Annotated in this window: 43 protein-coding genes and 1 pseudogene (1 of these 44 running past the window's edge); 32 read left to right on the top strand and 12 right to left on the bottom strand. The window is 63.6% G+C overall.

The window, feature by feature from the left end; translation table 11 throughout:
- The 6 genes from AB1I47_RS21355 to flhB all read right to left on the bottom strand — a co-directional run.
- Window positions 1-307 carry the 5' portion of a flagellar protein FlhE gene (locus tag AB1I47_RS21355; RefSeq protein ID WP_354685717.1) on the bottom strand. The gene continues 92 nt to the left of window position 1, outside the view, so 307 of the gene's 399 nt are visible here — the first part of the coding sequence; the start codon lies at window positions 305-307; its stop codon lies beyond the left edge, outside the window.
- Between the two features lie 38 nt (window positions 308-345).
- Window positions 346-1,062: an RNA polymerase sigma factor FliA gene (locus AB1I47_RS21350; protein ID WP_354685716.1), complete on the bottom strand. Its 717-nt coding sequence runs from the start codon at window positions 1,060-1,062 to the stop codon at window positions 346-348.
- Window positions 1,063-1,155: 93 nt separating this feature from the next.
- A complete protein-coding gene (locus AB1I47_RS21345) occupies window positions 1,156-1,950 on the bottom strand; it encodes a MinD/ParA family ATP-binding protein (protein WP_354685719.1) in 795 nt (264 codons plus the stop codon).
- Window positions 1,951-1,961: 11 nt separating this feature from the next.
- Entirely contained in the window at window positions 1,962-4,304 is a 2,343-nt protein-coding gene (gene flhF / locus AB1I47_RS21340) for a flagellar biosynthesis GTPase FlhF (protein WP_354685715.1), read from the bottom strand.
- Window positions 4,305-4,314: 10 nt separating this feature from the next.
- Entirely contained in the window at window positions 4,315-6,396 is a 2,082-nt protein-coding gene (gene flhA, locus AB1I47_RS21335; protein ID WP_354685714.1) for a flagellar biosynthesis protein FlhA, read from the bottom strand.
- Window positions 6,393-7,535 (bottom strand): flagellar biosynthesis protein FlhB, encoded by a 1,143-nt coding sequence (gene flhB, locus AB1I47_RS21330; protein ID WP_354685713.1) that lies wholly within the window; start codon window positions 7,533-7,535, stop codon window positions 6,393-6,395. Before flhB ends, flhA begins: the two co-directional genes overlap by 4 nt.
- An 824-nt stretch (window positions 7,536-8,359) precedes the next feature.
- On the opposite strand from flhB, the gene AB1I47_RS21325 reads away from it, so the two are divergent.
- From AB1I47_RS21325 to AB1I47_RS21290, 8 genes and pseudogenes are all read left to right on the top strand, one after another.
- Entirely contained in the window at window positions 8,360-8,788 is a 429-nt protein-coding gene (locus AB1I47_RS21325; protein WP_354685712.1) for a hypothetical protein, read from the top strand.
- Window positions 8,789-8,829: 41 nt separating this feature from the next.
- Window positions 8,830-9,573: pseudogene (locus AB1I47_RS21320) on the top strand (isocitrate lyase); the annotation flags it as partial.
- 478 nt (window positions 9,574-10,051) lie between these two features.
- Entirely contained in the window at window positions 10,052-10,561 is a 510-nt protein-coding gene (locus tag AB1I47_RS21315; RefSeq protein WP_354685711.1) for a sigma-70 family RNA polymerase sigma factor, read from the top strand.
- A complete protein-coding gene (locus AB1I47_RS21310; RefSeq protein WP_354685710.1) occupies window positions 10,554-11,582 on the top strand; it encodes a FecR domain-containing protein in 1,029 nt (342 codons plus the stop codon). The genes AB1I47_RS21315 and AB1I47_RS21310 overlap by 8 nt, the downstream gene beginning before the upstream one ends.
- Before the next feature lie 113 nt (window positions 11,583-11,695).
- Window positions 11,696-13,906, top strand: a complete 2,211-nt coding sequence (locus AB1I47_RS21305; RefSeq protein ID WP_354685709.1) for a TonB-dependent receptor — start codon at window positions 11,696-11,698, stop codon at window positions 13,904-13,906.
- Window positions 13,907-14,138: 232 nt separating this feature from the next.
- On the top strand, window positions 14,139-16,346 hold the full coding sequence (locus AB1I47_RS21300; protein ID WP_354685708.1) for a TonB-dependent receptor: 2,208 nt from the start codon (window positions 14,139-14,141) through the stop codon (window positions 16,344-16,346).
- Window positions 16,347-16,571: 225 nt separating this feature from the next.
- Window positions 16,572-17,000, top strand: a complete 429-nt coding sequence (locus tag AB1I47_RS21295) for a hypothetical protein (RefSeq protein ID WP_354685707.1) — start codon at window positions 16,572-16,574, stop codon at window positions 16,998-17,000.
- A gap of 196 nt (window positions 17,001-17,196) precedes the next feature.
- Complete coding sequence (locus AB1I47_RS21290; RefSeq protein ID WP_354685706.1) at window positions 17,197-18,243, top strand: hypothetical protein; 1,047 nt, start codon at window positions 17,197-17,199, stop codon at window positions 18,241-18,243.
- A 510-nt stretch (window positions 18,244-18,753) separates the two neighbouring features.
- On the opposite strand, the gene AB1I47_RS21285 is transcribed toward AB1I47_RS21290, so the two are convergent.
- On the bottom strand, window positions 18,754-23,970 hold the full coding sequence (locus AB1I47_RS21285) for a trifunctional serine/threonine-protein kinase/ATP-binding protein/sensor histidine kinase (protein WP_354685705.1): 5,217 nt from the start codon (window positions 23,968-23,970) through the stop codon (window positions 18,754-18,756).
- Window positions 23,971-24,330: 360 nt separating this feature from the next.
- Here AB1I47_RS21285 and AB1I47_RS21280 point away from each other — a divergent pair, with 360 nt between their 5' ends.
- Window positions 24,331-25,419, top strand: coding sequence for a Bug family tripartite tricarboxylate transporter substrate binding protein (locus tag AB1I47_RS21280; protein ID WP_354685704.1), 1,089 nt, complete (start codon window positions 24,331-24,333; stop codon window positions 25,417-25,419).
- 278 nt (window positions 25,420-25,697) lie between these two features.
- Window positions 25,698-26,318: a tyrosine-type recombinase/integrase gene (locus tag AB1I47_RS21275; RefSeq protein WP_354685703.1), complete on the top strand. Its 621-nt coding sequence runs from the start codon at window positions 25,698-25,700 to the stop codon at window positions 26,316-26,318.
- Here the strand turns inward: AB1I47_RS21275 and AB1I47_RS21270 are convergent.
- From AB1I47_RS21270 to AB1I47_RS21255, 4 genes are all read right to left on the bottom strand, one after another.
- The gene (locus tag AB1I47_RS21270; protein WP_354685702.1) at window positions 26,249-27,319 is read right to left on the bottom strand and encodes a hypothetical protein; all 1,071 of its coding nucleotides are present in this window, start codon (window positions 27,317-27,319) and stop codon (window positions 26,249-26,251) included. The genes AB1I47_RS21275 and AB1I47_RS21270 overlap by 70 nt on opposite strands.
- Window positions 27,320-28,684: 1,365 nt before the next feature.
- Complete coding sequence (locus AB1I47_RS21265) at window positions 28,685-29,872, bottom strand: adenylate/guanylate cyclase domain-containing protein (RefSeq protein WP_354685701.1); 1,188 nt, start codon at window positions 29,870-29,872, stop codon at window positions 28,685-28,687.
- Window positions 29,873-29,887: 15 nt separating this feature from the next.
- Window positions 29,888-31,486 (bottom strand): PAS domain-containing hybrid sensor histidine kinase/response regulator, encoded by a 1,599-nt coding sequence (locus tag AB1I47_RS21260; RefSeq protein ID WP_354685700.1) that lies wholly within the window; start codon window positions 31,484-31,486, stop codon window positions 29,888-29,890.
- 63 nt (window positions 31,487-31,549) lie between these two features.
- Window positions 31,550-32,539 (bottom strand): helix-turn-helix domain-containing protein, encoded by a 990-nt coding sequence (locus tag AB1I47_RS21255; RefSeq protein ID WP_354685699.1) that lies wholly within the window; start codon window positions 32,537-32,539, stop codon window positions 31,550-31,552.
- Window positions 32,540-32,754: 215 nt separating this feature from the next.
- Here AB1I47_RS21255 and AB1I47_RS21250 point away from each other — a divergent pair, with 215 nt between their 5' ends.
- The 7 genes from AB1I47_RS21250 to AB1I47_RS21220 all read left to right on the top strand — a co-directional run bounded on the left by AB1I47_RS21250 (window position 32,755) and on the right by AB1I47_RS21220 (window position 40,881).
- Window positions 32,755-33,879, top strand: coding sequence for a saccharopine dehydrogenase family protein (locus AB1I47_RS21250; protein ID WP_354685698.1), 1,125 nt, complete (start codon window positions 32,755-32,757; stop codon window positions 33,877-33,879).
- A 5-nt stretch (window positions 33,880-33,884) separates the two neighbouring features.
- The gene (locus AB1I47_RS21245; RefSeq protein WP_354685718.1) at window positions 33,885-35,099 is read left to right on the top strand and encodes a thiolase family protein; all 1,215 of its coding nucleotides are present in this window, start codon (window positions 33,885-33,887) and stop codon (window positions 35,097-35,099) included.
- Window positions 35,100-35,131: 32 nt separating this feature from the next.
- Window positions 35,132-35,971: an enoyl-CoA hydratase/isomerase family protein gene (locus AB1I47_RS21240; RefSeq protein ID WP_354685697.1), complete on the top strand. Its 840-nt coding sequence runs from the start codon at window positions 35,132-35,134 to the stop codon at window positions 35,969-35,971.
- A 28-nt stretch (window positions 35,972-35,999) separates the two neighbouring features.
- Window positions 36,000-37,289 carry an acyl-CoA dehydrogenase family protein gene (locus AB1I47_RS21235; RefSeq protein ID WP_354685696.1) on the top strand — a complete coding sequence of 430 codons (1,290 nt, stop codon included), beginning with the start codon at window positions 36,000-36,002 and terminating at the stop codon, window positions 37,287-37,289.
- A 13-nt stretch (window positions 37,290-37,302) separates the two neighbouring features.
- The gene (locus AB1I47_RS21230) at window positions 37,303-38,874 is read left to right on the top strand and encodes a class I adenylate-forming enzyme family protein (protein ID WP_354685695.1); all 1,572 of its coding nucleotides are present in this window, start codon (window positions 37,303-37,305) and stop codon (window positions 38,872-38,874) included.
- A gap of 140 nt (window positions 38,875-39,014) precedes the next feature.
- Window positions 39,015-39,899 carry an SDR family NAD(P)-dependent oxidoreductase gene (locus AB1I47_RS21225; protein WP_354685694.1) on the top strand — a complete coding sequence of 295 codons (885 nt, stop codon included), beginning with the start codon at window positions 39,015-39,017 and terminating at the stop codon, window positions 39,897-39,899.
- A gap of 244 nt (window positions 39,900-40,143) precedes the next feature.
- Window positions 40,144-40,881, top strand: a complete 738-nt coding sequence (locus tag AB1I47_RS21220) for an OmpW/AlkL family protein (protein ID WP_354685693.1) — start codon at window positions 40,144-40,146, stop codon at window positions 40,879-40,881.
- Between the two features lie 85 nt (window positions 40,882-40,966).
- Here the strand turns inward: AB1I47_RS21220 and AB1I47_RS21215 are convergent, their stop codons facing one another.
- A complete protein-coding gene (locus AB1I47_RS21215; RefSeq protein WP_354685692.1) occupies window positions 40,967-41,554 on the bottom strand; it encodes a TetR/AcrR family transcriptional regulator in 588 nt (195 codons plus the stop codon).
- A 174-nt stretch (window positions 41,555-41,728) separates the two neighbouring features.
- Between AB1I47_RS21215 and AB1I47_RS21210 the strand changes: the two genes are divergently transcribed.
- From AB1I47_RS21210 to AB1I47_RS21140, 15 genes are all read left to right on the top strand, one after another.
- A complete protein-coding gene (locus AB1I47_RS21210) occupies window positions 41,729-42,550 on the top strand; it encodes an alpha/beta fold hydrolase (RefSeq protein WP_354685691.1) in 822 nt (273 codons plus the stop codon).
- Between the two features lie 4 nt (window positions 42,551-42,554).
- Window positions 42,555-42,851, top strand: coding sequence for a hypothetical protein (locus AB1I47_RS21205; protein WP_354685690.1), 297 nt, complete (start codon window positions 42,555-42,557; stop codon window positions 42,849-42,851).
- A 10-nt stretch (window positions 42,852-42,861) separates the two neighbouring features.
- Window positions 42,862-43,701 carry a DODA-type extradiol aromatic ring-opening family dioxygenase gene (locus AB1I47_RS21200; RefSeq protein ID WP_354685689.1) on the top strand — a complete coding sequence of 280 codons (840 nt, stop codon included), beginning with the start codon at window positions 42,862-42,864 and terminating at the stop codon, window positions 43,699-43,701.
- A gap of 22 nt (window positions 43,702-43,723) precedes the next feature.
- The gene (locus AB1I47_RS21195; protein WP_354685688.1) at window positions 43,724-44,068 is read left to right on the top strand and encodes a non-heme iron oxygenase ferredoxin subunit; all 345 of its coding nucleotides are present in this window, start codon (window positions 43,724-43,726) and stop codon (window positions 44,066-44,068) included.
- A 12-nt stretch (window positions 44,069-44,080) separates the two neighbouring features.
- Window positions 44,081-45,484 carry an aromatic ring-hydroxylating dioxygenase subunit alpha gene (locus AB1I47_RS21190; RefSeq protein WP_354685687.1) on the top strand — a complete coding sequence of 468 codons (1,404 nt, stop codon included), beginning with the start codon at window positions 44,081-44,083 and terminating at the stop codon, window positions 45,482-45,484.
- Complete coding sequence (locus AB1I47_RS21185; protein WP_354685686.1) at window positions 45,481-46,032, top strand: 3-phenylpropionate/cinnamic acid dioxygenase subunit beta; 552 nt, start codon at window positions 45,481-45,483, stop codon at window positions 46,030-46,032. Before AB1I47_RS21190 ends, AB1I47_RS21185 begins: the two co-directional genes overlap by 4 nt.
- A 2-nt stretch (window positions 46,033-46,034) precedes the next feature.
- Entirely contained in the window at window positions 46,035-46,850 is an 816-nt protein-coding gene (gene hcaB, locus AB1I47_RS21180; protein WP_354685685.1) for a 3-(cis-5,6-dihydroxycyclohexa-1,3-dien-1-yl)propanoate dehydrogenase, read from the top strand.
- A gap of 14 nt (window positions 46,851-46,864) precedes the next feature.
- Window positions 46,865-47,881, top strand: coding sequence for an NAD(P)H-dependent flavin oxidoreductase (locus tag AB1I47_RS21175; protein WP_354685684.1), 1,017 nt, complete (start codon window positions 46,865-46,867; stop codon window positions 47,879-47,881).
- Between the two features lie 82 nt (window positions 47,882-47,963).
- Window positions 47,964-48,743 (top strand): 2-keto-4-pentenoate hydratase, encoded by a 780-nt coding sequence (locus tag AB1I47_RS21170; protein ID WP_354685683.1) that lies wholly within the window; start codon window positions 47,964-47,966, stop codon window positions 48,741-48,743.
- 53 nt (window positions 48,744-48,796) lie between these two features.
- The gene (locus AB1I47_RS21165; protein WP_354685682.1) at window positions 48,797-50,776 is read left to right on the top strand and encodes a feruloyl-CoA synthase; all 1,980 of its coding nucleotides are present in this window, start codon (window positions 48,797-48,799) and stop codon (window positions 50,774-50,776) included.
- Between the two features lie 33 nt (window positions 50,777-50,809).
- The gene (locus AB1I47_RS21160) at window positions 50,810-51,760 is read left to right on the top strand and encodes an acetaldehyde dehydrogenase (acetylating) (protein WP_354685681.1); all 951 of its coding nucleotides are present in this window, start codon (window positions 50,810-50,812) and stop codon (window positions 51,758-51,760) included.
- A gap of 21 nt (window positions 51,761-51,781) precedes the next feature.
- Entirely contained in the window at window positions 51,782-52,804 is a 1,023-nt protein-coding gene (dmpG, locus tag AB1I47_RS21155) for a 4-hydroxy-2-oxovalerate aldolase (protein WP_354685680.1), read from the top strand.
- A 4-nt stretch (window positions 52,805-52,808) separates the two neighbouring features.
- Window positions 52,809-53,873, top strand: coding sequence for an FAD-binding oxidoreductase (locus AB1I47_RS21150; protein WP_354685679.1), 1,065 nt, complete (start codon window positions 52,809-52,811; stop codon window positions 53,871-53,873).
- 133 nt (window positions 53,874-54,006) lie between these two features.
- Complete coding sequence (locus tag AB1I47_RS21145; protein ID WP_354685678.1) at window positions 54,007-55,119, top strand: DUF5938 domain-containing protein; 1,113 nt, start codon at window positions 54,007-54,009, stop codon at window positions 55,117-55,119.
- Window positions 55,120-56,144: 1,025 nt separating this feature from the next.
- Entirely contained in the window at window positions 56,145-56,747 is a 603-nt protein-coding gene (locus AB1I47_RS21140) for an amidohydrolase family protein (protein WP_354685677.1), read from the top strand.
- Window positions 56,748-57,671: the final 924 nt, after the last annotated feature.

The raw sequence follows: 57,671 nt of genomic DNA, 5'->3' as shown, positions 1-57,671 counted from the left end.
CCTTGGTCGCATCATCACCGGCAAACGCATCGGTCTTCCCTTCTGCCTGCGGCAACAGCACGCAGCGATGCGCATTGCAAAGGTAAGCCTGCAGTTCGACAGGTGGCGTCCTGGCGAAGCTGTAGCGCCAGCGCACCGAAGTAATCACGCCTTCCGACTGCGGCAGCACCCCGGTGGGCTGGATCGGCGGCGACACTACGCGTTGGCCGCGGCCATGGAGGGCGGGGCCGTGGACGGAGCCGGTCCACGCGTGTCGGGTGCCGCTGTCAAGCGTGGCCCAGGCGCAGACGGACACTGCGGCAAGCATCCAGCAAGCACCGCGCACGGCGCCGGCTAACACTCCCATCACAACAACCCGCGCAACTGGTTCCGCAAGCGCGTGATGGCCTGGCCGCGGATCTGGCACACGCGCGATTCGGTGACCTCGAGCACCGCGCCGATCTCGCGCAGGTTCAGTTCCTGGTCATAGCACAGCGACAGCACCAGCTTCTCGCGCTCGGGCAGGCGGTCGATGGCGCGGATCAGCGCCTGGCGCATGCCGCTTTCCATCAGCACGGTGAGCGGGTTGCCGTCGTCGCTGCCGCCAAGGTGGCGATCGAGGAAATCCTCTTCGCCGGAGCGTTCGAAGTCCTCGTAGTGCAGCAGCTGGCAGCCGTAGACTTCGTTGAGCAGTTGCTGGTATTCGTCCAGCGGCATCTCCATGGCCTCGGCCACTTCGGAGTCGAGCGGCGTGCGGCCGAGCTTCTGCTCCAGCCCGCGCTGCGTGCGTTCGATGCGGCGCGTGAACTGGCGCAGGCTGCGCGACTGCCAGTCGTTGGCGCGCACCTCGTCGAGCATGGCGCCGCGGATGCGCTGGCTGGCGTAGGTCTCGAAGCGCGCGCCATGCGTGTCTTCATAGCGCTTGGCCGCATCGAGCAGGCCGATCATGCCGGCCTGGATCAGGTCGTCGATCTGCACGCTGGCGGGCAGCTTGGCGGCCAGTTGCAGGGCGATGCGCCGCACCAGCTGTGCGTGCGCCTTGACCACATCGGCCTGTTCGAGCTTTCCCTGGATCGTGTACATGGTGCAATTCTCGTGAATGCTGGATTGCTGGACCGGCACGCCTGGCGGCGGCCGGCTGGCTCAGGGTCTGGTTCGGTTCATTGACATGCGGGCTCAGGCCAGCGCGGGCACGGCTGCGGGTGCGCTTGTCTGCGCGCGCATCGGCCAGCCGCCGATGGCGCCGGCGGTGCGGCGCAGTGCGGTGGTGGCCGGCGCTGCCGGAAACGCCTCGACCACGCAGCGGCCCAGTTGCACGCCGCGCGCCACCAGCGGGTCGGATGGCAGCCAACCCGCGCACAAGGCCTCGACGCCGAGGTACTGGCTGGCGGTGCGCGCCAGGTTGCGCATGATTGCCTGCACGGCGGCCTCGCTGGCCGCCATGTTGACGATCAGGTGGAACCGGCGCCAGGCATACAGGTGGTGCAGGCGCTTGATGCACGCGTATGCGGCGGTGATCGACGCCAGCTCCGGACGCATCACGATCAGCACGTTGTGCGCGCCGCCGGCGAAAGGCGACAGCGCCCCATCGGCATCGGCGGCCGCATCGACCAGCACGCTGCGAAAGGCGGCCAGCGCAGACGGGGGCAAGTCCAGTCCGGCCCGCTGCCGGCCCGCCGGCAGCACCGATAACGCGGCGCTGGTGCCCGCGCCCGCGGCCGCTTCCAGCGGCAGGCGCCCTGCCTGCACGTCGGCAAGCGTTCCCGCCGGGGCGGCGCCGGCCAGCCGCGTCGCGCGCGCCGTGGCCGGGTCTTCGTCGAGCAGCAGCACGCGTTCGCCCTGCATCGCCAGCGCATGCGACAGCCCCAGCGCCACGGTGGTGGCACCGGCGCCGCGCTCGCTGCCGACCACGGCGACGCGGCGCGTGGTGCGTGGCGCCAGCATCCGGCGCAGGCTTTCGGCCTGGTCCATGGCGAGTGCGCTCACTGCAGCACCCCCATCGCGTCGGTGTCGGCGTTGATGGTGGCCGCCGGCGTGGCGGCGCCACGGCCCGGGTAGTTCTCCAGCACGTCGAGCAGCGCCAGCATGCGGCCCATGCCTTCGTTGAGCACCGTGCCCGGCACCGGCGTGCCCGCGCGCGCGGTGCGGCCGGCCAGGCGCGCAAGGAAGGCGGGCGCGGTCGCGGTCGGCGCGTGTTCCAGGCGCAGCACCGACAGGCCCAGTTGCAGCGCGGCCAGCGCGGCGCCGGCGGCGTGGCCGGCTTCGGCGTCCTGCGCGAAGTGGTCGGCGGCATGGCGCAGCGTGCGCAGGCGGGCATCGGCGGCATCGGTCCACAGCGACCAGCGTGCCACCTGCGCGGCGTCTTGCGCCAGCGCGGGATCGCACAGCAGGTAGCGCGTATCGAGCAGTTCGCCGGTGGCGCGATCGACCAGGCGCGCCACTACCAGGCACGCATCGATGCCGCCTTCGGGCGCGCCCTTGCCGCGCACCGGGCTTTCCGGCACGCGCACATCGGCGCTAGCCAGCCAGCGCACGGCATCGCGCTCGCGCACGGTGGCTTCGCCGACGGCGTGGAAGGTCAGCGTATCGGCCAGCGCATCGAGCTTCCAGGCGGCACCGGCGCTGATCACGCGCGCGGTCTTGCGCGCGCTGGCGACCCAGCGCTCGCCGGCCTGCTGCCAGCGCGCCAGCGTGGCGGCGGCGGGCACGGCTTCAAGCAGGTTGACGACCTTGCGCGCGGCATTCATCGCGGCGCGCAGGTTGGCGGCTTCGGCATCGGCTTCGCCGAGCGGCTGGCCGGCGCGGGCGGCGGCAGCGACAGTCGCGGCCAGCGGCATGCCGTCGCGATCGGCCAGCCACAGCGTGTGCTGCAGCGGCTGCGGCGCGCGGCGGCCGGGGACATGTACTTGCAGCGTGGTGGCGATGGCCAGCACGTACTGGTCGCTCAGCCGGCTGACGTCGCGGCAGACCGCTTCGCGGACCTGCTGCGCCATCGCGCGCAATGCCGGCGCACCGGCGGCGCGTTGCTGCCACAGCGAGCGCGCCAGGTCGAAGCCCAGTCCGGCGCCGTTCAGTTCAGCCACGCACTGGCCGAGCGCGTCGGCGCTGTCAGTCAGCGAGCGCAGCACGTCATCGGCGCCGCCCCTGGACTGCACCGCATCGTCGGCAGCGGCGGCCTGGCGGCGGCGCGCCGCATCGGCATCGGCAAACACCGAGCCGCGGCGCGGCGTCAGGAAGGCGCGCTCGACCAGCGCGGTGCTGTTGGCGAGCTCCAGGTGCTCGGGCACACGCTGGCCGGTGGAAGCGTAGAACACCGGCAGCCGGTGACGGATCACCACGTCGAGCACCGAACCCAGGTGCGTGGCTTCGTCCAGCTTGCTGATGATGCAGCCATCGATGCCGCCGCTTTCCGGCGCAGCGTCATGGCGGTAGGCGTGCACCACTTCATTGAGCGTATCGCCGTGGCTGGCGCCGTTGAGCAGCAGCACGCGCTGCACCGGCGCCGGCACGCCTGCGAGCATCGCGATCTGCTCGGACAGGCTGCGGTCGCGCTGGCTCATGCCGACGGTGTCGATGATGACCAGGTGCTTGTCCTTCATCGCCGCCAGGGCGAAGCGCAGGTCGGCCGCGTCCTTCACCGCGTGCACCGGCACGCCGAGGATATCGCCGTAGATGCGCAGCTGTTCGTGTGCGCCGATCCGGAAGCTGTCGGTGGTCAGCAGCGCCAGCTTGTCGGCGCCGTGGCGCAGCACGAAGCGCGCGGCCAGCTTGGCGGTGGTGGTGGTCTTGCCGACGCCGGTCGGTCCCACCAGCGCCAGCACGCCGCCCTGCGCAAAGAGGCTGTCTTCATTGCCGAGCACCGGCAGCTTGCTGGCCAGCTCGGCACGGATCCATCCCATCGCCGCGGGGCGGTCGTAGCCCACCGGCAAGCGGGCCAGCAGCGTCCGCGCGAGCTGTCCGGAGAAGCCCGCGCCGACCATCCACTCGAACAGCGACTCGCGCAGCGGATCGCTGGCGGCAACGCCGTGGCCGGCCGCGGCCGCGGCAGGACCGATGCCGGCCAGCTGGCGCTCGAGCATCGCGCGCATCGACTGCAGTTCGCCGCGCAGGTCGCCGATGGCGGCGGGCTCGACCGCGGGCGCGGGCGGCACATAGACCGGCGCCGTGGCGGACACGCTGCCGAGGTCGGTATCGCGCATGGCGACGATCTCGACGCCGCCTTCCACGGTGCGGTTGGACAGCACCACGGCATCCGGGCCCATCGCTTCGCGCACCTGGCGCATGGCTTCACGGCCGTTGGCCGCGACGAATTTGGCTACGCTCATCGATTGTTCCTCAGGCACCGATCATTGCGGTGATGCGGATATTGCGGTTGTCAGGCACTTCGGCATGCGACAACACCCTCAGTTGCGGCATGGTCCGGCGCAGGAAGCGCGCCATCAGCGGACGCAGCTGCGACGGCACCAGCAGCACGGGATCCAGCCCCATCTGCTCCTGGCGCGTGACCGCGCCCTGGGTCTGCTGCAGCAGCGCATCGGCCAGCCCCGGTTCGATGCCGCCGCCATTGGTCAGCGCCTGCGACAGCACGCGCTCGAGCCCCGCATCGAGGCCGATCACCTGCAGGTCGGCGTTGTTGGGGAAGAGCTGCTGCGTGATCGCGCGGCCCAGCGCCACGCGCACCATCGCGGTCAGCTCGTTGGGATCGCTGACCTTGGGCGCGTGCTCGGCCACCACGTCGAGGATGGTGCGCATGTCGCGGATCGGCACGCCTTCGTCCAGCAGGTTCTGCAGGATCTTCTGCAGCGCCGTCAGCGTGATGGTCTTGGGCACCAGGTCTTCGGTCAGCTTGGGCGAATCCTTGGCGATGCGGTCCAGCAGCGCCTGCACTTCCTGGCGGCCCAGCAGCTCGGCCGCATGCATGTGGATCAGGTGGTTCAGGTGCGTGGCCACCACGGTGCTGGCATCCACCACGGTGTAGCCGTACGACTGCGCCTGCTCCTTGATGCCCGCATCGATCCACACCGCCGGCAGGCCGAAGGCCGGGTCGCGCGTGGCCGCGCCCGGCAGCGTGCCGCTGACCTGGCCCGGGTTGATCGCCATCCACTGGCCCGGCATGGCTTCGCCGCGGCCGATCTCCACGCCCTTGAGCGTGATGCGGTAAGCGTTGGGCTTCAGTTCGAGGTTGTCGCGGATATGCACCACCGGCACCAGGAAGCCGATCTCCTGCGCCACCTTCTTGCGGATGCTCTTGATGCGGCCAAGCAGCTCGCCATCCTGCGCGCGGTCGACAAGCGTGATCAGGCGGTAGCCCACCTCCATGCCGAGCGGATCGACCAGCGTGACGTCGTCCCAGCTGGCTTCGGTCGATTCCGGCGCCACCGCCGGCGCGCGTTCCTCGCGTTGCTTGACCTGCTGCTGCGTGGCGGCGCGGCGCGACATATAGCGGCCCATCCACACCAGCACGCCCGCCAGCAGCAGGAAGGCGAAGTGCGGCATGCCCGGGATGATGCCCATCAGGCCGATGATGCCGGCGGTCAGGTACAGCACGCGCGGGTTGGCGAAGAGCTGGCCGGTAAGCTGCTCGCCCACGTCCTGTTCGTTCGACACGCGCGACACGATCACACCGGCCGCGGTGGAGATCACCAGCGCCGGGATCTGCGCCACCAGGCCGTCGCCGATGGTCAGCAGCGTGTAGTTGTGCACGGCGGTGCCGAAGTCCAGGTCGTGCTGCACCATGCCCACCACCATGCCGGCGGCGACGTTGATGAACATGATCAGCAGGCCCGCCACGGCGTCGCCGCGCACGAACTTGCTGGCACCGTCCATGGCGCCGTAGAAGTCGGACTCCTGCGCCACTTCGGCGCGGCGCTTCTTGGCGGCTTCTTCGTTGATCAGGCCGGCGTTCAGGTCGGCATCGATCGACATCTGCTTGCCGGGCATCGAGTCCAGCATGAAGCGCGCGCCGACTTCGGCGATACGGCCCGCGCCCTTGGTGATCACCATGAAGTTGATCACCACCAGGATCGCGAATACCACGATACCGACCGCGAAGTTGCCGCCCACCAGGAAGTGGCCGAACGCTTCCACCACCTTGCCGGCGGCGTCGGGACCGGTATGGCCTTCGAGCAGCACCACGCGCGTGGAAGCCACATTCAGCGACAGCCGCAGCAGCGTGGTGAACAGCAGCACCGCGGGGAAGGCGGCGAAGTCCAGCGGCTTCTGCGTGTACATGCTGACCAGCAGCACCATGATCGCCAGCGCGATATTGAAGGTGAACAGCAGGTCCAGCACGAAGGCCGGCAGCGGCAGGATCATCATCCCAAGGATCATGATGATCAGCAGCGGCCCGGTCATGGCCTTGAGCTGGCCGGCCGAGCGCAGCGCGGGCAGGTTGAACAAGGAGTTCAGAGCGTTCATGCGTGGCTTTCCGGTACGGCGAGTTCATCGGGCACCGGCAGGTCCGCCGGCGCCTGCGGCTGCGGTCCCTGCGTGTAGTGCCAGTGCTTCAGTTGATAGACCCAGGCCAGCACTTCGGCCACGGCGGTATAGAGTCCGGCGGGGATTTCCTGGCCCAGCTCGACATGGCGGTGCAGCGCGCGCGCCAGCGGCGGCGCCGACATCAGCGGCACGCGGTGCTCGGCGGCCAGCGCGCGGATGCGCGCGGCGACCTCGCCGGTGCCCTTGGCCACCACGCGCGGCGCGCTCATGCGCCCTTCCTCGTAGCGCAGCGCCACGGCAAAGTGCGTGGGGTTGGTCACTACCACGTCGGCCTTGGGCACCTCGGTCATCATGCGGCGGCGCGCCATGGCGCGCTGCTGCTGGCGGATGCGGTTCTTGATATGCGGGTCGCCTTCGCTCTCCTTGAATTCCTGCTTGACCTCTTCCTTGGTCATGCGCAGCTTCTTGAAGAACGCCCAGTACTGCCAGGGCACGTCGATGGCGGCCACCACCAGCAGCGACAGCGACACCACCAGGCAGCAGTGCATCACCAGGTCGATCATGTGCAGCAGCGCTTCCTGCACCGGCGCGTTCATCAGCGCGATGGCTTCCGGCAGCCGCTGCCACAGCACCCAGGCGCCGACGCTGCCCACCAGCAGCGACTTGGCCACGGCCTTGAGCAGTTCCACCAGCGAGTGCGCCGAGAACATCCGGCCCAGCCCGGCAATCGGCGACATGCGCGAGAACTGCGGTGCGAACGACTTGGCCGAGAACACCCAGCCGCCCAGCAGCAGCGGCGCGGCCAGCGCGGCCACGCCGAACAGCAGCAGCAGGGGCAGGAAGGCGAGCAGGCTGTCCCACACCATCACGGCGAAGCGCGACAGCATGCGCGAGGTGTCGAACGCGGTGTCGCGCTCGAAGCGCAGCGCGCCCTGCATGACCTGGTTCAGGCTGCCGCCCATATGGCCGCCCAGCGTCCACAGGCCGGTGACGCCGGCAATCAGCATGACGAACGTGGCCAGCTCACGCGAACGCACCACCTGCCCCTCCTCGCGCGCCTTTTCCAGGCGCCGGGGTGAGGCGGGTTCGGTTTTCTCGAGATCGCTTTCTTCGGACATCCACGCTCCGTGCGAAGCGGCAAGCCGCTATTCGTCAGCAGGGATTATCGAAGCGCGGGGGGCTTCCCATTCAGGGGAAAAGGCGGGGGAATTGGGTGTTGTTTGGGAAATGGGGGACCGATGGTGTTAACGGCGGGCGGCCTCGGAGTCTTTAGGGCAAAAGTGACGAAGCCGTCCAGCAGCGGGCACATTGAAGCAGCCTCCGTCCGCTCACCGAACGCGCGTTTCACATTGTGGAATTCATTTCGGTCGGAACGTCTTTGCGCAGAACGAAACCCGGAACCGCGCTGTCAATATGTCTGGGTCGGATATTGGCCGAGTGGATTCGCAAGGGTCAGGCGCCTGCGCCGGATCCCCGATCCGGTAAGCCTCAACGGTAGCACCCCGCCAACAATCACGACTCACAAAAGAAAAACGCCAGCCTTCCGGGTTGGCGTTCTGCTTCAAGGCCCTACCAGAATCAGGACTGATTCATAGTCCCCGCCGCCTTCAGCGCCGCCTCCCCGCTGAAATACTCCTTGTGATCGTCAAGTGAAGGGGGTCGGGCGAGTTCTTCTCTTCAGTTCTCATGAGATCCGAGACTTCTCAAAATCTAAGTCATGAAACAAGTGGCTCGGTGCCGCGTAAAGTGCAGGCGTGCGGGCTTTGTTCCTTCGGGCGACGGCGATGCGCTTTCAGTGGACACTGAATGACCATGGATTGGCGCTGTCCGGTCCCCGTGAGCGCTGCGATACTATGATGCCTTGGCCCCATGAGAAGACCAATGCCGGCTGTCGCCGAACATCTCGGGGGGCCGTTCAACTTGCCGTCAAGGGAGTACGGGCATGGTCGCAATCAAATTCGACGATCTTTCCATGGCTTTCGACTTCGTTAGCTCTGGAGCGCCATTCGAGAACAACGCGTATGTCTCGATCGATACGGGCAAATTCTATTGGACTTCCAATTTCAACGACGTCGTCGAGGAGGAGCTTCCAGACGACCTTGAAACTTCGGACCGCTACCTTGAGATACCACATCAGAACGAGCTCGGCCTGGGAAGAAATTTCGCCCTGGAGTTTATTGAGCAGCAGTTGCCTGAGTGTTACGAACAGGTTGAAGGATTCTTCCGAAGGAAAGGGGCTTACGCTCGTTTCAAGGGTTTGCTTGAGCGCAAAGGCATTCTCGAGTTCTGGTATTCATTTGAAGCCAATGCTGTCGAAAAAGCGCTGAGGCAATGGTGTGCTGAGAATGGTCTGGAGGTTCTGGGGTCGTAGCGCCTGTTGGGCATGGCTTGTTCAGATTTGCGTGGGAAACGAACCTGGGCGACCAATACAATTCGTTCCTGGATTGCGAAGAACTGTCGGCCGACCAGCTGGGCAATGGCGACGTCATCATCAAGCGCGACGGCAAGCTGCTGCGCCCGAAGCGCCTGCCCAGCAACCTGTTCCAGTTCCGCGCCGCCCGCTGCGTGCTGGACAGCGTCACCGCGCTGCAGAACGGCGCCGACCTGCTGTGGATCGAAACCGAAAAGCCGCACATCGCCCAGATCGGCGGCATGGTCAGCGAAATCCGCAAGGTCATCCCGAACGCCAAGCTGGTGTACAACAACAGCCCGTCGTTCAACTGGATCCTGAATTTCCGCCAGCAAGCCTATGACGCGATGAAGGCCGAGGGCAAGGGCGTGTCCGCCTACGACCGCGCCCAGCTGATGAGCATGGAATACGACGACAGCGAACTGGCCAAGCTGGCCGACGAGAAGATCCGCACCTTCCAGGCTGACGCCTCGCGCGAAGCCGGCATCTTCCACCACCTGATCACGCTGCCGACCTACCACACCGCCGCGCTGTCGACTGACAACCTGGCCAAGGAATACTTCGGTGATCAAGGCATGCTGGGTTATGTGGCTGGCGTGCAGCGCAAAGAAATCCGCCAGGGCATCGCTTGTGTCAAGCACCAGAATATGTCCGGGTCGGACATTGGGGATGATCACAAGGAATACTTCAGCGGCGAAGCTGCACTGAAGGCGGCGGGCAAGGACAACACCATGAATCAGTTCTGATTCCTGGAATAGCCAAGCCAGACGTCAACCCGCGCTGGACGGCTCTGCGGATTTGGGCGGTTCAGTAGGCTGGGCCTGAGGGGCTGAGTTCTGTATTGCACAGGACTCAGCCCTTTTTGCTTGATGCGGCGACGCGCTTTTCATTCGTGCGCCTGGCCCCGAATTCCCTCAGGCATAGAGCCCGCTGCCTGTCTCTCACTCGCAACGCTGGCTTTCCCTCTAACTGAGAATGAGTTACATTTATCCCGCCCTTCAACAGCTTATCTCGCGAAGGTGAGCCTGACTTCGCATCCATGCCGACACCGATGTTTTTCATGCCGACCCTGCCTCACGCCCAGGCCGGTAGCCTTCGCGGGCGGCCCGCAGCCGCTCCTTGCTCTGCCAGAGTCGCACGGTATGTGATGCCGGAATCCTACGCACCAAACCTTCAGCCGGGCGTGGCGATGCCCGCGACGGCGCGCTGAGGCGCACGGCTGCCATGGCCGCCGCCGAACCCGTCGTCAGCGCACAGGTTTGCGCGCTCTACCAGGATCACCATGGCTGGCTGCAAGGCTGGCTGCGGCGCAAGCTGGGCAATGCGTGCGATGCGGCCGACCTTGCGCAGGATGTGTTCCTGCGGCTGCTGCACCGCGACCCTGTTCCGATTCGCGAACCCCGCCTCTACCTGGGCCGCATTGCCGACGGGCTGGTCATCGATCATTGGCGCCGGCGCGCCCTGGAGCGCGCCTGGCTGGAAACCCTGGCGCAACTCCCCGAGGCGCACGCACCCTCGCCTGAAAGCCGCCTTGCCTTCCTGCAGACGCTGATCGAGATCGACCGCTTGCTGGATGCGCTCAAGCCCAGGGTGCGCAGCGCATTCCTGTGGGCCCAGCTCGAAGGACTGACCTGCCCGCAAATCGCCGAACGGCTGGGCGTGTCGCTGTCGACCGCCGAACGCTATGTCGGCACGGCGCTGCGGCACTGCTATACCGTGCGCTTCGGTGACTGACGCCGCGGCGCGCGGTGCGCCAGACCCTGCCTCGCCACCGTCGATTCCATCCGATATTGTCGACCAGGCCGTGCAATGGGCGGTGCGGCTCCAGTTCAGCCAGGCTGACGCAGGCGCGCGCGAGCGGTTTGCGCAATGGCTGCGGGCGGATTCGCGCCATGCGCTGGCGTGGCAGCGCATGCAGTCGCTGCGCGACGATTTCGCCAGCGTGCCGCCAAACCTGGCCCTGCCCACGCTGCAAGCCGCGGACGCCCTGCGCAAGAGTGGCGCCGGCGGCCGCCGGAAAGCGCTCAAGACGCTGGCTTTCGGCGGGGTTTCCGTGCTGGCGCTGTCGGCGGCGAGCCAGTTCGCACCCTGGCAGCGCTGGCGCGCCGACGCCAGCACCGGCACCGGCGAGCAACGCACGCTGCGCCTGGAAGACGGCACCACGGTCGTGCTCAATACCGACACCGCGATAGCTACCCGCTTCGATCCCGGCCATCGCGTCGTGGCATTGCGGCGCGGCGAGGTGTTGGTAACCACCGGCCACGACGCCCGCTTTGCCGCGCAGCCGTTCTGGGTGCAGACGCCGTTTGGCTCGCTGCGCGCGCTTGGCACGCGCTTTGTGGTGCGGATCGAAGCGGATCATGCGCGCGTCAGCGTGCAGGAAGGCGCGGTGGAGATGCACCCCGGCGGCGGTGCGGCCCGCGGCATAGCCGAACCGGGCACCACCTGGAAGATGTCGAGCGCGGAAGCTGGACGGTCGGCCGCGCCGCCAATCGCCGCGGACGGGTGGGCGGACGGCGTGATCGCCGGCAATGACATGCGCCTGGCCGATGTGCTGGCGGAACTGGAGCGCTACCGCACCGGCCGCATCGTCTGCGATCCGCGCGTGGGCGACCTGCGCGTATCCGGCGCCTACCGGATTGCCGATACCGATCGCGCGCTGCGCTTCCTGGCCCATTCGCAGCCCATCCGGGTGTCGTATCTCACCCGGTTCTGGGTCATGGTGGGGCCGGCAGAGGGTACTGACCCTGACTGACACCTTGTCGGACACGTGCCAGAAAAGTTTTTCAGAAAAAGTGAGGGGATCCGGATTCTCGTCCGGCTTTACAGGCAGTAACGCAACTCAACTGACTGCCGGAACCGAGAATCATGCCTGCCAACGACCTTCAGCCTTCCCTTCCCGCCCTCAGCCCGATGACGGCTGCCTTGCGATCCGCGTTGTTCTGCCTTGCCGTGGGGGCCACCGGCGCGTCGCCGGCATTGCGGGCGCAAACTGCAACGGCGGAACCGCAGGCTCCCACCGCCGCCACCTTGCCGGCCGTGACTGTGACGGCTGCCGCCGAGCCCTCGGGCGAACTGCCCCGGCCCTATGCCGGCGGCCAGACCGCGCGTGGCGGGCGACTCGGCCTGCTCGGCAACCGTGACGTCATGGACACGCCGTTCGCCACCACCAACTACACCGCCCAGCGCCTCGAAGACCAGCAGGCCGTGACACTGGCCGAGGTACTGGGCAGCGCCCCGTCGACACGCTTCACGGGCCAGATCGGCGGCGTGACGGACTCGTTCATGATCCGCGGCTTCCCGATCAACGAAGGCAACCTGTCAGAAGTGGCGTTCGACGGCGTCTATGGCGTGTCGCCGAACTACCATCTGTTCACCGAGTACATCGAACGCGTGGAGGTCCTCAAGGGCCCGGCGGCCATGCTCTACGGCATGTCGCCGAACAGCGGCGTGGGCGGCGTGGTAAACCTCGTGCCCAAGCGTGCCGGCGCCACGGACCTTACCCGCTTCACGCTGGACTACACCTCGGATGCCCAGGTCGGCGGCGCCGTCGACCTGAGCCGCCGCTTCGGTGAAGGCAAGGAATGGGGCATCCGCTTCAACGGCCTGCACCGCCAGGGACCGACGCCGCTGGATAATCAGAAGTCGCGGGCCGAAGTCGCCGCGCTGTCGCTGGACTACCGCGGCGAGCGCTTGCGCGCCTCGCTCGACCTGATCGAGCAGTACCAATGGACCGATGCGCCCACGCGCCCGTTCCTGGTCGCCAGCGGCGTGCAGGTGCCCGCAGCGCCGGATGGCCGCCGCAACGTGTCGCAGCCCTGGGGCTGGTGGAAGTCGAACGACATCTCCACGCTGCTGCGTGTGGAATATGACGTCGCCGACAACGTGACCGTGTTTGCCGACGCCGGCGGCACCCGTTCCGACGTCGCGCGCCTGTCCGACCAGACCCCAACGATCCTCAATGCGGCCGGCGATACCTCGTCGGCCATGCAGCGCTGGCGCTTCCAGATCAACCGCGCGTCGTTCGATACCGGCGTGCGCGCGAAGTTCGATACGGGCCCGGTGCGTCATGCGCTGGCGCTGCAGGCCAACCTGTACTCGGATCGCATTGCCAATGCCAACGTGTCCGGCACACCGGTCCAATCGAATATCTACGCGCCGGTGGCAAGGCCCGAACAGTCCATCGCCGCGCCCCGGTTCGTGCCGAAGGTGTCGGACTCGACGCTGTCCGGCGTGGCGCTGATCGATACGCTGAGCGCGATGGATGATCGCGTCGCCCTGACGCTGGGCCTGCGCTACCAGAACGTGGAGTCGAACAACTATGTCGCGGCCACCGGCGCGAAGTCGGCCGCTTACGAGGAAAGTGCCGTCACGCCGCTGGCCGGCATCGTGTTCAAGCCGTGGCGCAACGTGTCGTTCTACGCCAACTACGTGGAAGGCCTGAGCAAGGGCGATATCGCGCCGGCCACGGCTTCGAACGCCGGGCAGGTGTTCGCGCCGTACAAGACCAAGCAGCAGGAGGTTGGCGTAAAAGTCGACAGCGGATCGCTGATCGCCACGCTGGCAGCATTCCGCATGACCAAGCCGACCGGCCAGCTCTTCGGCACGGCTTATGCCGTCGACAGCGAGCAGCGCAACCAGGGCCTGGAACTGACGGTGTCGGGCGAAGTGCTCAAGCGCGTGCGCCTGCTGGGCGGCGTAACGCTGCTGGACGCCGAGCTGACCAAGACCAACAGCGCTGCCACGCAGGGCAATCGTCCGGTTGGCGTGCCCAACGTCATGGCCAACCTCGGCGCCGAGTGGGACCTGCCGTGGTTGCAGGGCCTGACGCTGACGGGCGCTGTGAACTACACCGGCAAGGCCTATGTGTACCAGGCCAATACGCAGTCGGTGCCGTCCTGGACCACCTTTGACTTCGGCGCGCGCTATCGCACCAGGGTGGCAGGCAAGGCCACCACCTTCCGCGCCAGCGTGATCAATGCGTTCGACCGCCGCTACTGGTCGGGCGTGGCATCGTTCGGCACGGTATCGCTCGGTGCGCCGCGCACCGTCCTGGCGTCGATGACGGTGGATTTCTGATGCGAGGGCCATGACCGCGAGCTGCCGTGCGACCCTGTTGTCGGTCATCGTCGCGCTGGCGCTCGCGGTGGCGGCGCTGGTGCCCGAGGCTGCGGCCCAGGCGCCGGCAAACGCGTCGGCAAACGCGCCGCCATCCGACAGCCGCGAGTATGCGATCGCCGCGGGCCCGCTGGGTCCTGCGCTGATCCGCTTCGCACAAGTCTCGGGCATCGACCTCGCCTACGACGCCACGATGGTCGGCCGCCTGAACGGCCCGGGATTGCATGGCCGCTTCACCGTTGCGGACGGCCTGCGCGCATTGCTGGCTGGCAGCGGCCTGGAAGCCGTGGCCCTGCCCGACGGCGGGTATCAGGTACGCAGGCGCGAGGGAGTGCTGGCGGGGAAACCCGAGGCGGTGCAGATCCTGCCGACCGTCACCGTGTCCGGCTCCATGCCGGGTGAGCCTCCTGCCCCGGCCCCGGGCGGCCAGCTGGCACGCGGGACGCGCCTGGGGCTACTGGGCAATACCGACCTCATGGACGCGCCACTGAGCACGGTCGGCTACACGGCCCAGGCGATACAGGATCAGCAGGCGCGCACGGTCGGCGACATGATCGACAGCGATGCGTCGGTACGATCGGTCAGCAAGCCAGGCGGCATTCTCGATGCTTACACGATTCGCGGATTTCCCTTCAGCAACGGAAACTTTGGCGAAATCGCGTTCGATGGGGTGTACGGCGTGGCGTCGAACTATCGCGTGTCCACCGGCTACGTCGAACGGATCGAACTGATCAAAGGCCCCGCGGCCGTGCTGACAGGGATGGCCCCCGGCGGCAGCGTCGGCGGCGGCATCAATATCGTGCCGAAACGCGCCACGGAATCGGATGCGACGCAGCTTGGCGCGGACTATGCATCGGCCGCGCAAGTCGGCGCATCGGTGGACCTGAGCCGCCGGTTCGGGCCGCAGCGGGAGTTCGGCGTACGCTTCAACGGCGGCTATCGCAGCGGCGACACCGGCCTGGATCAGCAATCGCGCCGCGCCGGGGTGGGTGCGCTGGCGCTCGACTATCAAGGCAGCCGCTTGCGCGCGACGCTGGATGCGATCGTCCAGCGCGAATCCATCGCCGCGCCCTCGCGCTTGCTCCATATCGTGCCGGGCATCGGCGTTCCCGACGCGCCAGACGGCCATCGCAATATCTCGCAGTCGTGGGAGTCTTCCGGCATCAGCGATCATTCTGCATTGCTGCGTGCCGTCTACCGGTTCAGCGATCAACTGGAGGGGTTTATCCACGGCGGCGGCGGACGTACCCGCGTATCCCGGCTGTTTGCCATCGCGCCCACCATCATCAATGAACAGGGCGATGTGGCGGTGCTGGATACCAACTATCGCTTCAATGTCGCGCGTGCCAGCGCCGAGGCTGGATTGCGGGGCAAATTCGACACCGGCCCGCTCAGGCACCGGGTCGGACTGGTGGTCAGCGGCTATCGCGACCAGCTCGCGCGCGGCCTGGTGAATGCCGGCGTGACCTCGCTGACGAACATCTATGCACCGGTGACGCTTCCGCCGCAGGCGATCCCGGCACCGGACCATGTGCCCAAGATCTCGCAGACCACGCTCTCCGGCCTGGCACTGGTCGATACCCTGGCGGCCTGGGACAACCGGCTGCAGCTGACGCTGGGGGTCCGCTACCAGCGCATCCGGTCAGACAATTTCAGCCCCGACGGCGCGACCACCGGCCGCTACGACCGGGGGGCCGTTACGCCCATGCTCGGGATCCTGATCCAGCCGCGCGACAACATTGCCCTGTATGCGAATCGCATCGAGGGGCTCGGCAAGGGTGATACCGCACCCACGTCGGCAACCAATGCCGGCGAGGTGTTCGCTCCCTATCGCTCTGTCCAATACGAGGTGGGTGCCAAGGCAGAAATCAACCGCCTGATCGCCACCGCCAGCGCGTTCCAGATCACAAAGCCGGGCGGCGAAATGTCGGGAGGCGCGTTCGCTATCAGCGGGGAACAACGGAATCGCGGCATCGAGCTGGGACTCTATGGCACACCCCTGCAAGGCATGCGCGTCAACGCCAGCGCGATGTGGCTGGATGCCACGATCACCCGCAGCGCCGTCTCGCAGGGTAAGGTGCCTGTCGGCGTGCCGTCGCTGCAAGGCAATCTGGGTGTCGAATGGGATATGGCCTGGCTGCCAGGCCTGACGCTGACCGGCGCCATGGCCTATACCGGCGGTCAGTACGTCGACGCAGCCAATACCCAGCGCATTCCCGCCTGGACCCGCTTCGACGTCGGCCTGCGCTATCGCACCGGGCTTGGCCGGCATACGGCAACATTCCGGCTCAACGTGCGCAATGTGCTGAACCGGCGCGGCTGGGCTGCGGTCGATGCCTATGGCGGGCTGGCGCCGGCCGATCCGCGGACGGTGCTGGCGTCGGTAGTAGTGGATCTTTAGGGGGTTTTATGTTTATAGGGCCACAGGAAATTGCGGGATGCAAGCGGCTCCGTGATACGCGTCGCACAGCGACGCAATAGACACTGGATGGCCATGGACTCGCGCCGTCGGGGTGCGGTAAAGGCTACGATACTATGATGCGTTGGCCCCATGAGAAGTCCAATGCCGGCTGTCGCCGTATATCTCTTCTGGGGTCGTTCAACTCGTAATCCATGGAGCACAAGCATGGTCGCAGTCAAATACGACGAGCTTTTCACGGCTCTCGAATTCGTTAGCTCTGCGGCGCCGTTAGAGCACGACGCCTATGTCTCGATCGATACGGGAGAAGTCTATTGGATTTCTGAATTCAACGATGACCTCGACGAAGAGGTTCCGAATGACCTTGAGACTTCGGACCGCTACCTTGCGATACCGCATAAGAACGAGCTAGGGCTTGGAAGAGATCTCGCCCTCCGATTCATCGCAGAAGAACTGCCTGAGTGTTACGAAGAGGTTGAGGGGTTCTTTCGGCGGCGAGGGGCTTATGCTTCTTTCAAAGATTTGTTGGAGCGGAAAGGCGTGCTTGAGCGGTGGTATACCTTTGAAGCCGACTCTGTCGAAAGGGCGCTGAGGCAACGGTGTGCTGAGAATGGGTTGCGCGTTCTGGAGTCGTAGCGCCAAGTTGGAGAGGACGCGATGCCTTGAAGTACGGCGCCGATGCTCCAAAAGTGGGTGGAGACTGTCGCACCTCACGGGCGAGAACGAGTAACTAAACGGATTTCGGGCGAGGGTCCTGCGTTTGCCTCTGGCCGCAGCACCACGATCGCGCATGTATATTAGCGAAAATTCATCAATTGCTCGGAATACCGTTGTGGCCAACCAAGAATACGACGAGATAAAATCCCGCTATTTGGCGGATATGGATAGACATTCCCGCGAGCGGCTGGCGGAGGCGTCTGAACGGATTGCGAAGTTCACAGCACTGGCTGCATCCAAGGGCGTGAGCCTCAGCGCGGAGTCCTTCGAGTATCTCCAGACCACCGGCATCGTTGCCAAGGCACCGGGCATTGCCAGAGCGCTGTTGGGACCGATATCCGCCGAGCGCGACGGACTACTGTCGTTTAACGAGATCGTTAGTCGATTATCTCATGGCCGTCATTACGAAGGGCACTTTGCCGGACCCGACTTTGTTTTGATGGCTCACCCCTGTTACCGGCGCAGGATGCACCCCGCCAACAACTGGTCTCCGAGGTTCATAGACTTATTCTGGCACTTCGACGGCCCGGGCATCGAAAAATACATTGCCCTTGATGAAGACCGGGTTCAAATCGACGTCGACTGGCGAGGCTATTTCGAGGGCGACACGTGGTATGGCGCTCCTTTCGATGATGACATACGAAACATCAAACCAGGGATCACCAAGCTGCGTCCTCCTCTGGACCTTGAATCCCGGCATGTCTCTTTCTTGTTTGCTGACGCGTACTGCCTGGACATTAAGTGGAGCGATGCCGAAGGCATCAAGACATTTCAAGCACTGGAAATGAAGACGGAAGACGTTCGGATGCGTGTTGGGGCGCAAACCTACTTCCCGGCACGCTACCTGCACGCCGAGTTCGACCTCCCGGCCAATTGCTTCAGGCACTTCGACGGAGCGATCCAGCTTTTCACGGAAGATGAGTATTTCCAGCGGCGAGATTCCGACTTCAACATGACGATCAAGAGCTACGCACACATCAAAGCTAGGTCAAACAAGGTCTTCAAGATCAATGGCCCGCTCAAAACGGAAAACTGGGTAGAGTTCTGCTGCCACTTCTATGCGGCTAATCCCTTAGCGTTCGAGTACTTCAGCGGTGCGTATCCGAAACACGTCACAGAGACCCTCTCGAGGATTAGGGACGCGCATCGCAACGGCAAGTGAGGCGCAATTCCCTGCTGGGCCAAACCATGCGGAGGCACAGGCTGAACGTGCATCCAACAGGATCCGTCCGTTGAGGGCCATGAAGGGACCTTCACCCGATGCGTCAGAGAGACATTCGCATGGCAGCTTCGCTCAGCAAACGGTCGTTCGATCAACGGACACCGCTCGTTTCAGATGCTTCAGGTGTACGATTGTCCGACGATGGTCGGCAACGCTGCGATCTTTGGGGAATGAACAAATTCTAGCTGGCGATGCCGTTGATCGCCCAGTTCCTGGCCAACTCCTGTTGGCCCAGAACGGCCAGCGCAGGGACCCACTCACCGCCGTCGGAGCTTTGTCCGCCCCTCCGGCGACACGCGGTTGAAGGCGTAGCGGGCGCCTACCGAGGCCTTGGCCCAGCCGGTCGACCAGCCCTTCTGCACGTCGAGCGCCGCCTCACACGCCTTGATGCAAGAGGGGAAGTCTGAAAGGTTCAAAGCGAGTGGGCGGATTGGCATTTCTTTAGGAGGACTAAACTCCGCAACTCTCTTCGGGCGCAGTTTCGGCGGCCTTTAAAACGAACCCGAATACCGCGCCCCTCGGCCGGTTCGGCCAGGCGTGCAGGCGCCCGCCATGTGCCTCGAGGATCGAGCGACAGATCGACAGGCCCATGCCCAAACCTTCGGCTTTGGTCGTGTAGAAGGGCTGGAAAACCTGCTCTGTATCGCCAGGCAGGCCGACCCCGACGTCGTGGACCGTGACCACTACCTCTCGCGCCGGGCTGACCGCGGTGCGTACAATGAGCTCGCGTGAATGCTCGAGGATCTCGCGCATTGCCTCAACGGCATTGATCACGAGGTTCAGCAACACTTGCTGGAGCTGGATCTTATCGGCCCACACCAGGGGCAGCGAAGGCAGGAGTTCGGTTTTCAGGATAACTTGGGTGCGCTCCAGTTCGCCGGCAAAGAGCGGCAGCGTCTCGGCGATCATCTCGTTAAGATTGATCCGCTGCGCTTGAGGCCCGGTCTTGCGCAGCATCGCGCGCATGCCCGCAATAACGCTGCCAGCACGTTCCCCTTGTTCGACAATGGCAGCCAACGCTGCAACCGCCTGCTCGACGTCCGGTTGCTTGCGATTGAGCCACCGTTGCGCGGCGCGTGCCTCGATGGTCAATGCCGCAATGGGCTGGCTCACCTCATGGGCGATTGACGCTGTCAACGCGTTAAGTGTCATGACGCGGCTTGCGTGAGCCAACTCCGCCTGCGCCTGGCGCAGGGATTCATCTGCGCGCCGGCGGTGCTCGAAGAGCCGGCTGTTCTCAATGGCACTGGCCGCCTGGAACGCCAGCAGCTTGATCACTTCGATCCGTGCCGGAACGAACACACCTGGCGCAAGTGCGTTTTCAAGATAAAGCACCCCTGCCAGCCGGCCTTGATTTAGCAGCGGCAGGCACAGCATCGAACGCGCCCGGCGTTGGCAAACAAAAGGGTCAGCGGAAAAGGCCCCCTTGGCGGAGCCATCGTTTATCACCACGTGCTCGCGGGAATCCAGCACGTGTTCGATCATCGCCATCGGCATATCGGCCGCGTCGAGCGGGCGCACGGACAATGTCACCATGACCGCTTCATCACGAACGGCTGCCTCGGCTGCCACGTGATGTTCAGCGCCCTCGGGCAAGATGAGCAGCCCGCGCGTCGCGCCGGCCTGCTCGATCGCGGTCCGGATCAGCGTCGCCAGGAGCCGCTCCAACCCGGTCTCGCCCGAAATCGCCTCCGAGATCGCGATGACAGTGGCCAGGTCCAGATGCTGGAGCGGCGCGCCAATCGTGCCCATCGACGGCGTTGAGGCAAGGGTGGCTCCCCCCGCTTCGGCGGCCAGCACGGGATATTGCATGTCGAGCTGCCAGACCTTGGCGTCTGCACCCCAACGCATGTAACCGTGACGCGCCTGACGCAAGTACACCATCGCCACGTTATCAAGTTGCCGATCCAGATAAAAGCGCGCCGCCAGTTCGTTTGCCAGGGCCTGCATGTGGATGAGGTCGCTCTCGCGTGCCGAGGCGATAGCCGACTCATACCCGCGCATCGCGTCGATGTCGCGTCCTTCGAGCCGGGCAATCTCCGCCTGTACCAGCGTGGCCCGGTGCGCAAACGTCGCCGGACAGCGTCGTGCCCATTGTGCCAACTGCCAACGGTGTCCGGCCAGGGCGGGAAGGTGCGCTGCGAGTTCGCCTTCGACGGCCGGATTGCAGCACGCCGCGCGTGCCAGCGCGGCGTAAAAATGGTATTCGGCTTGCTCGAAATAGGCTGGCGAGGTCCACAGAAGCGGGTGCGCCTGCGCTGCCGCATCCAACGCCTCTGCGGGGGCACCAGCCAGATAGCGAGCCTGAAGCTTGCGGATCCAGTACCAGCATGACGCCAGCAGCAGGCCCACGTCGCCGCGCAACCGGGCTTCAAACGAGGCTTCGCTGAAATCCTTGGCGTCGAAGCGGCCGAAGACCGGCGTCAATCCGCGCAGCGTACGTACGAGCTGGCGCTGGGGCGCAAGGCGGTCCGCTAACAGCGTGAATCGCGGCCCCCATGCGAACACGCTGCCCGAGTCGGCATCGCGCTGAACACTGCCGAGCGGATCGCCGATCGCCAGCGCATGCGTCATCAGGTTGCTACGGATGTACGCGGCATAGGTGAGGTCGCCGATCTGCTGTGTCAACTCCAATGCCTGCCGTAGCAGGCCGCGCGCGACCCGCAGCGGCTTGGACCAGTGCAGAAGATTCCCGCCGACGACTTGATATACGCGTGCGCGTATCCGATCAATGCCCCGCAGTTCCGCAACCTCTATCGACAGACGCGCGAATGCGACGCCGGCCGGCTCATCGGTTGACGCAGCTACACGCAGCATCGCCACCCATGCATAGGCCAGGGCAGATTCGTCGCTGTTGCCATGCGACACGCTCAGGTTTACCATGCGCAGCAGCACAAGCCTACGCAAATGATCGTCGGTGTACCAGACCGGCTGCACGAGCGCAATCAGCACGCGCATCGTGGCGAGCGCGCCAGCGTCCGTCATCGGGGGCAGCGAGGCCAGTTCGGCGATCTCGCGGTCGCCGAGTTGGCGGGCAAACAGCGCCTCCTCGTGCGCCAATGCCGTTGCATTGGGATGCGATGCCCATTCGACCCCGGCACGCTGCAGGTAGGCAAGGCCTACCGTGACCGCTTCGGCACGACGCCCGCCGGTCATCAGCAAGCCAAGCTGGAGCTGCGTGAGGACTGCCAGCGAGGTGATCGACGAGGTGCGCGCGGCCAGTGCCTCCAACCGATGCTCGGCGCGCGCCGAGTCCCCGGTGAGAAACTCGCATTCGGCCATGTGCAGTGTCAATGCGAAGGCGAGGGCCTCGTGCCGGGAAAAGCCGTGATCGCCCAGCAGTGCAAGCCCGATCGAAAGATAGTGCAGCGCCGCGGTGTTGGCGCATGCGGACTTGGCGCGCAGGGCGGCGGCCAGGTTTAGTTCTGCGAGCCTGTCGCGCTCTTCCTGTGCCGCGATGTTGTCGGTCGCGCGGTTCAACTGTCCGACGATGGTAAAGACGTTCGCGTCAACCTCGTCGGACGGCGTGCGCTCCAGCAGCAGTCGGCCAACACGCAAATGGAACGCCTGCCGCGTCGGCTCGGCGATGCGCGAATAGGCCGCTTCGAGGATGCGATCGTGGGAGAAGCGCAGCACGTTCTCCCTGCACGAAACCAGCCCCGCCCGCACGGCTTCCCGGACTGCGGGCGCCAGTTCGCCGGCGTCGCCGGTCCAACCGCGCGCCAAGGTGTCGACAGTGGTGTCGTTGCCAAGGCAGGCGAGCAGGGCCAGTGCGGATCGGGTGCTGGCCGCCAGCCGGTCGATCCGTCCAACCATCAGCGATACCACGTTGTCGGTCAGCGCCTTGGCTGCGATCTGTCCGAGATCCCAGGTCCAGCGTGCCGCGCCGTGATCGAAGTGCAGCAGCCCCTCGTGGGATAGTTCACTGATGAACTGCGTGGCGAAAAACGCGTTGCCGGCCGTCTTCTCCATCACCAGTCGCGCAAGCGGCGCAGCCCTGTCGGTATCGCAATGGAGCGCGTCGGCGACGAGCTGCCGCAGGTCAGATTCGTCGAGGCAACCCAGCTCGACCTGGGCCACTGCGGCACCATCCGCGCGTAACGCATCGACGCATTGCATCACGCCCTGGTCGTCCCCGACCTCGTGACTGCGATAGGCGCAGACCACCAGCAGGTCTGCTGTGCCCGGATCAGTGAGCATCTGGTGCAGCAGCGTGACGCTTTCGTCGTCGAGCCACTGGATGTCGTCGAGGCACAGCGTCAGGGGTCGCGCGGTTCTCGCAAGAGCGGCCACGAGATTGCGCAGCGCGAGCTGCACTTGGGGCCCCGTTTCGCGCGACGGCGTGTCGCGCATCCACGGTACCGGACCAAGCAGCGTCTTCAGTTCGGGCAGCAATGGCGCAAGTGCACCGGCGTTCGGCCCCAGCGCCTCCGCGATGACAGTGCGCCAAGGTGCCTTGTCGGCCGCGTGATCTGCCAGTCCGATCCGCAACAGGCCGCTGACCGCTCGGGCGAGCGCTGCATAGGGCAACCGTACGCCCGCATCGACAGGCGCGTCGGCCGCTACGTCACCCGGCGCATCGGAATTGCCGGCGGCATGGATCCCGCCGCGCCCGGCAACCGCGCGAGCAAACATCCGCATGAGCGACGTCTTGCCGACACCAGAATGGCCGGAGACCATCACGATCTCGCTGCGTCCCGTGCATGCCACGCGCTCGTAAGCTGCCAGCAGCGTCGCCATGGCTTGCTCGCGGCCATAGAGGCGGTCGGGTATTACCCAGGCGTCCGAAAGGTCGCGCTGCCCCAGCGCGAACGATGCAATCTGCCCGTGCGCCAACAACGCCCGGCGGCAGTGCTGCAGGTCGCGCACCAGCCCTGCGGCTGTCTGATAACGTTCCTCGGGAGCTTTCGCCAGGAGCTTCATGACAAGCGCCGAGAGCATCGCAGGCACGACCGGGTTGCGCTCTGCCGGCGGGCACGGCGTGCGCGCCAGGTGTGCATGGACCCAGTCGAGGGGGGCGCTAGCGACGAAGGGCAGCACACCAGTAAGCAACTGGTAGAAGGTCACGCCTAGCGCGTACAGGTCGCTTCGTGCGTCGATGGCGCGATTCATCCGGCCAGTCTGTTCTGGCGACATATAGGCCAGCGTGCCGGAGATTTCACTGACTTCCGCAAGCGGTTGGGCGCTGCGCGGCACTCGCGATGCGATGCCGAAGCCTAGCAACCAGACCTGGCGCCGGTCCGGTGCCACAAGGACGTGGGCAGGCTTCAAATCCTTGTGGACCAGGCCGCGCTGATGGAGATGACTGACCGCCATGGTCACGGCCACGGCAATGTCGAGAAACGTCGCTGGGTCGATCGGCCTACCCACCAGGTGGGCGAGTGGCTCACCTCCCGGATCGTCGAGCAGAAGCACTGCCGTATCGCGCTCGCACAGAAGACTTAACGGGCGGGCGGCCCAAGTAGCATCGAGGTCGTCACGAAGCGCATATTCGTGAGCAAGCCGGTCAAGCGCGGCCGGCGTGCAATGCTTGTCGGCAGGCCAGACACCGAGCACGGGCACCTTGCGACCATCGTCCTGCATCAGCCAGCCGCGGCCAAACAGCCGGTCGCCTGCCTCCCATGTGGAATCAAAGCCTGAGCGTACTCCCGCCTGCGGGAAAAGCATGGAAAGCACCATTATCGGGAACAGATGTGCAAAAAACGGCTAGTTTGCAGGCGCAGCCGGGAGGCTACATCTTACCAAATCGCACCCTGTCAACACATAGTCGATGGTCGCTGATGACTGCTGGGTTGGAGTGATCGCATGTCAACCTTCGGTGGGCCGCGCAGTAAGCACTTAAATACCTCTACTGGCCCAACCCCCTGAAAAGCTGGCCTGCTTTTGCTGTCAACGAAGGCGACTGGCAAAGGGGAATTTGTATTGTCAGGAGCAAGTCGACTTCTCCGCGTATGATCTGACCGCCAGAATCGTCTTGCAAAATAGCTTAGTTTTCTCTTTTTTGATTGTGCAAACACTCGAGAAATTATGCGATTCGAAGTCCTCGCGATCGTAGAACGCACCTCGACATGGATGATGGAGCGAGCCAAGCCGAAGCGTGCGCCCATTGTGCGACGCGCGACAGCGCTTGGCGGATGGCTGTTGTTGGGAGGAATGATCACGTCCGTTCAGCCAGCGTGGGCAGCTTACCCAGACCAACCAGTCACCATCGTCGTACCTTATCCTCCGGGGGGACCTGCGGATCTTATGGCGCGCCCACTTAGCGATGGCCTGCAAAAGGCCTTGGGAGCGCCTGTGGTGCTTCAATACAAGCCCGGTGCAGGCGGACAGATCGCCTTGCGACACATACAGCGCGCCAAGAACGATGGCTATACCCTCGTGCTCGCCCTTGCTGCCTACGCGATCGGGCCACTCGTGAGTAGGTCGGCGGGCTATGACCCCATCAGCGATTTCCAACCAGTTTCTCTCATAGCAAAGCAACCATTGGTTCTCTATGTGGGAGCCACTTCGAGAATCACGTCTGTATCCGACCTTATCGTGCGGGCGAAGTCCCATCCGGTTACCGTGGCATCGTCTGGATACGGAAATACCAGCCATCTCGCCATAGAGTTGCTCTCGCAATCTGCCTCGATTCGAGTGACACATGTTCCGTACCACGGCGGCGTCCAGGCGGTCATGGCAGCGATCAGCGGTGATGTGGACGCAGTCTTCGCTGGGGCCGATAGCCTCAGACACGTCAAGTCCGGGAAATTGCGGGCACTGGCGATTGCGAACGACGCGCGTCTAACGATAGCGCCCGAGACGCCCACCTTTGCAGAGGCCGGATTGCAAAACATGTTAGTCACCGGCTGGTATGGCGTTCTGGCCCCCAAGGGGACCGCGAAGGAGAGAATCGAGAAACTTGATCTAGCGGTGAAGCAGGTCCTTTCCGAGTTGTCGAAGAGCGAGGTACTCTCGGGTTACGGTTTCAAAGTCGTGCACGCGGGCCCTTCAGATTTCCAGGCGTTTATTCAGCAGGAGCTTGCGCGTTGGAGCAGGCTGATCGCTGACCGCAATCTCGTTGCGGATGAGATAGAGGGTGGAAAAGCCGGCGTCGCCGGCAATGTTCCACGGTAAAAGAAGTTCCCGCCAGCGGCGGACCAAAGAATACCGTTTCCTTCGGTTGACGCTGAACCGACATTTAGCCACGTGGCCCTGTCGACTATGGCAAAGCCCGTTGTTCTGGACGGGATGCGACGATAGGCCGATCACCGTTCGATGACCAGCATGAGTGACCGCTGAAGTTTTGAATGCGGCCGTTGCCATCGCCGCGACCCGAATGACCGCAGTGGGTCGGTCACCGCCCGCTGGCAAAGGTGCACACTAGATCTCCCTCTAACTGGACGGAGATCGTCATGGAAACGCCTAATGAGCTCCCTGCCTCCCGCGTGCCGTGGAACAAAGGCAAGCTGACCGGACAAAAGCCGCCATTGAAGCTTGCGGAAATCTGGGCGATTCGAACAAGGCCGCAGATGGCTACGAGCATCCATGAATTGGCTCTGTTCAATCTTGCGATTGATAGCAAGCTTCGGGCATGCGACCTGACTCGGTTGCTCGTGCAGGATGTCTGCCAAGGCAGCCACGTCGGATCCCGAGCAATGGTCATGCAGCAGAAGACGCAACGACCGGTTCAATTCGAGATAACCGAGCACACTCGTCAGAGTATCGAAGCGTGGATCAAGGTCCGCGGATTGAGACCCACCGATTATCTGTTTCCAAGCCGGCTGCACGCGTCGGCGCATATTTCAACGCGACAATATGCCCGACTGGTCCACAGATGGATTGCCTCTATCGCACTTGACGACACGGCATACGGTACGCACACCATGCGGCGAACCAAAGCCTCATTGATTTCCAAAGGTATCGAACGGCTGCAGTTCGCCGGAGCTTGCGGATTCCAGCTCACTCAGTATCGAATTCTCAAGCTCAGAATATCGCGACCAGTCACTAACCTGGAACAGGCAGGTTCGCGGTGATCCAAGAAACGTACGGATGCCATCGACCATGCGGGCGACTCCCGCACCGGTTTTCGGAATGGCAAACTGTAAATACGAGTCCGCGCTGAATCCCTCTCGACCATACGTGTTCTGAGATCACAGACGCCCATTAGATGACAGCCGCCCAAGTTGAACTGGACGAACGCCTCGACGTCTGGATTCTCGCGGAGCGCAAGTTCCATTGTTTCATCCTCGAGGGCGTGGGAGGACTGAATGGTCAAGGTCGCACCCTCTACGGGTGGCAGAGCCCGATGACGCGACTGAATAACCCAATCGAGCCCTGCTTTCGAGACCGCACAGCGGAAGGACATGCCGTAGACGATGCTGCCATCTCCGCGAGCATGCAGATCAAGCCACCAGTCGTTTTGCCAGTCTTCGTAACCCATCAATGTTCCTTCCAGGCGTTCGAAGATTTCATTCCAGCCGCCCGCCACGCCCGAGGCCTTCCTTATCAGCCTGAGAGCGGGGATGCGCCACGCCTCTCCCTTCGCTGCGTAATAGATCTCGCCGGCACTGCGGCCGTCATGATCTGGCAGGGCGTATAGGTCTTCTTCTGCATGGAGAAGTCCGGCTGCGACATAGTGATCGAAACGTTCCTTCAATCGGCTGACAAAACTCGAATGGTCCCCGCTGTCGAAGTAGAAGAATGCGAGTTTCTTTCTTCCCTCCAGTAGCAGGGGCAATTCGTAACCTGTATGGAATAGGTACGGCGAGCGCGAGTGGACACAGTCCTTGAACATGACAACCTCTCGCATCCCGGCGTCGAATTTCAGGTCGAATGCGTCGCAAAGCGCAACAGTCTCATTGGGTGACAGAAAATATGCCTTTTCGAGCGAGGGATCGTCGTCATCGTTGATAGCCAAGACGCTCCTAAGCTTCGCCAGATCCGTCGTTCTGAGTCGTGTTGCCAAACAGGGATACAACAGATCCTCATCGATTGCTTCGAGGATAAAAGCGAGAGCGTCTGGCAACGTGGTCATGGCTTTGGGTCCAAAGGCAAACTGTGGTCCAGCGTCGTTACCGTGCGGCAGCTATTTGCGTTGATCCACTCGGCATGACCAGCCCCCAGCTTTGGGTCGACTTCTTCCGACTGCTTCGCTGGTTCGCACCATCGAGAATATGAGGTCGCACAACTCTCGGATGTGCGCCTGCGCTCATAGAATGCTCGATTTGGGGGGAGCGGAAGCGGCCATACATCGATGGTCCGACGGCAGAGATGGGCCAGTTTCCGACACTCGCCGGCGTACGCGCGCGGACACTGGAACGGCTGCTCCGCCTTGTCAACGGCCCTTCCAACATCAAGCAGAATGAACCGACCGCGGTTGACGAGCGGAACGAAGCTTTGATGTCGAAGATCTCATTCGGGCATGCGTTCCGGATGCCACCACTTGCGATCCAAACATTGTGGCCGACGCGATCCGCGAGTGGTTCAATAGTTTCGACGATGGCATTCCGACATGGCGGCTGGCTTCGCAAGATCGATAAAAAGGCCCGCACGCGGCGTCTCGGCGGCCTGGGCCCTGGCCGAAACCGCTGTATGGACAGGCAGTCTAGGTTCGGCGCCGGGACAGCGCACGACCGCTGTCGGCCAGCGATCGTTACGGTGTCTCGGTCCCGACGGTTCAGGGTCGGTAAAGTGCCAGTGAGCAACCGGTGAGGAGCACGGTAACTACTTCCGGGATGGAAAGCGAAGAGACGTGTGCGAAAAGGCGCTCGCACCGCCGTCGAGCTAATTGCGATTCTCGTCATGGCAGTCCAGCTATCGGGACACAGCAAGGGTCGGGCTTCAGCCTGGGCTATGAAGCCGGCCCCCTGGGTGTGGCGGCTGTCTATGATGACGTAGCTGGCACGACCGTGGCCACCGAGGGGCAACAAGAGTCACAGGGCATCGTTTGCCAGCACTGATTTCGGCAGCATCACCACTTATCTTGGCTATTGCTACAGGTGCGTGATCGCGCAGCCGTCGGCCTCTACGGACAATCTCTACTGGTGAGGGGCTAACTGGAAGCTAAACTCTGCGTGGTCGCTTACAGGCGCCGCATACAATCAAGCTGTCCGGGACTCCCAGGCAGATCCCTGGCTGTTCATGGTATCGGCAGACTACTCGTTCTCGAAGCGCACCGATACGTATTCTGAACGTCGCGCACGCGCAACGAGGTCGGCCCACACCTGGGATCAATGGCTTCAATACAGTGACCCAGTTCGGAGGCGTGCCCGGTTCGAGGCACAGGTTCTGAGTGCTGTCAGGAGACTGGTAAGGCAGTGCGGCTGCGACGAGATGGCACGACGTCGCCGCCTGCGAACACATTCGCACTAGGCGGGTCCGCGTCGGAGTCGGCTTGGCTTTAACCGGTCGCCCTGCCGGTTCTTCCAACCAGGAACCACGTATTCAGTTCACCCAGGCCCTTGGCCGCTATCGGGCCGCGCTGCTCAAGCGCAAACGGCTCGCCAAGCCGCCGCCGGGTAGCGTCGGTAACCTGCACGCAACCAGGTACGCCGTGGGATTCCATCCGGCTAGCGATATTGACGGCGTCGCCCCACAAGTCATAGATGAACTTGCGCCTGCCGATCACACCGGCTACTACGGCACCGCTATTGATGCCAACGCGCAACTGCAAGCGGTAGCCGGTTCGCTCATTGAAACGGCCCAGCGAATCAATCATGTCCAGCGCCATATGCGCCGCGCGATCAGCATGATCGTCCGCGGCCACAGGAAGTCCCGCGGCGGCCATGTAAGCGTCGCCGATCGTCTTGATTTTCTCGAGCCCGTGGCGGTCGGCGATGCTGTCGAAGTCGGCAAATATCTCGTTCAGCACCGCCACAAGCTGCTCGGGCGTCATGCCGGCAGAGAATTGGGTGAATTGCACGAGGTCTGCGAAAAGCACCGACACTTCCTGAAAGCTATCGGCGATGACTTCCGGGGGGCTGGAGGCGATGAGGTCGGAACGCGCTTTCAAACGCTCGGCAATTGGGAACGGCAGCAGGTTGAGCAACAATCGCTCTGATAGCTGTTGCTCGTGAACGAGGTTCTCATAGAGACACCTGAGTTCATCGCTCTGGCGAACGATCGTCTCTCGGCTGGCTTCCAGTTCGTCTACCTTTTGCTCAAGTACTTTGCCGTTTCTCAATGATTCCTTGTGGAGCAGGCGTACTTCCAGCATATTGCGCACGCGCATCAATACCTCGGGGAGCTCAAACGGCTTGCTGACGAAATCCTTTGCGCCGGCTCGCAGTGCGCGCAGCTTGTGGTTGGGATTGGCGGTAACCACAATCACGGGAAGGTAACTGTCCGCCTCCACTTCAGCAAGCGCCTCCATGACCTGGAAGCCGTCCATGCCCGGCATTTGCAGGTCCAGCAGGATCAGGTCATAGTGGTTCTGGCTGTGAAGCTCGCAAACTGCACGGGCATCGGTTGTTGAGGCGATGCACAAGTACCCAGCCCCGCGCAGCATGTGTTCAAGCAACAGGACATTGGCCTCCAGATCGTCGACGATTAGGATCTTTGCCGCAAGAATCTCGTTAAGGCTGATCATATCGATCCACCCGCTTCATTGAGGCTGCCCAGTGCTCTTCCTTGTCTCTTCTAGGGCCTCGTCCAGTGCCTCCATAAGCTCGTTGAGTTTGATCGGCTTGGTCAGGTAGGGAAAGAACCCTGCTTTGACACCGTTCTCGATATCGCGGAGCATCGCATTTGCGCTGAGGGCTATGACAGGAATGTGCGCTGTTTGGGGATCTTCGCGGAGGATTTGCAGGGCTTCCACGCCGTTGATATCAGGCAGATGGATGTCCATCACGATCAGCTCAGGTAATGCGCTGCGCGCCAGTTCTACCCCAAGCTTACCGGTCATCGCGGTAAGCAAACGCATATTGGCGCGACGGCCGATGAGTTGCTCGAACAGCTTGAGGTTGGCGGGGTTGTCCTCGACATACAGCACGGTCTGAAATGAAGCGTGGTTCCCTGGTCGTGGCTTCGCCGTTACTGCAGGCTTGACGCACTCATTTTTGATCTCCGGCGCGAGCGCAGCGTCAAGTTCGACCCAGAATACGCTGCCCACCCCAGCGGTACTTTCGACCCCGATGGCGCCTCCCATTAGCTCGATCAGTCGCTTGGCCACTACGAGGCCAATGCCCGTGCCTTCTTCAGGCCCGGCTTCTTGGCCGAGGCGGTTGAACGGCTGAAATAGCTGCGCCATCCGTTGTGGTACCAACCCCTCCCCGGTGTCGCGCACGCTGATGCGAACCCGATCGCCGCTGGCCGCTCTGCATTGCGCCTCCACCGTTCCCTGGCGGCGGTTGTATTTGATGGCGTTGGAAAGAAGATTGAGCACAACCTGCTTGAGCCGGGTGCGATCCGCGCGGACTAAACAGGTGGGGTCGATCGATGGAAAGAGCAGGCGAACGTCTCGCTTCTGTGCCTGCTGGACGAGCATGTCATGGCATTCGCTTAAGACTTCGGCCACCGAGACTGCCTCGGGCGACATCGAAGCTTGCCCCGCCTCGATCTTCGCGAGATCGAGTACCTGATTAATCAGTTCCAGCAGATGCCAGCCGGCTTTCAGGACCTGGTCGATGCTAGCCTGCTGTGATGGCGTCGGTGGCGGTGACTCGGTGGCCATTAACTGCGCGAAACCCAAGATTGCATTGAGCGGGCTGCGCAACTCATGGCTCATGCTGGAGAGAAAATCCGATTTGGCCCGGTTGCCACTTTCGGCCGCCGCCTGCGCCTGCTTCTGGTCGTCGATGTCCGTAGAGGTGCCGAACCACTTAATGATATTTCCGTTGCCGTCCTTGAAAGGTCTCGAACGGCAAAGAAACCAGCGATAGACGCCATCGGCAGCTCTTTTCAGGCGGAATTCTATTTCGAATTCGCAGCCGTTCTTTATGGCATTCCTAGCGCGATCGTTGGTGATCAGCAAATCATCAGGATGGAGCGCCTGACCCCAACCCCATCCCGCCAACTGATCAAGGCTCATACCTGTGTAGGTGACTCCCGGCCGGTTTACAAAGTCCACCCCACCATCAGGCATTGCCGTCCATACGATATGCGGCAAGGCATCCGCGAGTAATCTGAAATACTTCTCCCCCTCCTCGATAAGGGACTCGGAAGTTGGCAACATTGCCGATGGATGTGCATGCTCTTTTCGCATGGCCTGGCCCGGACCCTGAAGGCAACTATGTTCCCGGATCGACCGGAGGGGCGCACTTCCGTATCAACCGTTCGGCGGTCTTGGCGGCAAGGGGGGCTCGCGATTATCCAGCGTCACGGATCCTCCGCCCGGTCGCAGGCTGCTGGGGGTCACCCCGAACGCCTGCTTGAAGGTTCGGCTGAAGTGCGCTGCATTGTTGAAGCCCCACCGATACGCGACGTCCGTCACCGTCTGCGTGCTCGCTGCACGAGAGAGTTCGCGGAAGCAGACCCTCAGCCGGCGGTCACGGATCCAGCGGCTAACGGTCCTGCCCGTGCCTGCAAACGCGACATGTAGCGTCCGTACCGAGATGTCGTGTGCGGCCGCAATCGACGAGGCGCTCAAGTCGGGATCGTCCAGATTGTCTTCAATGTACTGCTCGATCTTCATCATCAGCGACGCTCGGGGCGACGGCCGCCCCGACGAGACCGTAAGTGCTGAGTCAAGCATGTCGAAAAAAGACTGGCAAGCCGTCGCGAGAGCGGTGTCGGTGAGATAGTCGAGTTCCCGGGCGATAGCCTGCAACTGGTCGCCTGCCACCGCGCAGAGGCCGGAGCCGACCCGTACCGGCACTGCTGCACCCGGCCGCGCAGCTGCGCTGGCTACTCCATAAGGGACACGTTCGCGCGGCAAAAGCAAGTAGACCTCGCGATGCGGTTCCACGGCTTCAAAGTCGTATGCCAGCTCGCTGTCCCAGATAAGCAGATGTTGGGGTTCGAGCACGACCTTGCTGCGGTCTGCGTATCGGCACTCTAGTCGTCCACCCAGATTCATCAGAACACCGACCATGGGCTCAACGCTGGAATCTGGACGTTGGCCGATGATGCGGCCACTGCGCAACTCTCCAACGGTCAGCCGGTCCAGCTTGCGGTACCGCGCTGACACGTCAAAACGGCGGGGCTCCGGAAGCGAAAGTGTCCACGTCATGTGCAGCTCGGGGAGCATGGCACTGCACGCGTCCGTAATGTGCTCTTGAGCCAACCCGTGGGTCGACCAGGTCGCTGTTGCTGCCATGGCAGTCCCTCCGTCGGCGAATGATCAGGCAATACAAAGACTGATCTTGTAACCGGGCTGATGCCGTGTCAAGCGCATGCCCGTGCAGGGTAAACCTGATCCTTTCCTGCGCAAATCGGCAAATTGCGCGCGCTCACAGGCAAGCGAAGGTCCTTGGCTGGCCGCTACATTGCAGCCCTAAGAACAGTCGTGAAACCACTACAAAGGAGGAGACAGTGAGCGCACTGCATCCAGTCGTCATCTACGGCGCCAGCGGCTACACCGGCCGGCTGGTGGCCGAGTATCTGCGTGAGTACAGTATTCCTTTCGTGGCTGCGGGGCGAAACCGGGCCAAGCTGCAGGAGGTCATGAACACTGTCCCCGGGATCGAAACCGCGGACTACGAGATTGCCGAAGTCGATGGCTCTGTCGAGTCACTGACTGCGCTCTTCAAAGGCAGAAAGGTCGTCTGCAATATGGTCGGCCCATTCCTGCGCTATGCGCCGCCGGTTCTGGAAGCCGCGCTGCAAGCCGGATGCCATTATCTCGATACCGCCGGCGAGCAGGAGCACCATCTGCAGCTGCTTGACGAGTGGGGTCCGAAGTTTGCGGCGGCCGGGCTGGTGGTGTCCACCGCGGTGTCGATGCAGTACGCCATTCCGGACATCGCCGCCCGCATCGTGTTGGAGACGCCCGGCATCGACACACTGGAGTTGGGCGAGTACGTCAGCGCGGTGCCAACTGTGGGTTCCACCCAGTCGATCTTCGACGTGATCCGCACGGACTCCTACTATCTTGAGGATAACGTCCTGAAGAAGTACAAGGGCATTGTCCAGCAGGACATGGTCGTGCCTGGCACCGGGCATGTTGTGCCTGGCCTCCAATGGGGTGGTACCGCCTTGCCGGTATTCTTCCGGGACGACCGCCGGGTGCGCAACTGTCGCATGTTCGTCGCGATGCGCAACGACAAGGGTGACATTCCACAACAAGTGCGCGCCGCGGAACGCATGTTCAAGGTTGTGTTCCAGTGGCTGCCAGAGGACAAGCTTTACCCCGTGCTCGACCGGGTAGCTGCCAGTATGACGCCGCGCACGCCGCCCCGCGAGAACCGGCAAGTTCATCGCTCTATCGACTGGTGTACGGGCCGCGGCAACAACACCACGGCACGGGCGGTCATCCACAGCACATCCGGCTATCAGATTACCGGTCTGGTCCAGGCCTACGCCGCAATGCGGCTGATCGGCAACACGTACAACGGCGTCGGGTTCCGTTCACCCGCGCAACTGCTGGGCCATCGCGAACTCATGGGTGCCCTGGAGGCCTATGGGCTCGCGCACGTGACCGAGGAGACGGGGTCGTGAACGAGATGCCGGTTTGGATTGTCGGCGTCGGCATGACCGCTTTCGGGGTTCGGACGCAGGCTTCGGTCAAGGATCTGACGAGGGAGGCGGTGACGGAAGCGCTTTCTGATGCCGGTGCTGACATTGGCGCCATCGAGGCTGCCTATTTCGGTAACACCTGCCAGGACGTGCTGGAGGGCCAGGTCGTCGTGGCCGGCCAGATGGCGCTGCGCTCGATGGGTTTCGAACGCATACCGATGGTGAATGTCGAGAACGCGTGCGCCACCGGTGCCACGGCACTGCACCAGGCGGTCATGCACGTACGCGCCGGCGCTGGCGACATCGTGCTTGCGGTGGGCGCGGAGAAGCTCAACATCGGCGACAAGCAGAAGTCCCTCGGCGTATTCGACGGCGGTGTTGACGTTCACGACCGGAAAGGCGTTCGTGCAGTGCTGGCCGAACTCGGTGGCACAGCCCCAGACGATGCACTGCCGCGCAGTCTGTTCATGGATGTCTATGCTGCGCTCGCCCAAGCCCACATGGATGCGTTCGGGACGACCAAGCAGCAACTCGCTCTGATTGCCGAAAAGAACCACGCGCACGCGGTGCACAACCCCCTTGCGCACTTCCGCGTGCCGATGTCGATGGAAGAAATCCTTGCAGCACGTCCGGTATCCGGACCGCTGACGGTTCCGATGTGCGCACCGCTTACCGACGGTGCCGCGGCGGTGGTCGTGTGCAACGCTGCCGGTTTGAAGCGTCTCGGCGCTCGCAGCCCGGTGCGGATACTGGCCACGGTATTGCAGACCGGCACGGTGCGCCCGCTGTCAGCCTGGGATCGTTCGGTCAGCCGGCTCGCGGCGCTGGCGGCCTACGAGCAGGCGGGAGTGGGGCCGGGCGATGTGTCGGTGGCGGAAGTCCACGATGCGTCGGCGTTTGGCGAGCTCCTACAGACCGAACTGCTTGGCTTTTGTGAGATCGGCGCTGGCGGCAAGTTCGCAGAGTCCGGTGCCACCAGGCTGGGGGGGCGGCTGCCCGTCAACCCGTCTGGCGGCCTGGAGTCCAAGGGCCATCCCATGGGAGCTTCCGGCATCGCGCAGATCTACGAACTCGTGCATCAGCTTCGTGGCAATTGCGCAGCCCGCCAGGTTCCCGGGGCGCGCATTGCAATCGCGGAAAACGGCGGGGGCCTGTACGCCGGCGAAGAAGCCGTTGCCGCGATTACCATCCTCGGCGCTTGACCATCAGTCTGAACATATCGGAGGAGAAAACAATGACCTACGAGACACTAAACGTCCGGCGCGACGGCCGGATTCTGCACGTTGACTTCAACAACCCGCCATTGAACCTAATGAACATCAAGATGGTTGGCGAGTTGTTCGAGCTCTCCGCGTCGCTCGTGTTCGACCCGGACACTGCCGTGGTGGTCTTTGGCAGTGCCAACCCGGAATTCTTCATTGCGCATTTCGATCTGAACGACCTGCTCCGTTCCATGACCGACCCGAACGTGCCGCAAAGCCGCTATGACGACATCAATGTGGTGCAGGCCCTCACGACGGCGTGGCAAATCCTGCCTCAAGTGAAGATCGGCGTGGTCGACGGGATCTGTCGCGGGGGCGGCCTGGAATTCTTGCTCGCGATGGACATGCGCTTTGCCACCCCGGAGAGCCGGTTCTGCTTACCCGAGGTCAGGGGCGGGATCTTGCCCGCCGGGGGCGGTACCACGCGCCTGGCGATGCAAATCGGCCCGGCGCGGGCCCGTGAGGTGATCCTGTCATCCCGTGACTTCACGGGCGAGGAGGCTGCTGCCTACGGCATTGTCAACCGTGTGCTTTCGCGCGAAGAGCTGAAGACCTATACGAACACACTGGCACGCGACGTCGCGACGAGTTCGGCAGGCACCATCGCGGCGATTGCTGAAGTGTTCAAGGGCATGTCCGGTGCTGCAGTGGAAGCGCAGTTCGCCGGATTCTCCGGCGAAAACGCGGCACTGAGGAAGCTCCTTGAAGCGCCTGCGGCCCGCGAGTTTCTGGTGAAGATGGCTGCGCTACAGGACGTCGACCACGAACGCGATCTTCCGGCAACGATTGCGGCTGTTCAAGAGCGCCAGTAGTCAGCGACCGCAAAAAGGAGACACTGAAATGACACAGACACTTGACCGCGATGAGTCCGTGCGGCCCGGGCTGCCTTACGTTGAACTGACCGGCTTCGAGATCCTGAGCGACGACGAGCGTGTGGTCCAGGATGCGACACACAAGTTCGCGCGAGACGTGATGCGGCCGATGGGAATTGCAATCGACAAGCTCAGCGCGGAAGAATCCATCGCGTCCGGCTCGCCGTATTGGGACTTTATGCGAATCGCAGCCGAGTCTGGAATCGGATTCGATGCCGATCCGGGCGATGTGCCGCCGCATCTCCTGGCCCGTCTGCAAGCAATCGTCATCGAGGAGTTGGGATGGGGCGACATGGGGCTCACGGTGTCGTTGGCCGCCGCCGCGTTCGCGAACATGATGGCCAAGCGAGTCGGCAACCAGGAACTGATCGAGCTGACCGAGGGCAAGCTTGGATGCTGGATCGCGACGCAGCCCGACCGCGGCTCGGATGGCACGATGCTATACCCGGCCGAGCGGCACCCCAGCGCAACCCAGGGAAACAAGGGAAATCTGACGGCGAAGGTGAGCGGTGGCGACATCGTCATCAACGGTCAAAGCTCAGCCTGGGTCTCCAACGGTCCGGTTGCCCAGGTCGCAATCATGTCGATCGCCGCCGATTATGGTGATGGGTTCTTCGACGACGGCGGCCACCCGCGCGGAGTCGAGGTCATCGTTCCCCTCGACCTGCCCGGGGTGAGCCGTGGCAAGCCGTTGGAGAAGCTCGGCCAGCGGGCCTTGCCCCAGGGTGAGGTGTACTTCGATAACGTGAAGGTGCCGGTGCGCTATGCGGTGTCGCTTGGCGATGATTACTGGCGCGGGCACGCCAGCACATGGTCAACAGCGGGCGTGGGGATGGGGCAGATGGCGACGGGCTTGGCACGTGCGGCTTTCGAGCTTGCCATGCAGTACGCCCATGAGCGGCGCCAGGGTGGTGCACTGCTCGCCGAGCATCAAATGGTGCAATACCGGCTCGGCACCATGGCTCGCAACGTGGAGACCATGCGTGCGGTGGCCCGCCGTGCGACGGAGTACACGGTGCTCTCGCCCGCCAAGCATCCGTACTACACCGGCGGGTCCAAGGTGACCTGCACAGACCTTGCCTTTGAGGTGGCAGACGAGGCGCTGCAGATCTTTGGCGGATACGGCCTCACTCGCGAGTATCCGTTGGAGAAGCTCTTCCGGGATGCCCGCGCCGCGCGGATTGAAGATGGCGAAAACCATCTTCTGAACATGAAGTTTGGTTACCTGAACGCGCTGCTGTACCGCGCCAGCTTGTAAGAGAGAAAGTTGTATGGCTATTACCGATTTTTTTGATCGCGGCTGGCGCGCTGCCCCTGACCGGGCAGCCTTTATCGCCGAAGAGCGGACCTTCACCTACAAGGAGATTGGCGAGCTGTCGTGCCGCGTCGGCAATGCGCTGCTGAGGCAAGGCATCGATCGCGAAGCCAAAGGCGCGGTACTCGCGAGTAACGACCCGACCGCATGGGCTTGTGTGCTCGGACTGTGGCGCGCAGGGTTGGTGTGGGTTCCCGTGAACCCCGTCAATCCGCCTGAGGAGATTAAGCGCCTGTTGGACGGCTTCGACTGCGAAGTATTATTTTGCCACGAGCAGTATCTGCCGTTGGTGAAGTCGCTGCGCAGTCATCTGAAGAAGCTGCACACCTTGATTTCGCTTGGGGAGGATCCGGACGCAGCATCGGCTGCTGGCGGGATCACGCTTGCGGCGCTGTTGGACGGAGCGTCAAGCGCAGTCCCTGACTACATTGCCGAACCGGACTCCCTGGCCGGGGTCATGCCGACCGGGGGCACCACTGGCGCACCGAAAGGTGCGATGAACACGCATCGGAGTTTGTCGGTTAGCGCGCTGCACCAAATGTTTGCCGCACCGTACGCCTCGGACGAGCCGATCGTGAACCTCGTCGCGGCACCAATGACGCATGCCGCGGGCACCCTTACGCTACCGTGCACCGCGCGCGCAGGCACGATTGTCGTGATGAACCGGATGGATCTGAGCCAACTGGTCGACCTGATCGAGAAGCATCGCGTCACCGAGTTGTATCTGCCTCCCACGGTGATCTACCGGCTGCTGGAGATGCCCGGGATCGAAAAGCGGGATTTCTCCTCGCTGAAGTACTTCATCTACGGTGCAGCGCCTATGTCCACAGAGAAGCTGCGGCGCGCGATTGAAGTCTTTGGGCCAGTGATGTTCCAGGGATACGGGCAGGCCGAGGCGCCTTCCGCGATCGCCTTTATGCGGCCTGAGGAGCATTTCCGCGATGGCAAGATCGCTGAGGATGCAAGGCTGTCGGCGGCGGGGCGGCCGGCGCCGCTGGTGCGCGTCGAGATCCTAGACGGGAACGGCAAAATCCTCCCTACTGGAGAAGTCGGCGAAATCTGCGTGCGCGGCGACCTGTTAATGGCGGGGTATTACAAGGCCCCGGACAAGACTGCCGAGACGATCGTTGACGGTTGGCTGCATACCGGCGACGTAGGCTACCTCGACGCAGAAGGTTTCCTGCACATCACCGACCGCAAGAAGGACATGATCATCACCGGCGGGTTCAACGTTTACCCGAGCGAGGTGGAACAGGTCGTCTGGACTCATCCCGCGGTGCAGGACTGTGCCGTCATCGGTATCCCCCACGCGGACTGGGGTGAGGCGGTGACCGCAGTGATCGAGCTGAACCGGGGGGCTCATGCGACCGAGGAGGAAATCCTTGCGTACTGTCGTCCCAAGCTCGGCGGAATCAAGACACCGAAGAAAGTCGTATTCGTCGACGCGCTGCCTCGCAGTGCCAACGGAAAGGTACTGAAGAAAGACGTGCGCGAACCGTACTGGCGGGACCACGAGCGCAGGATTTGAATAGCAAGCGGCAAGCCACGATCCGACGTCTTCCAACGTGGATCGTGGCGCAGCGTGCCGAATTTCTGCGGAATGACCAAAGACAACAATGACTGGCGTCTCGGCCCTCCGGCTGAGTGCGGAAGGAGAGGAGGAGCAACATGACCAGACCGGTGGCAGTGATCACGGGGGCGGCCAGCGGAATCGGCCTCGCAGTGGCCGAGCGGCTTGCGAAGACGCATCGCCTCGCATTGCTGGACATCAACGGCGAAGCCGCTGAGAAGGCCGCGGCGGCTCTCGATCAACCAGCCATCGGCCTGCGCTGCGACATCACCGATTCCGCGTCGGTGGTTAACGCTGTGAACCGCGTGGTAGAGCACTTTGGGGCGATCGATGTCGCTGTATCTAACGCAGGAATAGGCACAGTCGGTGCAGCGCGGCACCTGGATCCGGACGTTCTTGCCGCAGTGCTGGATGTGAACGTGACGGGAAACTGGCGGTTCATGCACGCGTGCCTGCCACATTTGATCAGGAGTCGTGGCTACCTGCTTGGGATAGCCTCGGCTGCGGCGATTTTCGCACCGCCGGGCGAATCGATGTATGCGGCGAGCAAGGCGGGCTTGGAAGCACTGCTTAATGCTATCCGCGTGGAGGTCGCCCACCTCGGCGTTGACGTGGGTGTGGCTTATCTGATGTTCATCGACACGCCGATGGTGCGCGACGCCGATCGGGAACATGCTGAGTTCGCCCGGATGCGGAAAATGTTGCGCGGTCCGGCCGGCAAGACTTATCCGGTGTCACTGGCGGCCGACCGTCTGGTCCAAGGCATCCACAGGCGCAAGCGCCGCGTGTTCGTGCCGGCGTCGCTGCTGGTCCAGCACGTTTTGCGTGGCGCTATCTCGAGCATTCTCGACTCCGAGTTCCGGCGCATTGCAATCGAAGTCGATCGGCTTACCGAGGATAAGGTGAATGAGCGCGGAAGGTTTTCGGCAGCACTGAGCGAGTCGGTGCTGACGGCACGCGACGGCCGATCCGGAATGGGCTGATACCGGAACCTTCACGCCCAGCACGCGCTCACGAACGCGCGGCGCATCCCGGTAGACGGGCTTCCCGTTCAAGCGCTGCAAACTGAGCGGGCCCATGTGCCCCCTCAGGAGCGCATTGAATGCCCCTAATACCCAGCGTTTGAAATTCCTGGACGATCCGTCGCCCGGCGGGTTCGCGCAGGCTGTTTTTTTGCGTGCGGAAGACACGCGAAATCTTAATAACTAAATGGAGACGGAGACAACCATGGAGCGGTGGCGATATGCCGGGACAATGAGCCTGGTCAGCGCGGTACTTATTGCAGCAATGGGTAGCAGTGCGCACGCGCAGAGCGCAGGGGATAACGTCGTGAGTGTGGGATGGGCTCACATCGCCCCCCAGACAGGAAGCGACCCTGTCAAGGTGACCAGCATCGGAGGGGTTTCGATGAATAGCGAGGTGCCTGGCTCCTCAGTCGGTGCGCGCAGCCTCGAAACGGTGGGCATTCTCGCCGAGCATTACTTTACAGACCATATTGGTGTGGCGCTTCTTGGAGGGTTTCCAATGAGGACCCAGCTAGAGGGGCGCGGCACGTTCGGGGGGTATGGTGTGCTGGGAGATGCGCGCACGTGGTCACCTGAGCTGTTGCTCCGCTACCACTTCGGTCAGCCGGAAAGCCGTTTTCGCCCATTCGCTGGCGTTGGTGTCTCCTATACATGGTTCACCAATGCGCGGGTCACCAATGATGCGTTTATCACGCAGAGATTCGGGCCTGGCGGGTCGGCAACTGCCGAAGCCTCGAGTTCATGGAGTCCGGTCGTTCAAGTGGGACTCGACTATCGGATCAGCAAACATTGGTCGGTGGGCGCGCTGGTTGGCTACATGCCCAGCGACACTAACGTTACCCTGAAAGGACGTACAGCACAGGGCGTGGAGGTGGTCAGTCAGACGAAGGTGAGGCTGCGCCCCATCATCACGTTCCTCAGCGTCTCATACACGTTCTAGCGTGTCGTCGGTGTCTTATGCGGGCCATTTGAAGAAACGGCCTGCTCTGGCTTTCCATATCGAGAATATGGGTAGCCGGAGTTATTCAGGCTGGAGTTAACAAAAGCTTTTCCATAAAAGCCTTTCGCTCAGCCTTTTGCTCATCTGTTCCCTGATGCGACAGCAACGCCTCTGACAGTTCATAGCTGTATAGCATGAATGCTCGTGCACGCGCTTCCGAGATACCGAATCCCAGGGCGCTGAAACACTGAGCAACATAGGATAGCCGCTTGGCATCCACTTCATCCAGGATCTGGCGTGCGCGCTCGTCGCGACGTGCCCAGGCGCGTATGGCCAGTTCGGTGGACGCAGCCTCCTGTGCCGAAGCGCCGCGGAAGGGCAGCGAGAGCAGGTCCTTGATCAGTTCGCGCGGGGGAAGGTTGCGCCGCTCAAATCGATAGATGATCTGCTCGGTGGCCTCATCGCGCCATGACTCAAGCATGCGGCGCAACAGATCTTCCCGATCCTTGAAATGCCAGTAAAAACTGCCGCGCGTCACCGCCAGATCCTTCGACAGCACCTCAACGCGCACGGCGTCCACGCTGCGGCTCACCAACAGGTCGCGGGCGGCTTTGATCCAGTCTTCCGGTGTCAGGCGCGCGGAGGCTGCTGCGCCCGGTGTGGCTTTGGTCATATGTTCTCCGTAGGCAACGGCCAAAATTTTACTACCGAGCCACAATTCACTATTGTACGGTGCGGAAATCGCTTTGTCTCGGGTAAACCCCATGATTTTCGCGGAAATATGGCCTTGACTCGATTGGCTTCAGTTCCTACCATACACATACGTATGTGTATGGAGACGAAAGCGATGAGCAATTTTGACGGGGTCGGTTCCACCCTGGTGGCTGCCGGGCACCAGACCAACTATTTCGATGTGGGCGCCGGCAAGCCGCTCTTCCTGCTGCACGGCTCGGGGCCCGGCGTTTCGGGCTGGAGTAACTGGAAGGGCGTGATGAGCGAGCTGGCGCAGTCGTTCCGCGTGATCGTGCCGGACATCGCTGGCTTTGGTTTCACCGAGTTCAAGAACGGCACCAAGTACGACATTAAGCTGTGGGTCAGCCACCTGGTCGGGATCATGGACGCGCTGGAGATCGAGCGCGCCTCGTTCGTCGGCAATTCGTTCGGCGGAGCGCTGTCGCTAGGGCTGGCCGTGTTCGATCCCAAGCGCGTGGAGAAGCTGGTGCTGTTGGGCACGCCCGCCGGCGAGTTCGAGCAGACCCCGGGGCTGCGCTCGGCCTGGGAATATGAGCCCTCGCCGGAAAACATGGAGAAGACCATGCGTCTGTTCCCATATGACCAGTCGATCATCACGCCGGAAATGGTGCAGTCGCGTTATGAAGCCAGCGCCCGTCCCGGCGCCCAGGAGGCGCTGCGCAAGTTGATCCCGCAGCCGAACGCCGAGGGCCCGACCCTGGTCAAGGGCTTCCCGGAACATGTGGTGGCCAAAATCGAGGCCCCGACGCTGGTGCTGCATGGCCGCGAAGACCGCGTCGTGCCACCGGCCTGCGGCCAGCTGCTGGCGCGCGCCATCCCGAATGCCGACCTGCACCTGTTCGGCCGCTGCGGCCACTGGGTGCAGACCGAGCGCCGCGCCGACTTCCTCAATCTGGTCACCGACTTCATCGCCTGACGCCATGAGCCGCAACGTACTTGAGCGGGTGCTGCACCAGCTGACCGTGGACCGGTCCGCCAAGCAGCGTTTCCGTGATGACCCAGACGCCTTCCTGCAGCGCTTTGCGCTGACGGAAACTGAGCGCGCGATGCTGACCGGCTTTGACGTGCTGGGGCTGCAGCAGGCCGGCGTGAACCCCATGCTGACCATGGGGTACTGGCAGGAACTCTCGCCCGAGCGCGACATGCGCGCCTACATGAAGAAGCTGCGCCCTGTGGGCGCGTCCGAGGCGCTCCACAGCGCTGCCCTGAAGCAATAGGTGAGCAGAGATGGGACAAATCGTAGGCGGCTTCCTGGTGCCGCATGACCCGGTCATGTTCGTGGCGCCGCAGGCGCCGGCGCCGGCCGTACAGGACCGTATGTGGGGGGCGTTTGCCACCTGTGCCCGGCGCCTGGCTGAACTCGAGCCGACCAGCGTCATCGTGGTGGGCGCCGACCACTACATGCTGTTCGGCACCACCTGCCTGCCGAGCTACCTGATCGGTACCGGCGACGTCGACGGACCGCTGGACGCCATGCCGGGCCTGAAGCGCGGCCCGATCCCCAACAGCGAAGCGCTGGCCGCGCATATCGCGGCCGATGGCCACGCACGCGGCTTTGACTGGGCGGTCGCCCGTGCGCTGACCGTCGACCACGCCATCGCCATCCCGAACCAGCTGATGATCCAGCAGATGCGCGAAGCCGGCCGCAAGGTCGGCACGATCCCGGTCTACCTGGCCGCGGGTGTGGAACCGTATATCCGGATCGCACGCGCCATCGAAGTGGGGCGGCAGATCCGCGAAGCGGTGGAATCGTTCGATGCCGGCGAACGCGTGGCGGTGATCGGCAGCGGTGGCATCAGCCACTGGGTCGGCACCGCCGAGATGGGCCGCGTCAACCCGGATTTCGACCGCCAGATCCTGGACTACGCCGAGCGCGGCGACCTGGATGCGCTGGCCGCGCTGAGCGATGAATACATCCTCGCCAACGGCGGCAACGGCGGCATGGAGATCCGCAACTGGGCCTGCGCCATGGGCGCCCTCAGGGGCGCGCGCGGCGAGGTAATCGCCTACGAGGCCGTGCCGGAATGGGTGACGGGCCTTGGTTTCGTGCAGCTGCATCTGCAGTGAAGCACGCAGACGGAAAGCGGAAATGAGCAAGAAAGTATTCCTCCTGAAGCGCGATGCGCTCGAGCCCGGCCAGGTGTGCAAGGTCGAAACCAGCGGCTGCCCGCTGGCGGTTTACAACGTCGACGGCACCTTCTATGCCACCAGCGATGTCTGCACGCATGCAACCGCCTCGCTGTCCGATGGCGAGATCGTTGACGGCGATCTAATAGCCTGCCCGCTGCATGACGGGCAGTTCCATATCCCCACCGGCCAGGCCATGGCATTTCCCTGCACGGTGGACCTGCGCACCTACAAGGTGATCGAGGACGGCGACGAAATCTACGCCGACCTCGAGCAGGAGTCCGAAGCCGCAACGTCGGCCATCTGAGGAAAGCGAGTCATGACACACGACTGCACGGGCAATTGCGAACGCCTGCGGAAGGACCCGGTCAGCGAACCGCTGAGCGGCCTGGATCGCTTGATCGACCTTGACGTCGGCCGCCTGTCGCGCCGGGTTTACTGGGACCACCGCATTTACGAGCAGGAGCTGGAAAAGATCTTCGCGCGCAGCTGGCTGTTCCTGGCGCATGAATCCCAGATCCCCAAGGCCGGCGACTACGTCACCACCTACATGGCGGAAGACAACGTGATCGTCGTGCGCCAGAAGGACGGATCGGTCAAGGCGTTCCTCAACACCTGCCCGCATCGCGGCAACAAGCTGAACTTCACCGACGCCGGCAATGCCCGGACCTTCATCTGCAACTACCACGGCTGGGCCTTCGGCATTGACGGCGCGCTCCGCGGCATGGCCGGGCAGGAGTTGTTCGAGGACAGCGGCATGAACCGCGCCGAGCATGGCTTGCATCCGGTGGCACAGGTGGCGACCTACAAGGGCCTGGTGTTCGGCAATATGGACCCGGATGCGCCGCCGCTCGAGTCTTACTTGGGCGACTTCCGATACTACCTCGACGTGATCCTTGACATGGACGGGCAGGGTACGGAATTTGTCGGCGGCTGCGTGAAGTCGGTGATCCACTGCAACTGGAAGGTCCCGGTCGAGAATTTCATCGGCGATATCTACCACGCGCTGTGGACCCACGACTCGGCCGCGCGCGCAATGCTGGGCGGACCGGTTGCCGAGGTCTACAAGGACCCGGACTCCTACCACGTCAACTTCAACGGCCACGGCTGGGAGTTCAACCTTGATGTGGTCGGCAATGCCGCGACGCTGGGCGACAAGGAAATCCGCAAGTACCTGTACAGCATCCAGCCGAAGGTGGCCGAACGCCTGGGCGAGTTCCGCTCCAAGATGATCGGTTCGATCTCCTCGGTCAGCGTGTTCCCGAACCTGTCTTTCCTGCCTGGACAGAACACCTTCCGCGTCTGGCATCCGCGCGGCCCGGGCAAGATCGAACTGCACACTTGGACCATCGTCAACAAGAGCGCGCCGCAGGACATCAAGGACCGCTGGCTGAAGGGAACCATGATGACCTTCTCGCCGTCGGGCGTGTTCGAGATGGATGACGGCGAGAACTTCGAGTTCTCGACGCGCACCAACACGGGCTTCGTCACGCGCCAGCAGGATCTGTACATGGGCCTGGGCCGCGGCACGCGCCTGGACGACAGCGGGCTGCCGGGCAATGTCTACCGCAACCAGGTGAACGAGGCCAACCACCGCGCTTTCTACCAGCGCTGGCTGGACCTGATGCGCGCGCGCAGCTGGGATGAAGTGCCGGCACGCGATCAGTCCAGCCTGGACGACAGCGCATTCACCTACCAGAACAGCGCCAAGGAGGTCGCATGAGCGCGGTGCCGCAATCCCTGCCGGAAGTGAAGGGCGAACAAACGGTGGATCGCGAGACTGCCCACAGGATCGAGCAGTTCCTGTTCCGCGAAGCACGCCTGCTGGACAGCGAAGCCTGGGAGCAATGGCTGGCGCTGCTGACTGACGACATCCATTACTGGATGCCGGCGATCGAGAACCGCCGCCGCGCGGACAAGCTGGGCGCCTATGCGCCGGGCCGCGGCGCCTTCTTCGACGACAACCACCTCGACCTCGAACGGCGAGTGGCGCGTTTCAAACAGCCCTCGGCGTGGGCCGAAGATCCGCCGACTCGGCACGTGCATGTGATTAGCAACGTCGAAGCGCTGCATGGCGCGGCGCATGACGAATTCATCGTGCATTCGGTCTTTGTGAACTACCGCAGCCGCGGCGAGGCCGACAACGACCTGCTGCTGGGCCGTCGTGAAGACCTGCTGCGCCTGGTGGATGGCGACTTCCGGATTGCGCGTCGCAAGATCGTGATCACGCAGTCGCTGTTCATGTCCAAGAACCTCAACACCTTCCTCTGATCATGGGCTGGCTGGATAACGATGTGGCGCTGGTCACCGGGGCGAACTCCGGCATCGGGCTGGCGGTGGTGCGGCGCTTCCTGAGCGAAGGTGCGAAGGGGATCGGCGCGCTGGTGCGCAGCGCGAGCGGCGCCGACAGCTTGCGCAAAGAGTTTGGCGACCGCGTCGCCGTCACCGTTGGCGACGTGCGCTCGCCGGAGGCCAATGCGGAGGCGGTGGCGACCACGCTTAAGGCATTCGGCAGGCTCGATACGCTCGTCGGCAATGCGGGAGTGTGGGACTACTTCGCGCCGCTGCGCAAGTTTGCCGACGGGCAGCAGGTGGTCGATATCTTCCGCGAAGTCTTCGACATCAATGTCCTCGGCTACCTGCTGGCCGCCTATGCGGCAGCACCCGCGCTGCGCGAAAGCCGCGGCAGCATGATCTTCACGCTGTCCAACGCGGCCTTCTATGCCGGCGGCGGCGGGCCGGCGTACGTGGCCTCGAAGCATGCCGGCGTCGGGCTGATCAAGCAGCTCGCGTACGAGCTGGCCCCGGAGGTACGCGTCAATGGCGTGGCCCCGGGTGGCACCGTGACGCCGCTGAAGGGCCCCGAGTCGCTCGGCAAGCAAGGTTCGAAGCTGTCGGAGATTCCGGGCTTCGGCGATGCAGTGGCGGACGCGGTACCGCTCGGTTTTATCGCGCAGCCGGAGGACCACACCGGCCACTACGTGCTGCTGGCTTCCCGTACCAACTCGCCGGCCACCACGGCCGCCATCCTGCAGAGCGATGGGGGCTGGGAGGTACGCGGCCGACCGGCGCGGCGCCCGCGCGACTGATCACTGACACAACGATGAACGCCCCCATCTCCCGTTCCGCTTCCGCGCACGCTTCGCTGCGCGCCACTTTCGCCGGCGCCCGCCTGCCGGTGATGGCAGCACCGATGTTCCTGGTCTCCGGCCCGGATCTGGTCTGCGCCAGCCTGAGCGCCGGCATCGTCGGCACCTTTGCCGCCCCCAATGCGCGCAATATCGAAGCGCTTGACCAGGCATTGGCACGGATTGCCGACCATGCGCAGGAGTGCCCGACGGTCCCATGGGCGCTCAACATGATCGTGCACAGCAGCTATGACCGCTTCGAGGCCGAGATGGCGCTGGTCGAGCGCTACCGCCCCGGCATCGTCTCCACCGCGCTCGGTAGCCCGCGCCGGGTGCTGGACCGCGTGCATGCCTACGGTGGCCTGGTGATGGCCGATGTCATCTCGCCGGCGCTGGCGCGCAAGGCTATCGAAGCCGGCGTGGATGGCCTGGTGCTGGTCACCAGCGGTGCCGGCGGCCATACCGGCCAGTACCACCCATTCTCATTCCTGGCCGAGGTGCGCGAGTTCTGGGACGGCCCGATCGGGCTGGCCGGCGCCATCTCCAGCGGCGCGCATATCCGTGCCGCCCAGTTGCTCGGCGCCGATTTCGTGGTGGTCGGCACGCGGCTCATCGCGACCCCGGAAAGCATGGTGCCGCAGCCATACCGTGACCTGCTCGTGGCAAGCCGCATGGAGGACCTTGCGCTGTCCAGCGCGGTCTCCGGCGTGCCGGCCAACTGGCTGAAGCCGACGCTCGCGGCAGCGGGCTTTACGCCGGACCAGATCAAGGCGGAAGGCAAGATCGATTTCTCCGGCGATATCGTGGCCGCGCCCAAGGCGTGGAAGGACGTCTGGTCCGCCGGGCATGGCGTGGGTGCGGTGCGCTCGGTGGCTTCCGTTGCCGAGGTGGTGGCGGAGCTCGAGACGGACTATGTCGCCTGTCTGCGTGCCGAGCAGGCAGCCACCGCGGCGCTGATGCACCGCTATGTGCAGAGCCGGGCGCCGGCCTGAATTTTTCCGGAAGTGCAGCAACGGGGACGGACAGACGCGAGCACGCGCGGCGTCCCGGATTCAAACGACAAGGTAGACAAGGATGACAGCCCCTCATATCCAGCAGGCAGCCGACGCGCTGCACCGGGCGCGGCAAGACCGCGCGCCGATCCCGCGCATTTCCGAATCGTACGGCATTACCGGTCTTGACGACGCCTATGCCGTTGCCGACGTCAACACGCAGCGCGCCTTGGCGGCGGGCCGCGTCATCAGCGGCAAGAAGATCGGCCTGACCTCGGTGGCGGTGCAGCAGCAGCTCGGCGTCGACCAGCCTGACTTCGGCGTGCTCTTCACCGACATGGAGTACGTGAGCGGCATGGCGGTGCCCGTCTCCACCCTGATCCAGCCCAAGGCGGAAGGGGAGGTGGCCTTCGTGATGGGCAAGGACCTCGAAGGCGACCTGACCTGGGGCCGCTTCCTGAGCGCGATCGAATATGCGCTGCCCGCCATCGAGATCGTCGACAGCGCGATCCAGGACTGGCGCATCACGCTGGTCGATACCGTCGCGGACAACGCCTCTTGCGGCCTCTATGTGCTGGGCGCGGACCCGAAGCGCCTGAGCGACGTGACCCTGCCGGAATGCGGCATGCGCTTCCTGCGTAATGGCGAGCTGAGCTCGGAGGGCAGCGGCGCGGCCTGCCTGGGCCACCCGCTGAATGCGGCCTGGTGGCTGGCCAGGATGATGCTCAAGGTGGGCGCGCCGCTGCGCGCCGGCGATGTCGTGCTTTCCGGCGCGTTGGGACCCATGTTCCCGATCCGCGCAGGAGAGCGTTTGCAGCTGGAAGTGGAGGGGCTCGGACGGGTGGACTGCCAGACCGAGTAAACAGCCATCGCGATCAACGTTCCCGCCTTGTAGAGCGGGACGCAGGAGACAACATGAAACAGATAATCCTGCCGGCCACGCATGGCGTGATCAGCGTCAGCAAGACCGAGCACTCCGTCTATGACAACGCCAGCCAGCGTGCTGGTCCGGGCCCTGGATGGCGGCTGGAGGATCGTCCAATGAATGCCGTAGCTTCCGGCCTGCTGAGCGACTGCCCGGCTGAAGCCACTCAGGTTGCGCTGGCCATCCCGGATATCGCGATCGAGCGGCGCGAGGACGGCAGCTTCGTGCTGCGCTCGACTCAGGCGCTGCAGCCCTACGTGCGCTGCATCGGCGACTGGCTGCAGTACTGGGCGCATGAGGACGGCAGCCGCACATTCCTGGCGGAGCGGGAGGGTGAAGGCTGGCGCCGCGTCAGCTACAGCGATGCCCTGGCCGCGGTGCGCCGTGTCGGCCAGGCCATCCTGGACCTCGGTGTCGCGGGGGATGCGCCCGTGGTGGCGCTGTCGGACAACAGTGTCAACCTGGCCCTGCTGTCGCTGGGCGCCATGCACGTCGGCCGTCGCATCGCGGTGGTGTCGTCGGCCTATACCGTGGCGGCCAAGGATCACGGAAAGCTGCACGCGATCCTGGGCCGGCTGCAGCCCGGCCTGCTCTATGCGGAGAATGCCATGCAGTACGGCGCGGCAATCTCGGCGTGGCAGCCTGCGTGCCCAGTGGTCTTCACGCACGGTGCGGAGGGCGATGCTCTGTCTTTCGATAAGCTGCTCGACGCCAAGCCGGGCGCGGCCGTCGATGCCGCCTTCGCAGCGGTCGGCGGGGATACCGTCGCTCGCATCGTGCTGACCTCCGGTTCGACCGGGGTGCCCAAGCTGGTGCCTAACACCCATCGCATGCTGTGTGCCAACCAGCAAATGATCGCGCAGTGCTGGCCCTTTATCGACAAGGCGCAGCCGGTGGTGCTCGACTGGCTACCCTGGAGCCATACCTTCGGCGCCAACCACAACTTCAACCTGGTGCTGCGCAATGGCGGCACGCTGTATATCGACAACGGACGCCCGGCACCGGGCGCGATCGAGTCCACCCTCAAGGGCATTCGTGAAATCCGGCCCACGCTGTTCTTCAATGTCCCGCGCGGCTACGACGTGCTGCTGCCATACCTGGAGGCCGACGAATCGCTGGCCCGGGCGCTGTTCGAGCGCCTGGACATGCTGTTCTTCGCCGCCGCCGCACTGCCACAGCAATGCGCCGAGCGCCTGCGCGCGGTTGCGGCCAGGGTGCGGAACGTGCCGCTGTTCTTCACCACCGAGTGGGGCTCGACCGAGACCTCGCCGGTGGTCACCAGTGCCCACTTCGAGACCCGCGAGACGCGCAATATCGGCGTGCCGGTCCCTGGCGTGGAACTGAAATTCACCCCCTGCCAGGACAAGTACGAACTGCGCGTGCGCGGGCCCTCGATCTTCCCCGGCTATGTCGGCGACGACGAGAAGACGCGCGAGGCCTTCGACGAGGAGGGCTTCTACTGCATGGGCGACGCCGGCAAGCTCGCCGACGCATCGGACCCGAACGGCGGCGTCATTTTCGATGGGCGCGTGTCTGAGGACTTCAAGCTCACCACGGGTACCTGGGTTTCGGTCGGCACGCTGCGCATCGCGGCGGTATCGGCGATGACGCCCTATGCCCAGGACGCGGTGGTATCCGGCCATGACCGGGGAGAGGTCGGCCTGATGATTTTCCCAACGCCGGCGTTGCGCGCGCTGGCGGGGGACGCCGAAGGCCGCCTGTGCGGCAAGTCGCTGGGGCAGCACCCGTCCGTGCGGCAGGTGCTCGGCGAGCTGCTGGCCAGCCTTGGCAAGGGCGGCGGCAGCTCGCAGCGCCCGGCGCGCGCAGTGCTGCTGTCCACGCCGCCGTCGATCGAGCAGGGCGAAATCACCGACAAGGGCTACATCAACCAGCGTGCCGTACTGACGCTGCGCGCCGATGACGTTGAGCGGCTGTATTCCAGCTGCACGTCGGTCATCTATCCAATCTGAACCGTCCGGACAGGAACACACAAGGAAGCAGTCATGACTCGAAAACTGAAGGCCGCCATCATCGGCTCTGGCAACATCGGCACTGACCTGATGATCAAGATTCTCCGCCATGGGCGCCATCTCGAGATGGGAGTCATGGTCGGTATCGATCCCGCCTCGGATGGTCTGGCGCGCGCCGCGCGCATGGGCGTGGCCACGTGCGCTACCGGTGCCGCAGGCCTGAAGGCGATGCCGGAGTTCGCCGACATCGACATCGTGTTCGATGCCACCTCGGCCGGCGCGCATGTGCAGAACGACAAGCTGCTGCGCGAGGCCAAGCCTGGCATCCGCATGATCGACCTGACGCCGGCCGCGATCGGCCCGTACTGCGTGCCGGTGGTCAACCTGGAAGCGCATCTGGACGCGAATAACGTCAATATGGTGACGTGTGGCGGTCAGGCAACCATCCCGATGGTCGCTGCGATCGCTGCGGTAACCAAGGTGCACTACGCCGAAATCGTGGCGTCGATCTCTAGCAAATCTGCCGGCCCGGGCACGCGCGCCAATATCGACGAGTTCACCGAAACGACCTCACGCGCGCTCGAAGTGGTGGGTGGCGCCACCAAGGGCAAAGCCATCATCGTGCTCAATCCCGCCGAGCCGCCGCTGTTGATGCGCGATACCGTCTACACCCTCTCCGAACCCGCCGACACCGACAAGGTCGAGCGTGCCGTCGAGGCGATGGTGGCCGCGGTCAACCGCTATGTGCCGGGTTACCGCCTGAAGCAGCGCGTGCAATTCGAGCACTACGGCGCCGATCGGCCGCTGAATATCCCCGGTGTCGGCAAGCTGCCGGGTCTCAAGACCTCCGTCTTCCTGGAAGTGGAAGGCGCCGCGCACTACCTGCCGGCCTACGCGGGCAATCTCGACATCATGACCTCCGCCGCGCTTGCCACCGCCGAAAAACTGGCCGAGCGCCAGATCGCTGCCGCCGCCGCGGCTTGACCGTCCAGACAGGAAACCAAGATGGCAACCAAGCTCTATATCTCCGACGTGACGCTGCGCGACGGCTCGCACGCAATCCGTCACCAGTACAGCATTCCGCAGGTCCGCGCGATTGCGAAAGCACTGGACGAAGCCCGCGTCGATTCGATCGAGGTCGCGCACGGCGATGGCCTGCAGGGCTCATCGTTCAACTACGGCTTCGGCGCGCATACGGACCTGGAATGGATCGCCGCCGTGGCGGAAACCGTTAGCCACGCCAAGGTCGCCACGCTGCTGCTGCCGGGCATCGGCACCATCCACGATCTGCGCGCCGCGTATGACGCCGGCGCCCGCATCGTGCGCGTCGCCACGCATTGCACCGAGGCCGACATCTCGCGCCAGCATATCGAGTACGCCCGCCAGCTCGGCATGGACACGGTCGGCTTCCTGATGATGAGCCACATGACCACGCCGCAGGTGCTGGCGCAGCAGGCCAAGCTGATGGAAAGCTATGGCGCCACCTGCATCTACGTGGTCGACTCCGGCGGCGCCCTGACCATGGACGGCGTGCGCGACCGTTTCCGCGCGTTCAAGGACGTGCTCGATCCCGCCACGCACACCGGCATGCACGCCCACCACAACCTGAGCCTGGGCGTGGCCAACTCCATGGTCGCCGTGGAAGAGGGCTGCAACCGCATCGATGCCAGCCTGGCGGGCATGGGAGCCGGGGCCGGCAACGCACCGCTGGAAGTCTTTATCGCCGCGGCCGAGCGCATGGGCTGGAACCACGGCACCGACCTGTACAAGTTGATGGACGCCGCCGACGACCTGGTGCGCCCGCTGCAGGATCGCCCGGTGCGCGTGGACCGCGAGACGCTGGCGCTGGGTTACGCCGGGGTGTACTCGAGCTTCCTGCGCCATTCCGAAGTGGCCGCGGAGCGCTATGGGCTGAAGACGGTCGACATCCTGGTCGAGCTGGGCCGGCGCCGCATGGTCGGCGGCCAGGAAGACATGATCGTCGACGTGGCCCTCGACCTGAAGTCGCAACAGAACGCAGCCGGATAATCCCATGTCGCAGGAGCAGACCCTCGAGCGTCCCGCCGTGGCGGCCGCAGACACGGCCCCAGCCGAACGCCGCATCACCTTCGCACCGGCCGGGGTCACGCTCGACTGCGCGCCTGGCCAGACCGTGCTGGAAACGGCGCTGGGCGCGGGCTTCTTCCCGAAGCACAGCTGCCGGCGCGGCGAATGCCATGCCTGCTGCGCGCCGGTCCGCAGCGGGTCCGTGTCCTATCCCGAAGGCTTCGAGCCAGAAGGCGTGCCGGAAGGGCATTGCCTGACGTGCATGGCCAGGCCGGAGGGCGACGTGGTGATCGAGGCGCCGGAAGTGTCGGCGGTCCCCGGCCGTCGCGTGGTGCAGGCCGGCGCCCGCGTGCTGTCGGCGGACCGGGTCAGCCATGACGTGACCGTGGTGCGGCTGCAGGTGCCGCCCAATGCCGGCTTCGATTTCAAAGCGGGGCAGTACTGCGACGTGCTGCTGCGCGACGGCAGCCGACGCAGCTACTCTATGGCCAACGCGCCGGATGGGAGCGGAAATTTGGAGTGGCACGTACGGGCGCTGCCTAAGGGGCGGTTCTCGACGCATGTCTACCAGGCGCTGAAGCCTCGCGATTTGCTGCGCGTGGAAGGGCCTTTTGGCGGATTCCTGTTGTCCGATTCAAACAAGCCGGTGATCCTGCTGGCATCGGGAACCGGATACGCACCGATCGCTTCGTTGATGAAGACCCATGGTCAAGCTCTACGCGAACGCGGGGCAACGCTTTACTGGGGGGGGCGGAAACTAGAGGATCTCTACGCTTGCGCAGAAGCGGAAGCATGGCAGGCGGGCGCGGATAGTCTGCACTTTGTGCCTGTGCTTTCGGAACCAGATGCCGACTGGAGCGGCTGCCATGGCTTCGTCCATGAAGCGGTTGCTCGTGACTTCGCGGACATGAGCAGGCTGGAGGTCTATGCCTGCGGTAACCCGCTGATGGTGGACGCCGCGCGCACCACCTTCACCCGCGACCATGCGTTGCCGGAAGACGCCTTCTTCAGCGACGCGTTCATTACGTCGAGGACGGCGCCAGAATCGTGATCCATGGGATCGTCAGCGTCGGCACGCACGGCATCGCAACGGCATAAACACCTCGCAGCAAGCGGTGGCTTGTCGCGCGTTTCACCCACGCGAACGAAGGGTGACGGGATCAAGAGGAAGCGGATATATGTCTATGCGGAAAGTTGTCGTCTACGGCGCCAGTGGATACACCGGCAAACATCTAACCTGGAAGCTCGCACAACGCGGCATCCCATTCATTGCCGCCGGCCGCGACCAGCAGCGCATCGAGGAACAATTAAAGGGCTCGCCTGAACTGACCGGCGCTGACTACGAGGTGGCGGCCGTCGAACATGATGAGATGGCCATAACCAAGCTGCTGGACGGCAAAATGGTCATATACAATCTCGTCGGCCCCTACTCGCGGCTCGGCAAGACCGTCGTGGATGCCGCCCTTGCCGCCGGTTGCCACTATGTGGATTGCTCCGGAGAGCAGGACTGGATGTACATGCTCAGGGCTGAGTACGCGCAGAAATTCGCCGCCAAAAAATTGTGCTTGCTGCCGGCGTCAGCCGCCATGTGGAACCTGGGCATGATCGCGACGGAGCTGGTGCTGGAAACCCCCGGCATTGATTCGCTGGACATCGCGTACACATTGGCCGGTGTGCCTTCCGTGACTTCCGTGCTGTCCTATATGCAGGCTTGCTGCACGCCGCAATATTTCCTCAAGGGTAAGCGGCGCGCTATATGGCCCGTGGCGGGCATCTCCATTGCCGTGCCAGGCGTCCATGAAACCCAGCTTGCCTTGCCCTTGGGGGGAGGTGGCGAGCCTGTATGGTACGAAGGCCACGAGCATGTGCAGAATTGCACGACGTTGGTCACATTTCGCAATAGCGCGCTGGTCGAGCAGATCATCAGCCGCAGCAAGGATTTTGCCGCCAACTACGCCGGGAAGTCCCTTGAGGAGCAGGAGACAGTACTGAAGCGGTGGGCCATGGAGATGGCTGGCAGCGAGAAGCAGCAAGGGGAGGAGGTCGATCCCCATCGCGCTTGGATCACCTGCCATGGTCGGGGGCAGACAATAGCCCGATCGGTCGGTCTGCCCGGCGTTGCAGTAGGCTACGTGGGCACAGCAACCATCGGGGCGTTCGTTATCGAGACTTTGTTGCGCGGCGAGCAAAAAGCCGACGGGTTCACGTCGTCGGTTCGCGTCGTCGGCCTGCGCGCCATGCTCGCGGAACTGAATGCGCATGGCATCCTCGGCGATCCGGTGGACATCATCCATTGACAATTCGTAAGCCGGGAATTGGGAATCCAAGTTGCCGTCAAAAGCATGTACCAATGATGGTAATGGTGAACTCGGGTGGAAGGTAGCGAACGACCGCACACTCATGCGTTGGCCATGCGGATACCTGCAGGGAGCAAGAAATGAGCAATCGGCAGCGTGCACGCGCAACGCCAACTCGAGAGGAAGCACCTGCTCGCCTTCTGCCCGTGATGAGTGAACTCAGGAAAGAGGTCCGCGCCATGAGCCGCGACGCGCACCGGATAGCGCTGGCGCGCGCATCTGGCCGTGCGGATGACTACCACAGGGAACTCTGTGCGTTGTTCGATTCATGGATGGAAACCAACGCCCCGCGGGTGCAAATTATCTGCTTTGCTTCTGCCTCGGAGTTCGGTCTTCCAATGCACCATCACGCAGAACGCTGCGGAGCCTGGGCCATACAACACGGCACCGATGCGCACCGGGCGCTGTACTGGGCAGCGCTGTACCGCACTCGGATTCGTTTTGGCACTACCGCTCAGATGACGGACAGGCTGGAGGGCGAAGGCTTACTTGGCCCGTCGGAGTATGTACTACCGCTGCCATCGCAAGTGGAACGCGGGGGGCGACCGTGCAAGCGTTGCGAAGACCTGCGGCGCGACGCGCGCTGTGCCCAAGGGCACGGAGCGCTGCGCGCGCTCGGTGACATGCGCTCATACAGGGTATGTACAGGAGCACTATGCCAGACGCGACAACACCAGTGTGCGACGTGCGGCACGCGCTGGACGCAACTCCGCAGTGCGGCCGATCCCTTCACCGGCTGGACTATCTCGAAAACAGTCGCGGCTGGCGAGCACGCTGGCAAATGGGTAGACATCCCGCAGGCGGTCAGTGAGCGGCGTGCAAAAGTCGATTGACGCGCAGAAAACTAGGGCCCGATCCCCCGTCTGGCGAGACGCCGTGTAGGTGGCATCGAGCTGGCAGGCGATCAGGTCGACGTCGTTATCCAACATCATCGGGAAACATCAGGCTGCGCTCGTAGGCATTGTGTGAGTGCCCGCTGCGGTCAACCGGATCTCAAGGTGATCGGAGCGGCGGAACGAATCAGTCCTGACCCGGCACTGCGCGGGGTCACCATCGACGCCGCGTGGCAGGCCTTCGAGGAGGACAGCCGTGGCTCAATGGAGCAGGGCAGGCTCGCGGATTTTGCCATCCTGTCGCCAGCCCGCTGGAGGATCCCGCACGGATCAAGGACATCCAGGTGCTCGAGACCACCGTGGGAGGGAAGACCATCTATTCGCGGTGAGGGGAATGGCCCGGCCCATACTCCGGCCCTTCCGGCGCGGCAGAGGCTTGAAATAAAGCCCCGCTCGCTCAATAGGTTCTGCCAATGTGCCGGCCGAGGGCCACGCGCGATCTCTCCGATAATTCGAGCCAGCTTGGTTGCCGCCGTCTGCACAGCCTGCGCCGCGGGTGGCAATCACTCCGGCGCGGAGCACGTCGCTCGAGACTGCCCAGACCAGCAGCAATTTGATTGGACTCTTCCGGCCCATTTTGAGTCAGTCGCCCCCCTGCTATGCAATGACCGAGGTGGCCGAACTACCTTCGCATTCGATGTCGATGGCCGTTATACCTTGGAAAGCCGCCATTGAGGTGTGCTCATGACGAATGACGGCAACGGGTCGACAACGGCCGTGCGAGGCAGGGCACGGGGGAAGGGGCATCATCGACGCTGGCACGCCACACTGCGTGATCGGTGACATGATGCAGTCCGAATGCGCCAATGGCAACGATCCGAAACTACAAGCGACAGGCCGGGCAAGCCAGTATCGCGAAGTTGGGTGTCTGCGGGCCACAACAGTGCGAAGCGCGGCAGGCCACCGGCCTCGCTAGTATTCCGGGAACGCGCTGGCGGCGATAGACTGCATTGCGCCCTAAACTGAGGGGCCGGGAATCGGCCAGACTGCCCTTATCGCTAAAGGAGAAAAGATGCGGCCCCGAACGAAATCCTCACCGGCTAAAGGCACACGTGTGGCCGCCGCCCTTGCATCCTGGGGTGGGGCCTCCATTGCCGTTCTTGTGTCGCTTATGCTTGCCACTTCAACCGTGGCCGGGTCCATCCGTGCGGATTGGCTGGTAACGTTGCCGCTACTCGCCTGGATATCACTTGCCGTCATGACCGTTCGCTGGATTCAGAACCGCGCTTGTCATTGGCTTTGGCCTGTTGCAGGGACTATTTGCGGCGTTGCGTCTAGCGTTGCATTCATTCCGATTGCAATTTTCTACATCGCTGCAGTGCCTCTCGCCATTTACCTGGTTTTCTGGCACCTGCGACAGCCCACGGGGTTTCCGTTAAGTCGAAAGTCCTGAGTTGCCAAGTGATCAAACAGTTCGCGTGGCGTGAACGGCTCCGGCTACTGTCTGCTCAGCAATGAGCCGGGCCGATTGGCCTAGACGATTTCAGCGAGACAGGATTCGCAAAGGGAGCGCCGCGATGCTGATGGCGGAACACGAGCAGGGTCGGCAGCCAATTGTACGATTGCCTACCCCGCCCCAAGGTTAATCAACCCCCAACC

Source organism: Cupriavidus necator, from assembly GCF_040578825.1.
GTDB classification, from domain to species: Bacteria; Pseudomonadota; Gammaproteobacteria; order Burkholderiales; family Burkholderiaceae; genus Cupriavidus; species Cupriavidus necator_E.
The sequence above is the reverse complement of the archived record's forward strand: the minus strand, read 5'-3'. Positions and strand labels throughout refer to the sequence as shown.

What these genes read in the sequence shown, in the direction of transcription:
- AB1I47_RS21350 (WP_354685716.1), bottom strand. Translation starts at nt 1,062, where the DNA reads ATGTACACGATCCAGGGAAAGCTCGAACAGGCCGATGTGGTCAAGGCG.
- AB1I47_RS21345 (WP_354685719.1), bottom strand. Translation starts at nt 1,950, where the DNA reads ATGGACCAGGCCGAAAGCCTGCGCCGGATGCTGGCGCCACGCACCACG.
- flhF (WP_354685715.1), bottom strand. Translation starts at nt 4,304, where the DNA reads ATGAGCGTAGCCAAATTCGTCGCGGCCAACGGCCGTGAAGCCATGCGC.
- flhA (WP_354685714.1), bottom strand. Translation starts at nt 6,396, where the DNA reads ATGAACGCTCTGAACTCCTTGTTCAACCTGCCCGCGCTGCGCTCGGCC.
- flhB (WP_354685713.1), bottom strand. Translation starts at nt 7,535, where the DNA reads ATGTCCGAAGAAAGCGATCTCGAGAAAACCGAACCCGCCTCACCCCGG.
- AB1I47_RS21325 (WP_354685712.1), top strand. Translation starts at nt 8,360, where the DNA reads ATGGTCGCAATCAAATTCGACGATCTTTCCATGGCTTTCGACTTCGTT.
- AB1I47_RS21315 (WP_354685711.1), top strand. Translation starts at nt 10,052, where the DNA reads ATGGCCGCCGCCGAACCCGTCGTCAGCGCACAGGTTTGCGCGCTCTAC.
- AB1I47_RS21305 (WP_354685709.1), top strand. Translation starts at nt 11,696, where the DNA reads ATGCCTGCCAACGACCTTCAGCCTTCCCTTCCCGCCCTCAGCCCGATG.
- AB1I47_RS21300 (WP_354685708.1), top strand. Translation starts at nt 14,139, where the DNA reads ATGGTCGGCCGCCTGAACGGCCCGGGATTGCATGGCCGCTTCACCGTT.
- AB1I47_RS21295 (WP_354685707.1), top strand. Translation starts at nt 16,572, where the DNA reads ATGGTCGCAGTCAAATACGACGAGCTTTTCACGGCTCTCGAATTCGTT.
- AB1I47_RS21285 (WP_354685705.1), bottom strand. Translation starts at nt 23,970, where the DNA reads ATGCTTTTCCCGCAGGCGGGAGTACGCTCAGGCTTTGATTCCACATGG.
- AB1I47_RS21280 (WP_354685704.1), top strand. Translation starts at nt 24,331, where the DNA reads ATGCGATTCGAAGTCCTCGCGATCGTAGAACGCACCTCGACATGGATG.
- AB1I47_RS21275 (WP_354685703.1), top strand. Translation starts at nt 25,698, where the DNA reads ATGGAAACGCCTAATGAGCTCCCTGCCTCCCGCGTGCCGTGGAACAAA.
- AB1I47_RS21270 (WP_354685702.1), bottom strand. Translation starts at nt 27,319, where the DNA reads ATGACCACGTTGCCAGACGCTCTCGCTTTTATCCTCGAAGCAATCGAT.
- AB1I47_RS21265 (WP_354685701.1), bottom strand. Translation starts at nt 29,872, where the DNA reads ATGATCAGCCTTAACGAGATTCTTGCGGCAAAGATCCTAATCGTCGAC.
- AB1I47_RS21260 (WP_354685700.1), bottom strand. Translation starts at nt 31,486, where the DNA reads ATGCGAAAAGAGCATGCACATCCATCGGCAATGTTGCCAACTTCCGAG.
- AB1I47_RS21255 (WP_354685699.1), bottom strand. Translation starts at nt 32,539, where the DNA reads ATGGCAGCAACAGCGACCTGGTCGACCCACGGGTTGGCTCAAGAGCAC.
- AB1I47_RS21245 (WP_354685718.1), top strand. Translation starts at nt 33,885, where the DNA reads ATGCCGGTTTGGATTGTCGGCGTCGGCATGACCGCTTTCGGGGTTCGG.
- AB1I47_RS21240 (WP_354685697.1), top strand. Translation starts at nt 35,132, where the DNA reads ATGACCTACGAGACACTAAACGTCCGGCGCGACGGCCGGATTCTGCAC.
- AB1I47_RS21235 (WP_354685696.1), top strand. Translation starts at nt 36,000, where the DNA reads ATGACACAGACACTTGACCGCGATGAGTCCGTGCGGCCCGGGCTGCCT.
- AB1I47_RS21230 (WP_354685695.1), top strand. Translation starts at nt 37,303, where the DNA reads ATGGCTATTACCGATTTTTTTGATCGCGGCTGGCGCGCTGCCCCTGAC.
- AB1I47_RS21225 (WP_354685694.1), top strand. Translation starts at nt 39,015, where the DNA reads ATGACCAGACCGGTGGCAGTGATCACGGGGGCGGCCAGCGGAATCGGC.
- AB1I47_RS21220 (WP_354685693.1), top strand. Translation starts at nt 40,144, where the DNA reads ATGGAGCGGTGGCGATATGCCGGGACAATGAGCCTGGTCAGCGCGGTA.
- AB1I47_RS21215 (WP_354685692.1), bottom strand. Translation starts at nt 41,554, where the DNA reads ATGACCAAAGCCACACCGGGCGCAGCAGCCTCCGCGCGCCTGACACCG.
- AB1I47_RS21210 (WP_354685691.1), top strand. Translation starts at nt 41,729, where the DNA reads ATGAGCAATTTTGACGGGGTCGGTTCCACCCTGGTGGCTGCCGGGCAC.
- AB1I47_RS21205 (WP_354685690.1), top strand. Translation starts at nt 42,555, where the DNA reads ATGAGCCGCAACGTACTTGAGCGGGTGCTGCACCAGCTGACCGTGGAC.
- AB1I47_RS21200 (WP_354685689.1), top strand. Translation starts at nt 42,862, where the DNA reads ATGGGACAAATCGTAGGCGGCTTCCTGGTGCCGCATGACCCGGTCATG.
- AB1I47_RS21195 (WP_354685688.1), top strand. Translation starts at nt 43,724, where the DNA reads ATGAGCAAGAAAGTATTCCTCCTGAAGCGCGATGCGCTCGAGCCCGGC.
- AB1I47_RS21190 (WP_354685687.1), top strand. Translation starts at nt 44,081, where the DNA reads ATGACACACGACTGCACGGGCAATTGCGAACGCCTGCGGAAGGACCCG.
- AB1I47_RS21185 (WP_354685686.1), top strand. Translation starts at nt 45,481, where the DNA reads ATGAGCGCGGTGCCGCAATCCCTGCCGGAAGTGAAGGGCGAACAAACG.
- hcaB (WP_354685685.1), top strand. Translation starts at nt 46,035, where the DNA reads ATGGGCTGGCTGGATAACGATGTGGCGCTGGTCACCGGGGCGAACTCC.
- AB1I47_RS21175 (WP_354685684.1), top strand. Translation starts at nt 46,865, where the DNA reads ATGAACGCCCCCATCTCCCGTTCCGCTTCCGCGCACGCTTCGCTGCGC.
- AB1I47_RS21170 (WP_354685683.1), top strand. Translation starts at nt 47,964, where the DNA reads ATGACAGCCCCTCATATCCAGCAGGCAGCCGACGCGCTGCACCGGGCG.
- AB1I47_RS21165 (WP_354685682.1), top strand. Translation starts at nt 48,797, where the DNA reads ATGAAACAGATAATCCTGCCGGCCACGCATGGCGTGATCAGCGTCAGC.
- AB1I47_RS21160 (WP_354685681.1), top strand. Translation starts at nt 50,810, where the DNA reads ATGACTCGAAAACTGAAGGCCGCCATCATCGGCTCTGGCAACATCGGC.
- dmpG (WP_354685680.1), top strand. Translation starts at nt 51,782, where the DNA reads ATGGCAACCAAGCTCTATATCTCCGACGTGACGCTGCGCGACGGCTCG.
- AB1I47_RS21150 (WP_354685679.1), top strand. Translation starts at nt 52,809, where the DNA reads ATGTCGCAGGAGCAGACCCTCGAGCGTCCCGCCGTGGCGGCCGCAGAC.
- AB1I47_RS21145 (WP_354685678.1), top strand. Translation starts at nt 54,007, where the DNA reads ATGCGGAAAGTTGTCGTCTACGGCGCCAGTGGATACACCGGCAAACAT.